Origin of the sequence: Mycobacterium pinniadriaticum, assembly GCF_026242045.1 — a bacterium.
Taxonomy (GTDB): Bacteria; Actinomycetota; Actinomycetes; order Mycobacteriales; family Mycobacteriaceae; genus Mycobacterium; species Mycobacterium pinniadriaticum.
The window spans coordinates 111,102-167,926 of record NZ_JAPJDO010000010.1 but is presented as its reverse complement, the minus strand read 5'-3'; the positions used below and the strand labels follow the sequence as shown (position 1 = coordinate 167,926).

Below are 56,825 nucleotides of genomic sequence, written 5' to 3'. Positions count from 1 at the left end.
CGTCGGGTCGGCGATCTCGTCGCGGATGCGGGCGTCCTTTCCCGACGGGTCGATCATGGGATGCGGCCTGCCCTGGGTGAATTCGTCATCACCCATGTCGATGATGGTGTGTTGCCGGCTGGTCCGGATGTCGGTCAGCGCGGTGTTGCCGGTCACCGGGGTGTTGGAATGGGCGGTGATGCCGTGAGAGCGGTGGACCAGTTGCGCCTCGAAGCAGAACGTGCCCCCGGAGAAGACGCCCCGGACGTACCGCTGGTCGGGCGCCATCGAACCGGCGAGATCACCGAGGGTTGTGTGTATTTCGGGTGAGATCGCGATGTCGCCGGATCTGGGCTGTTGGCCGCTGGCCAGTGCGACGGCCATGTCGGCGGCCTGGGCGAGGGAGGCCGCGCCGTACACCCCGTCGGCGGTGATGGAAGCCGGGTCGGCGCCGAGGAAGATGACGACGATGGGCTTGGCACTGGCCTGTGCCGCGGCGAGGACTTTCGCCGCCACCGCGGCCGACGGCGGCTTGGACACCAGGATGATGACCGTCGTGGACGGATCGCTGTCAAGGGCGGCCAGGCCGTGCAGCATCGAGATGCCGCCGATGGCGTCGGCCAGGTCGTGGCCGCCGGTGCCCAGGGCTTGTGACACCCCCGATCCGTTCTGGTGGATCCGGACGGTGACCTCCTGGGTGCCGGTGCCCGAGGCGCCGACCACCCCGATCGGCCCGCGGCGCACGACATTCGCGAAACCCAGCGGGATGCCGTTGACGATCGAGGTGCCGCAGTCCGGGCCCATCACCATCAAGTCGGCCTCGCGGGCGTATTGCTTGAGCGCGAGTTCGGCTTCCACGCTGACGTTGTCGCTGAACACCATGACGTCCAAGCCCAGTCGCAGCGCCTTCATCGCCTCGGCGGCTGCGTAGTCGCCGGGCACCGAGATCAGGGCGAGGTTGACCGAGGGGTCGGCCGCGACAGCCATCTGGATGCTGGTGGTCGGCGCGGCCGCAGTGGATTCACCACTGTCCGCGGGTGCTGCCGACAGCAGCTTGTCGGCCACCGCGAGAGCCTCGTCACAGGCCTCCTCGGTGCCCGCGACGGCCACGACGAGATCGTTGGGCCGGACCTCGAACGCGCCGAGACCGGCCTGCGCCAGGTTGTCGACGTTGGTGGCCGAGGCCATCACCACCGACGCAGCCTCGATTCCGGGGATCGACGTCACCCGCGCCGACACCGTCATCAAGGACACCGAGTCCTTGTACAGGTTGGGGTAGAAACGCGAACTGGTCGCCATATGTCACGACGTCGCGGCGATGAACTGATCGGCGTCGGCGACCCAGCCGAAGATCGCGCCCTGCGCCTTGATCATCTCGAGTGCCACTCGCTGGAATTCCGGGAAGTAGGAGGCCACACAATCGCTGAGCACCAGGCATTCGAAGCCGCGGTCGTTGGCCTCGCGGACCGTGGTGTGCACGCAGACCTCCGTGGTCACGCCGCAGACCACCAGCGTGTTGATGCCGCGGTCGGACAAGATCTGACTCAGGTCGGTGGCATGGAAGCTGCCCTTGCCCGGCTTGTCGATCACCGGCTCGCCGTCAACGGGATACAGCTGGTCGATGATGTCGTGGCCCTTTTCGCCGCGAACCAGAATGCGGCCCATCGGGCCGGCCTCGCCGATGAACGTCTTGCCGCCGCGGTTCAGTTTCGCCCGCGGGCAATCACTCAGATCGGCCCGGTGCCCTTCGCGGGTGTGCACGACCAGCATCCCGATCTTGCGGGCCTGGGCCAGCACCCGCTCGATCGGTTCCACCGCGGCGAGGAGCAGCGAGGTGTCGTTGCCGAGTGCCTCACCAAATCCACCGGGCAGCACGAAGTCACGCTGCATGTCGATGATCACCAGGGCGGTGCTCGCGACGTCGAAGTCCAGCGGGAAGGGTTCCGCGTTGACAGTGGCCATGGAGGTCCCTTCTGAGGCATCGGACGAATGAACAATTGAAACTCAACTGAAGCGACTCCGCCTGTTCACCCGCTCGACGGCAGTGGCACGATCAAGGCTGTGACAGATTTGGTGCTTTATGAAATCGTCGATCGCGTCGCCCTGATCACCGTGAACGATCCCGACCGGCGCAACGCCGTCACCGATGCGATGTCGCAGCAGCTGTGCTCGGCGGTCGAGGCCGCCGAGGCCGAGGCGCACGCGGTCGTGATCACCGGTGCGGGCAAGGCGTTCTGTGCGGGCGCGGATCTGTCCGCCCTCGGCGCCGCTGCCAAAGAAGGGCTCGAGCGCATCTATGCGGGCTTCATGGCCGTCGGCCGCTGCACGCTGCCGACGATCGCGGCGGTCAACGGCGCCGCGGTGGGCGCGGGGCTGAACCTGGCGCTCGCCGCCGATGTCCGCATCGCCGGGCCGCACGCGTTCTTCGACCCGCGGTTCCAGAAGTTGGGCATCCATCCCGGCGGCGGCGCCACCTGGATGCTGCAGCGCGCGGTCGGTCCACAGGTCGCCCGCGCCGCCCTGCTGTTCGGCATGCGCTTCGACGCCGAGGCCGCGGTGCGGCATGGCCTAGCCCTCACCGTCGCCGAGGATCCCGTCGCCGCCGCACTGGAACTGGCCGCCGGCCCAGCGGCGGCGCCGCGTGAGATCGTTCTCGCGACGAAGGCGTCGATGCGTGCCACCGCGCTCCCCGGCTTCGTGGACACCGACCATCACGAGGCGGCCAAGGACATCGAGCTCGACCCGCAGGCCATCTCGATCGAGTCACCGGAATTCAAGGCCCGGCTGGCCGCTGCGCAACGCCGCTGACAACTCGGTGCCGCCGAGCGTGGGAGATGTCGGTGTTCGCAAGCCGGTTCGTCGACAGAAGCTCGCACGCTCGGCGAGGCCAACACGAGGGCTCAGAGATCGAGCAGCGCCGTCTCCGGTGCTTCGATCAGCCCTCGCAGGTCGGTCAGGAATGCCGCGGCCTGGGCGCCGTCGGCGACGCGATGGTCGAACGCACACGTCAGCGTCATCGTCGGCCTGGCGACCACGGCGTCGTCGACCACCACGGCCCGCGGCTTCAACGAACCCACGCCGAGAATCGCGGCCTCGGGATAGTTGATCACCGGAACACCCTCATCGAGCCCCAGCGCGCCGAAGTTCGACACCGTGAACGTCGACCCGCTCAACTGAGTCGGTGCCAGTGTGCCCGCCCGTGCCTGCGCCACCACATCGTCGACGGCCTCGGCCAGGCGTCGGGTCGAAGCCTCTCCCGCATCGATCACCGGCACCACCAAACCGCGCTCGGTGGCCACCGCCAGCCCCAGCCGGACGTCGGTATGCTGCCGAATCTCCGGTCCGGCTTCGGAATCGACCCATGTCGCGTTGAGCAGCGGATGTCGCTTCAGCGCGATGACCAGGAGGCGCAACGTCAGGACGAACGGTGTGATGTCCAGGGCGTCCCGAAGCCGCAGCAGCGCAGAGCAATCCACCTGCACGCTGGCATGCGCATCCGGGATCCGGCTGCGTGACAGGGTCATCTGGGCCGCCATCCTGGCATGGACTCCGCGCACCGGCACGCTCTGCGCCGGCCGGGGCGTCCCAGCCGCGTTCAACACGTCGTCGCGGGTGATGACCCCACCGACACCCGAACCTGGTTGTAGCCCCGGCAGATCCACCGCAAGGTCGGCCGCCAACTTGCGCACCTTGGGGGCCGCGCGGGGTCTCCAGCTGCGGTCCATGCCGTCGTCGACGCCGTAGCCGACCAGCACCGGGGTGCGCGCCGGCGAATCCCCCGTATCGATACGCACCAACAGCGTTCCCACCGCCAGGGTGTCACCCTCGGCGCCGCCGAGCTCGGAGACCCGTCCCGCGTACGGGCTGGGAATCTCGACCTGGGCCTTGTTGGTCTCGACCGTGCACAGCGCCTGGTTGAGCTCGACGACATCGCCGACGCTGACGGCCCACCCGGTGATCGTCGCGTCCACCAGGCCCTCACCCAGGTCCGGAACCAGGAAGTCGCTCATGGCCGACGCATCGCTTTCTCGACGCAGTCCAGTAGCCGGTCCACTCCCGGTAGCCAGACCTTCTCCAGCCGTGCCGGCGGGTACGGAGTGTCGAATCCGGTGGCGCGCAACACCGGTGACTCGAGGTCGTAGAACAACTCCTCGGAGATTCGCGCCGCGAGCTCGGCGCCGAAGCCGAGAGTCCGCGGCCCCTCGTGCATGACGACCGCGCGGCCGGTCTTGCGGACCGACGCGGCGACGGTGTCGAAATCCAGCGGGCTCAACGAGCGAAGGTCCACGACTTCCAGGCTCCAGTCGGCGAGTTCGGCCGCATTCAGCGCGGCTCCGACCAACCCGCCGTAGGTGAGCACCGTGACGTCGTCGCCGGCGCGCCGGACGGTCGCCTTTCCGATCGGCGGGCCCGGGACGGCGAGATCGACGGCCTCGCGACCCCAGTATCGTCGCTTGGGCTCCAGGTAGATCACCGGGTCACGGGCGGCGATCGCATGCCGAAGCAGCCAATAGGCATCCGAGGGGGTTGAGGGCACAACGACTTTCAGCCCAGCCGTATGCACCCAATAGGTTTCGGTAGATTCCGAGTGGTGCTCGACCGCGCCGATGCCGCCGAACGACGGGATCCTGACCGTGACGGGCATATCGACCTGGCCACGGGTTCGCATCCGGTACTTGGCGAGGTGGCTGACCATCTGGTCGAAGGCGGGGTAGGAAAAGCCGTCGAACTGGATCTCCGGGACCGGCACGAAACCGCGGATGGCCAGGCCTACGGCAATACCGATGATCGCCGACTCGGCCAGCGGGGTGTCGAAACACCTTTGCTCACCGAAGGTTTCGGTCAGCCCCTCGGTGATGCGGAACACCCCGCCGAGGGTGGCGACGTCTTCGCCGAACACCAGTACCCGTTCGTCGCAAGCCATGGCATCGTGTAGGGCCCGGTTGATCGCCTGTGCCATGGTGAGCGTGGTGACGCTCGGCAACTCGGTCAGGATGGGGCCGCCCGGATCCGGTGTGCCGTCGTCGCCGCGCATCGGCTGCCGGTCGATGGTCTGCGTCATCTCATGCCTCCTATGCCAATTCGGCGCGCAGTTGCGCACGTTGCACCGACAACACGGGTGTGATCTCGGCGTAGACGGTGTCGAACAGTTCACCCACATCCGGATCGGGGGCACCGACCACCGCATCCCGAAGTTCGGTTTTCAGTCGCGCCGAGCGCGCCTGCACCCTTTTCTCCAGCCGTTCGCTGAGGACTCCGGCGTGCTGCAGGTAAGTGCGGTACCGGGCGATCGGATCGCGCGCCGACCATTCCTCCAGTTCGCGGGCATTCCGGTACCGGGTGGCGTCGTCGGAGGTGGTGTGCGGCTCCATCCGATAGGTGACCGCTTCGATGAGCGTGGGTCCGTCGCCGGCCCGTGCCCGCTGCGCGGCTTCGGTCATCACCGCATAGCAGGCGAGGACGTCGTTGCCGTCCACCCGGATTCCGGGCATCCCGTACCCAGTGGCGCGGTGCGCGATGGTGGGTGCCGCGTATTGGTGACTCACCGGCACCGAAATCGCCCATTGATTGTTCTGGATGTAGAAGACACACGGCACCTTCTCGACAGCGGCGAGGTTCATCGCCTCGTGCGAATCGCCCTCGCTGGTGGCGCCATCACCAAGGAAGGCGACGGTCAGCGAATTCTCACCGAGCCGTTGGGCACCCATCGCCGCGCCGACCGCGTGCAGGGCGTGGGTGGCGATCGGAATGGCGACGGGTGCACAGCACTTGCCGGTGAAATCCAGGCCTCCGTGCCAGCTGCCGCGCCAGACGGCGGCCAGTTGCCCGGGTGCGATGCCACGAACCAGAAAGACACCGAGTTCCCGGAATTGCGGGAACAGCCAATCGGTCTTGCGCAGGCATGCCGCGGCGCCGACCTGTGCGGCCTCCTGGCCGCGGCAGGAGGCATAGAGGGCCAACTCGCCCTGCCGTTGAAGATTGACGAACTCGACGTCGAGATCCCGGGTGACCACGAGATTCTCATAGAGCCAGGCAAGGGTTTCCGGCGGCAGGTCACGGCGATATCGGCTTTCGGCCGTCGCGGTTCCGTCGGGCCCGATGAGTTGAACCGGTTGATCCATAACCGCCTCCTCTACCGGTGCAGAGGCGGTCGGAGCAAACCTGTTGTAGCAGGCTCCAGCTAGCGGCCGGGGTCGGGCGCCAGCTGGACTATGCGCTCTGCTCGCCGAAGCACCGGGGCATCCACCATTATGCCCTCGAATTGGAAGACACCGCGTTCATCGCGGGCCGCCTCGAGCACGTGTCGTGCCCAACCTACCTGTTCAGCGCTGGGAAGGTAGCCCTCCCTGATCACCGCGAGCTGGCTAGGGTGGATGGCCACTTTGGCGTCGAAACCCACGGCGACGGCGTCGTCGACCTCGGCGCGCAGGCCGTCCAGATTCTTGATGTCGAGGTACACCGAATCCAGCGCGAGCCGACCGTACGCCTTGGCGGCCAGCAAGCTCTGCGAGCGCACGTGCCGGGCGACTTCGCGGTAGGAGCCGTCCGGGTAGCGGTTGGCGGTGCCACCCAGAACGGCGAACAAATCCTCGGCGCCCCACATGACCGCCAGGGCGTTGTCCGCCCGGGTGGACTCGACGACATTGAGCGCGCCCAAGGGCGTTTCGACCAACACCACAACGTCCAGCGGCGCCAACGCGGCCACCTGTTCAGCGGATTCCGTCTTGGCCAACATCACCGTGGTGTACGGCGTGCGTGCGAGCGCTGCGAGGTCGCGCGGATGATCGGGTGTGGTCGACGGGTTGACGCGCACCACGGTGCGGCCCGGATCGAGCTGGGTTGCCACCAGCGCCTCACGGGCAGCGTCCCGGTCCTTGGCCGCAACCCCGTCTTCGAGGTCGAGGATGACGATATCGGCTGCCGCAGCGGCTTTCTCGAATCGCTCGGGGCGGTCGGCGGGGCAGAACAGCCAGGCGGGGCCGGGGTTGTCGAGTGCCATCAGGCGGGCTTCTTCCTGACCATGGTCTTGCGGGTGGCTGTCGCGACGATGTCGCCGTGCTGGTTGCGCGCGGTGTGAGCGAAGGTGACGATCCCCTCACCGGGGCGGCTCTTGGATTCGCGTTTGTCGGTGACGACGGTCTCGGCGTACATGGTGTCCCCGTGGAAAAGCGGCTTGGGGAACGCGATGTCGGAGAATCCCAGGTTGCCGACGATGGTGCCCTGCGTCAGCTGGGTCACCGAAAGGCCGACCAGGGTGGACAAGGTGAACATGGAGTTCACCAGCCGCTGGTTGAACGGTGGCAGTGCGTCGGAGAAGGCCGCGTCGAGGTGCAGCGCCTGGGTGTTCATCGTCAACGTGGTGAACAAGACGTTGTCGGCTTCGGTGATGGTACGGCCGGGGGCGTGCACGTAACGGACCCCGAGCTCGAACTCCTCGAACCACAAGCCGCGCTGGACGACGACTTTCTCCTCGGAGGACTCGCTCACCTACAGTCCCATCTGCCGGGCGATGATCATCAGCTGCACTTCGGTTGTCCCCTCACCGATCTCGAGGATCTTGCTGTCCCGGTAGTGCCGGGCCACCGGGTATTCGTTCATGAAACCGTAGCCGCCGTGAATCTGGGTGGCGTCACGGGCATTGTCCATGGCGGCCTCGCTGGCGATCATCTTGGCGATCGCCGCCTCCTTCTTGAACGGCTTTCCGGCCAGCATCAGCGCCGCCGCGTCGTAGTAGGCGGTGCGGGCGGCATGGGCACGGGCCTCCATACGGGCGATCTTGAACTCGATCGCCTGGTACTTCCCGATCGGCTGGCCGAAGGCGGCCCGCTCGGCGGCGTACTTCACGCTCTCGTCGACACAGCCTTGTGCCGCGCCGGTCGACAGCGCCGCGATCGCGATCCGGCCCTCGTCGAGGATCCGCAGGAAGTTGGCATAGCCGCGACCTGGCTGGCCAAGGAGGTTCTCGGCTGGCACCCGCACATCGGAGAAGGTCAGCGGATGGGTGTCCGAGGCGTTCCAGCCGACCTTGTCGTAGGCGGGCTCGGCGGTGAACCCCGGTGTGGGCACCGGTACCAGGATCGAGGAGATCTCCCGGTTGTCGCCGTCGCCACCGGTCACGGCGGTGACGGTGACCAGCCGGGTGATATCGGTGCCCGAGTTGGTGATGAACTGCTTGGACCCGTTGATCACCCAGTGCCCGTCGTCCAGCCGGGCGGTGGTCTTGGTGGCCCCCGCATCGGTGCCGCCGCCGGCCTCGGTGAGGCCGAACGCCCCGAGTGCTCGGCCGCTGGTCAGCTGCGGCAGCCATTCCTGCTTCTGCGCCTCGGTGCCGAACCGGTAGACCGGCATCGCACCCAGCGACACCCCGGCCTCCAGTGTGATGGCGACACTCTGGTCGACCTTGCCGAGCTCCTCCAGCGCCAGACACAGGGCGAAATAGTCGCCGCCCATGCCGCCGTATTCCTCGGGGAACGGCAACCCGAACAGGCCCATCTCGGCCATCCCGGCTACCACCTCATACGGGAAGCTGTGTTCCGCATCGTGTTTGGCCGACACCGGGGCGACCACAGCGCGGGCGAAATCGCGCACCGTCTTGGCGAGTTGCTCGTACTCGTCGGGAAGTGTTCCCGTGGATAGGAAGTCAGTCATTGTCGCACTTTCTCCGCTCTTACTTTTCTGAGGCGGCCGTGACCTTGGCCAGCAGCTGTCCCACCTTGACCTGATCGCCCACCGCGACGTGCAGTTCGACCACCCCGTCGACCGGCGCGGTCAGCGAATGCTCCATCTTCATCGCTTCGACGGCGACCACCACCGTGCCCGCGGTGATCTCGTCGCCGTCGGACACACCGATCGCGACAACCGAGCCCGGCATCGGACTGACGAGTTCGGCGTCGCCGCTGTGCTCGTCGTCGGGGCGCACCGGCGCTTCGCGCACCTCCTCCAGCATCACCGTCCGGCCCGCGCCGGCCAGCCAGATCTGGTGACCGTCGGCGGCCACCGTGTAGGTGCTGCGCAGACCGTCGATGGTGACGGCGAGCTCGTCGCCGGCCAACTGGGCTGACAGCGAACGGCTTTCACCGTCCTCGATGTGAGCGACCGCGGCGGCCGGCGTCCCGGTGATGTGGACGTGGTCGGTGTGGGCACCGGCCCGCAGCCGAATGCTCGTGGGCGCCGGTGCTCCGATTCGCCAGCCCGACGGCACATCCCACAGATCAGTGACCCCTACCGGCCACCGCTGCAGCCAACGGTAGGCCGCGGCGGCGATGAACGCCTCGCCGCCTACCGGTTCAGCGGCAAAGACAGTACGGTCGATCAGCCCGGTGTCGAGCCGTCCCGCAGCCACATCCTCGTCGGCCAGCAGGAACCGCAGGAATTCCACGTTGGTGCCCACACCCAAAACCGCGGTCTGCGACAACGCCCGGTCGAGGGTGCGCAACGCGGCGCTGCGGTCTGCCCCGAAGCCGATCACCTTCGACAACATCGGGTCGTACTCGCTGCCTATCGTCATCCCTTGCGACAGACCGGAATCCACCCGGATCCCGTCACCGGCGGGCTCGCGCAACCCGAGCACCGGGCCGCCGGTGGGCAGGAAGCCGGCGGCGGGATCCTCGGCATACACCCGGGCCTCGATCGCGTGCCCATCCAGCGAGATGTCGTCCTGGGTGATCGCCAGCTTCTCCCCCGCCGCGACCCGCACCTGCCACTCGACGAGGTCGTATCCGGTGACCATCTCGGTGACCGGATGCTCGACCTGTAGCCGGGTGTTCATCTCCATGAAGAAGAACTCGTCGGGCTGGTCGGCGGAGACGATGAATTCGACGGTGCCCGCGCCGATGTAGTCGACGCTGCGGGCAGTGTCACAGGCGGCGGCACCGATGCGTGCGCGGGTACCGGCATCGAGCAGCGGGGACGGCGCTTCCTCGATGACCTTCTGATGGCGGCGTTGCAGACTGCACTCACGCTCCCCGAAATGCACGACAGTCCCGAAACGGTCGGCGAGCACCTGGACCTCGATATGCCGGGGCCGCAGGACGAATCGCTCGAGGAACAGGGTGTCGTCGCCGAAAGCCGCGCCGGATTCCCGTCGGGCCGCGGCCAGCGCGGCCGGCAACTCGGCGGCATCGTCGACGCGCCGCATGCCCTTACCGCCGCCACCCGCGGACGGTTTGACCAGGATCGGATAACCGATATCGGCTGCGGCCTCGATGAGTTCGTTGTCGGTCAAACCGGGCCGGGCAATGCCCGGCACCACCGGAACCCCGAACGCCGACACCGCCGCCTTGGCGGCGATCTTGTCGCCCATCGTGCGGATCGCGGCCGACGGCGGCCCGATGAACGCGAGCCCGGCCCGCTCCAGCGCCGCGGCGAAATCGGAATTCTCCGAGAGGAAACCATAACCGGGATGGACGGCCTGGGCGCCGGTGCGCAGCGCCGCGGCGACGACGGCATCGATGTCGAGGTAGCTCAGCCTCGCCGGTGCAGGTCCGATCCGCACCGCGATGTCGGCCTCGGTGACATGGCGGGCGCCGGCGTCGGCGTCGCTGTAAACGGCCACCGATCCGATCCCCATCGCCTTGAGGGTGCGGATGACCCGCACGGCGATCTCACCGCGATTGGCGACTAGCACACTGGTAAACATCGTCACATCCTGAAGACGCCGTAGGACACGGCCTCGACGGGAGCGTTGGCGGTTACCGACAATGCCAGACCCAGAACAGTTCTGGTGTCGGCGGGGTCGATGACTCCGTCGTCCCACAGCCGCGCGGTCGAGTAGTACGGGTTGCCCTGATGTTCGTATTGCGCGCGGATCGGCGCCTTGAAGGCATCCTCTTCCTGCGGCGTCATCTCGCCACGCACCGTGGCCAACACCGAGGCCGCCTGCTCTCCGCCCATCACCGAGATCCGGGCGTTGGGCCACATCCAGAGGAACCGCGGCGAATAGGCCCGCCCGCACATCGAATAGTTGCCGGCGCCATACGAGCCGCCGATGACGACCGTCAGCTTGGGTACCCGCGCGCAGGCCACCGCCGTCACCATCTTCGCGCCGTGCTTGGCGATGCCGCCGGCCTCGTAGTCGCGGCCGACCATGAACCCGGTGATGTTCTGCAGAAACACCAGCGGCACCATCCGCTTGTCACAGAGCTCGATGAAATGTGCTCCTTTGAGGGCGGATTCACCGAACAGCACGCCGTTGTTGGCGACGATGCCGACCGGATGGCCGTGGATGTGGGCGAAACCGGTGACCAGGGTGGTGCCGTATTCGGCCTTGAACTCACTGAATTCACCGCCGTCGACGATGCGGGTGATCACCTCGTGCACATCGTAGGGAACCCGGGCATCGACCGGCACGACGTCGTAGAGCTCATGCTGGTCGACGACCGCGTCGACAACGGGTCGCACGTCCCACGGCCGTGGTTCCCGCGGGCCGAGCGTGGCGATGATCCGGCGGACGATGCGCAGTGCGTCGCGGTCGTCATGGGCCAGGTGGTCGGTGACGCCGGAGGTCTTGGAGTGCAGGTCGCCCCCGCCCAGTTCCTCGGCGGTCACCACTTCGCCGGTGGCGGCCTTCACCAGCGGTGGGCCACCCAGGAAGATCGTGCCCTGGTTACGCACGATGACGGCCTCGTCGCTCATCGCGGGAACGTAGGCGCCGCCGGCGGTGCAGGAGCCCAGCACGGCCGCGATCTGCGGGATGCCCGCCGCGCTCATCGTGGCCTGGTTGTAGAAGATGCGGCCGAAGTGGTCGCGATCGGGAAACACTTCGTCCTGGCGGGGCAGGAACGCGCCGCCGGAGTCGACGAGGTAGACGCACGGCAGCCGGTTCTCCAGCGCGATTTCCTGGGCACGCAGGTGTTTTTTCACCGTCACCGGGTAGTAGGTGCCGCCTTTGACCGTCGCGTCGTTGGCGACGATCATGCACTCCCGTCCCGATACCCGCCCGATGCCGGTGATGATGCCGGCCGCCGGACACTCGTCGTCGTACATACCGTCGGCGGCCAAGGGAGCGACCTCCAGCAGAGCGCTACCGGGATCCAGCAGCCCGTCCACCCGGTCGCGCGGCAGGAGCTTGCCGCGGGCAACGTGTCGCTCGCGCGCGCGCTCCGGCCCCCCGAGTGCCGCCGCAGCCAGCTTGCCGCGCAACTGCTCGACGAGCTGCAGATGCGCTTCGCGGTTGACGGCCGGTGATGCCATGGTCGAAGTCCCGTCGCGAATTGAGTTAATGACGACTAACTCGTGTAACGTTAGTGAAGATTAACCGAAACGTCCAGACCCGTTCCCGGAGAGCTCCCATCGACACTCCCACCCGTCGAAGCAGGCAGAAGTCGGATCGCCGTTCTGCCTTGCTGGCGGCCGCGGAACGGTTGATGGCGGACAAGGGCTTCCAGGCCGTTCGCCTCGAGGACATCGGCGCCGCAGCCGGGGTCAGCGGCCCGGCGATCTACCGGCACTTCCCCAACAAGGAAGCGCTCCTGGTCGAACTCCTGGTCGGCATCAGCACCCGACTGCTGGCCGGCGCGCGGGCGGTGGTCGCCGAGGCGGGTGATCCCGCCGCGGCGCTGTCCGGCCTGATCGAATTTCACCTCGACTTCGCACTGGGTGAGTCCGACCTCATCCGCATCCAGGACCGTGACCTCGCGCACCTCCCGGTCACGGCGCAGCGTCAGGTCCGGCGCGCACAGCGCAGCTACGTCGAAATCTGGGTCGCGGTGCAGCGCGAGGTACGTCCCGACCTCGATGAGGCCGACGCCCGGCTGATGGCGCACGCGGTGTTCGGCCTGCTCAACTCGACCCCACACAGCATGAAGCCCCTGGCGGCCAGATCGGCCGACCCGGGGCGTTCACGCGATGTCCTACGGGCCATGACGGTAGCGGCGTTGTCCTCCGCCGACCACCATGCCAGCGGCGGCGTCGGTCAATACCAGTAGCGCCGGCCGCCGACCGGGCGCCCGATGCTGCCGAGCAGCCACAGGACCGCACCGACCACCAGCAGGATCACGCCGATGGTCCACAGGATCGGAATATTGAGAACGAATCCCAGGATGAGCAGGATTGCTCCGAGAACGATCATCGCTTCCTCCAGATAGTCTTTTGCTGAACTACTTTCATCGCTACTGGCTGGGTTGCGGCAGGTTGCAGCTCGCGACGGTGGGATTGACTCCCGCATAGTTGAGCGGCCCTGCCACCACCGTCAGAGCAATGGAGCCCGCGGTAGCGCAGTTGGTTTGGCTGTTGGAGAAGTAACCGCGCTGCCAGGTGGCGAAAACTCCGATCAGCAGCCACACGATCACGATCACGCCTAGAACTCGGCGGCCTCCCATGGGGATCCTCCTTGACGTCCGCAACACTTGGCGCACAAGGTTTTACCCGCCCGAAAGTTTCCTAAACATGATCGCGATCAAAGGCCGCGGCCAGCCAGTCCGCCACCGCCCGGGCCAGTGCGGCATGGTTTTCGCGTTTGACGATTTCGTGCCCGTCATCGTCGAACAGCAGATAGCGCACGGTGCGGCCGCGCGCCCGCAGCGCCTCGACGATCTGCTCGGATTCGCTGACCGGAACGTTGGTGTCGGTGCCACCGTGCACCACCAGCAGCGGGGCGACCAGCGCATCCACTCGTCGCAGTGGCGAGAGCTCCTCGAGTAGCTCGCGGTCCGCGATGGGATGACCGTATTCGGGGTAGGAAGCCGTCGCGATCCACGGCTCGGTGTTGCGGTAGAAGGTGAGCAGATCGCTCATTCCGCAGATACTGACCCCGGCGACAAAGAGCTCCGGATGGAAGGTCAACGCGGCCATCGTCAGGTAGCCGCCGTAAGACCAACCCGCACAGGCGATCCGGCCTTTATCGGCCAGCCCGTGCGAAACCAGATAGCGAGCGCAGTCGGCCACGTCGTCAATGGCCCCGAACCGCTTCTCCTTGTCGTCGGCATGAACAAATTCCCGACCTTGCCCCCCCGAACCCCGCACGTTCGGGGTGAATACCGCAATCCCCTCGTCGAGCAAACCGGGAAAGATCTCGCTGTGCGAGGGCCGGGCCTGGCCCTCCGGGCCACCGTGCAGGTAGATCATCGTTCCAGCCTGCTCCACACCGGGCGGCGGACAATACAGCCAGCCGGACAGCGAACGGCCGTCGCGTGCAGTCACGGTGTGCAGTCTCGGGCGAGACGAGACCGGGCCGATGCTGGGCTTACGGTCGATGCGCTCCCACTCCCGCGACCGCGGGTCGACGAGCTCGACGGTGCGCGGCAAATCGGATCCCTGCACCGTCATCGCCACCATCGACCCACCCGCGCTGATGGACAGTTCACCGGCGACCAGATTGGGTAACGGGATTGGTTCGGTGAGCGTGCGGTCGGCGTACTCGAGTACCTGTAATTCGCTGCAGCCGTTGATGTTCCACAGCAGCGCGACGGTAGACAGGTCGTCACTCACCACGAACTCGTCGAGGTCGTACCCTGGACGCTCGGCGGCCACGTGGTAGACCACCCCGTCGGGGGTGACGGTGACCTCGAGCAGACGACTGTGCGATGCGCCGTTGTCGCTGCGGATCAGCGCGCGAACATAGCCTCCGACGAAGTCCCGACCGTAGGTGTACGCCGGGTGATACAGCGTGGTCTCCTCGCCGTCCGGTCCCGATCGCAGCCGCCGCGGATGATGGTCGTCCAGTATCACGCCCATATCGGTCGACGAACCGGGATCGGACGGCAGCAGCGCGACTTCGGTCGAACCCGTCAGCATGATCAGCTCGCGGTAGCCGCGGGGGCCGACCCGAATCAGCGCCGAGCCGGCCCAGGCGTCGACGAGCCGGCCGCCGGTCCGGCGATCCAGCACCGTCACGTAGCCGTCTTCCGGGTCGATCAGGCTGGACTGGCCGATACCGTCCTCACCAGTGAGGATGGCGCAGACCTGGGTGCCGTCCCAGGCGATGAGCTCAGCGGTGCCCGCCATGAAATCCTCGCCCATCCCGTCGATGCGGCGGGCCATCCGGTCGTCGGGGTCGGTGGTCACCACCCAGATCTGGCTTCTGGTGCCGCCCTCCGGGGCGACCTGGCAGGCCAGCCAGTGCCCGTCGGCGGAATGGATGACCCGGGTGACCGGTCCCCGCACCGGGAGTTCGACGTCGCGAGACGAACTTGCCCGCCAGCCGCGCAGGAACCGTTGGACAGCGCGCGGATATCCCCCGTCGTCGACGATGTGGGCGAACGCCGTCGCGTCGGGCGACAGGGACGCGCCGTAGGTCGCGCGTACATCCGGCTCCAACGCCACCTCACTTTCTCGGGGCCTGGGTGGTCACCACTTACCCCGTAACACGTTCCACACCGCCGACCGGTGGTAAACACGGTGCTGAGCAATAGGCATTCGACCGGAGGCTGCCACGCACGGGTAGCCTGGGCAACCGTGAGGTGGGAATGAACGATCCGCGTCGACCAGAGTGGTCTGACCCGACGCAGTCGGCCACCAGCGGCTATCCGCCGAACTCCGATCCCGCCTACTCCGGTCAGTATTACGGACCCGGCTACGGGGCGCCCGGCTATGGACACGGCGTGCCGCCGACGGCGCAGCCCACCGAACAACTGCCGTCCTACTGGCACCAGGGCGGGGGTTATCCGCCCAACGAACCGCCGCAACCGCCGCCCGGCCCACCCAAATCACCCAAGTGGTTGTGGATCGCCGCCGCCGTGGCGGTGCTGCTCGTGGTCGGGTTGGTGATCGCCCTGGTGATCGTGACCAGTTCGGCCCGGGAGACGACGGTGGTGGCGCCGCTACCGCCGTTGTCCGAGACGACGTCTGTACCCCGTGCCACCACATCGATCCCGACGACGACGCTGTCCCCGGGGCCGACGACGACCGGTACGCCGAGCACGCCAACGGTGCCCGGTGGGGGCACCACCAGCCCGACCGGAACCGACACCGTCGTCTACAACGTCTCCGGCGACGGCCGCGCGATCAACATCACCTACGTCGACACCGGCGGTGTGATGCAGACCGAGTTCAATGTGATGCTTCCGTGGAGCAAAGAGGTCAGCCTGCCCGCCCCGGCCCGCACCTCGGCCAGCGTCGCCGTGGTCAATGTCGGGCGCGATGTGACCTGCAGCGTTTCGGTCAACGGCGCGCAGGTGCGGGAGCGCACCGGCCGCGGGCTGACGATCTGCACCGGCGCGGGCTAACCAGTTCGGGCGTGATTGGGCACCTTCACGCCCAGCATGCCCAGCAGGCCGACGGCCAGTACCACGCACAGCCCACCCAGCCCGGCGCGGTCTGCGTGGAAGGCGTCGACGAATACGAAGAACAGCCACGGCGCGAGGAACGACGCCGCCCGCCCGGTCATGGTGTAGAGCCCGAAGGCGACGCCCTCCTTACCGTGGCTGGCCATCCGCAACAGCACGGTGCGCGCCGATGTCGTGACGGGGCCGACGCAGAAGGCCAGCAGTAGCCCGCACACCCAGAACACGACCGGCCCGGACAGCGACAGTAGCGTCACGCCGACGGCGATCATCGCCGTCAGCGAGGCCACGATCACGGGCTTGCCCCCGATCCGGTCGTCGATATGACCCCCGAGCACCGCACCGAGGGCGGCCATCGTGCTGGCGATCACCCCGAAGATCAGCACGTTGGCCGGCGAGATGCCGTAGACGCTGACGCCGAGCACCGCGCCGAAGGCGAACACCCCCGCAATCCCGTCCCGGAAGATCGCGCTGACGATCAGGTAGTAGACCAGGTTGCGGTCACGCCGCCACTCGCCCCGCAGATCGTTCCACAGTCGTCGATAGCCACCGAGCAGACCGACGGCGGCCAGCGGCTCCGGCTCCGGCGCCGGCGCCAGGGCGTGGGCGGTGATCAGCAGCGGCAGCGCGAGCACGACAAACCATGCGGCCGCCATCAACATCGCCGCGCGCACGTTCTGACCGTCCTCGACGGGGATGCCGAGCAGTCCGCGGTCGGCGCCGCTGCCGACGATGAACATGGTGAAGATGACCATCAGGAGCACGACACTGCCGAAGTACCCGGCCGCCGCACCGATGCCCGAGATCCGTCCCGAGTTCTGTGGGGTGGTGAGCTGCCGGAGCATCGCGTTGTACGGCACGCTGGCCAGGTCACCGCACGCCGCGGTGAACGCGAGCAACACCAGTCCCATCGCGAAGTAGGCCGGTTCGGCGCGGATCAGGCTCATCGCGGTGGTGGAGACCGCAGCCAGGGCGGACAGGATGATGAGTGCGGCGCGGCGCCGGTGGGGCGCCTGCACCAGTACACCGATCAGCGGGGCGACAACCGCGACGGTCAAGCCCGCGATCGCCAGAGCACGGCCCAGCCAGCTGGCCGGCGAGGTGCCACCGGGCAGGCCCTGCCCGACGGTACTGGTCAGGTACACCGAGAAGACGAAGGTCGCGACGATGGCGTTCATGCCGGTGGAACCGCAGTCCCAGAGCGCCCAGGCCAGAACCTTCGACCGGCCGGCGGTCGAGGCAACCGACGGGGGCCTGCTCATGCGGGTCAGACTAGCCAATTCCCCAAGTCGCTCCGCTCCTGCCCGCCGTATCTACCCCCCTCTACGATGGCCGCATGCCAGTACCCGCACCCACACCGGACAGCCGAGCCGTCGTCACCGGCGCCTCTCAAGGCATCGGTGAGGCGCTGGCCACGGAACTCGCCGCGCGTGGCCACCACCTGATCATCACCGCACGCCGCGGCGACGTGCTGGACGAGCTGGCGTCACGGCTGACCGAGCGCTACGGCGTCACCGTCGAGGTACGGGCGGTCGATCTCGCCGACCCGCAGGCACGGACGGCGCTGGCCGACGAACTGGCCGGACGCGATATCTCGATCCTGTGCGCCAACGCGGGCACGGCCACGTTCGGACCGGTGTCGAACCTGGATCCGGCCGCCGAACGGGCGCAGGTTCAGCTCAACGTCCTCGGCGTGCACGACCTGGTGTTGGCGGTGCTGCCGGGGATGCTGGCCCGCAAGGCCGGCGGAATCCTGATCTCGGGCTCGGCGGCGGGAAACTCCCCGATCCCCAACAACGCCACCTACGCGGCGACCAAGGCGTTCGCCAACACGTTCAGCGAGTCGCTGCGCGGCGAGCTGAAGGGCTCGGGTGTTCATGTGACGCTCCTGGCGCCCGGGCCGGTGCGCACCGAGCTGCCCGACCACGCCGAGCAGTCACTGGTGGAACGGCTGATTCCCGACTTCCTGTGGATCAACACCGAATACACGGCGCGGATCTCGCTGGATGGGTTGGCGCACAACAAGATGCGCGTCGTTCCCGGGGTGACGTCCAAGGCGATGTCGGTGGCCTCCGGGTACGCACCGCGCGCCATCGTCACACCGATCGTCGGCGCCGTCTACAAGAAGCTCGGCGGCGATTGACCTCTCGCCTCTCGCCCAAACCGACATTTGGCAGCGAAAGTGCGAGTGAACACCAACATTTCGTCGATCTCGACGTCTTAGTGCCTAGCGCCTCCGGCGGCGTCCCGTCCCGAAGATGCTGCGGGTGATCTCGCGGCCGATCACGGTGCCCGCCGAGCGCATCGCGCTCTTGAACGCCGGGCTGTTCATCACCTGGTCGAGCACGCCCGGCTCGGCCTTCTCGGGCTTGGGCATCGGCGGCAGCTCGATACCGGTCGGCGGCAGCGGCGGAAGCTCGACCGGCTCCTCGGGCGGCGGCGCCAGTCTCGACGCCAGCATCTCGTAGGCGGATTCGCGGTCGACGGTCTGGCCGTACTTCGCGAACAGTGGGCTGGCCACGGCGGTGCCCTTGATGACGTCGGGTCCGATGGTGTCCATCAAGGACTGCGGCGGGCGCATCCGGGTCCACGCCACCGGGGTGGGCGCGCCACGTTCGGAGAGCACCGTGACGACGGCCTCGCCGATGCCCAGGGAGGTCAAATCGGTAGCCAGGTCGTAGAACTGGGTCTTGGGATAGGTGCGCACCGTCTTGGACAGCGCCTTCTCATCGTCGGGCGTGAACGCCCGCAACGCGTGCTGGATGCGCGCACCCAGTTGGGACAGCACGTTGGTGGGCACATCCGTGGGCAGCTGGGTGCAGAAGAAGACGCCGACGCCCTTGGACCGGATGAGTTTGACGGTCTGCTCCACCTGCTGCAGGAATGCCTTGGATGCATCGGTGAACAGCAGATGGGCTTCGTCGAAGAAGAACACCAACTTGGGCTTGTCGATGTCACCGACTTCCGGCAGGAAGGTGAACAGGTCGGCCAAGACCCACATCAAGAACGTCGAGAACATCACCGGCCGGGCAGCCTGGTCGCCCAGCTCGAGCAGGGTGATCACGCCACGACCCTGTGCGTCGACCCGCAGCAGATCAGCCGGGTCGAGTTCGGGCTCGCCGAAGAACGTGTCACCGCCATCGGCCTCGAGGTTGACCAGCGCCCGCAGGATGACCCCCGCGGTCTGCCGCGAGACCCCGCCGATGGTCTTGAGGGTCTCCTTGCCCTCGTCGCCGGTGAGATAGGTGATCACCGAGCGGAGGTCCTTCAGGTCCAGCAGCGGAAGGCCCTGCTGATCGGCCCAGTGGAAGATGAGACCCAGGGTCGATTCCTGAGTTTGATTGAGCCCCAGCACTTTAGATAGCAGAATGGGACCGAATGCCGAGATCGTGGCGCGCACCGGGACACCGAGACCGCCGGTGCCCAGCGACAGGAACTCGACGGGGAACGGCGCCCCGGCCCAGTTGTCATAGCCGGTGTCCTTGGCTCGTTGCAGGATTCGGTCACTGGGTTCCCCCGGCCGCGTCAGGCCCGACAGGTCACCCTTGACGTCGGCCATCATCACCGGTACCCCGGCGGCGGAGAGTTGCTCAGCGATCACCTGCAACGACTTCGTCTTGCCCGTCCCGGTGGCCCCGGCGACCAATCCGTGGCGATTCATCATGGCCAGCGGGATCCGAACCTGCGCGGTCGGATGAACTGCACCGTCGATGATGATCGAGCCGAGGTCGAGCGCCGGGCCGGTGACCGCGTAACCGGCGGCGATCTGCTGGGCAGGAGTCGCGCTCGATTCGCTCGTCATCGACCGACCTCCGTCGTCGCTCAGGTGATGGCCGCTACGACACTACTGGGCCCGCTGGGCTTAATGTTGAGCGCTGTGCGCGAAGAATTGGTGTGGATCGACTGCGAGATGACCGGCCTCGACCTGCGGACCGACAAGCTCATCGAGATCGCCGCCCTGGTCACCGACGCTGAGCTCAACGTCCTCGGGGACGGCATCGACGTGGTGATCCACGCCGACGACGAAGCATTGGACGGCATGATCGAGGTGGTCGCCCAGATGCACAGCCGGTCCGGGCTGACCGAGGAGGTCCGCGCGTCGACCATCGACGTGCCGGCCGCCGAGGAACTCGTCATGGACTACATCCGGACCCACGTCAAGCAAGCTAAGACCGCGCCGCTGGCCGGGAATTCGATCGCCACCGACCGCGGTTTCATCGCCCGGGACATGCCGACGCTGGACTCCTATCTGCACTACCGCATGATCGACGTCAGCTCGATCAAGGAGCTGTGCCGACGCTGGTATCCGCGGATCTACTACGGCCAGCCGGAAAAGGGTCTCGCGCACCGGGCGCTGGCCGATATCCAGGAGTCGATCCGCGAGCTGATGTACTACCGACGCACCGCTTTCGTGCCTCAGCCGGGGCCGTCTACCAGCGAGATCGCCACCGCGGCCGCCGAGATCGACCACCCCGGCGACGCGGATTCGGCCGCAGAGGCACAGAGCGGCTAGTATCGACGACGCTGCTGCCGTCCTTGCGATGGCGTCCAGCGATGGTGGCTGTAGTTCAGTTGGTAGAGCACCAGGTTGTGATCCTGGCTGTCGCGGGTTCGAGTCCCGTCAGCCACCCGGCAGGTCAGGCCCCGTTTTCGGGGCCTGACTTTTTTCTTGCCCTTAGGTCACCGTTGGGGCGGCCGAACAGCGAAACGGTAAGGATTCGATCTGATTCTCGCACTTAAGCGGGACAATTATTAGGTTGGGGGTTACTCTCGGGTAATAAGCTTCATGGCTTAGCTGGGGAGGGCTGAAACATGGACGAAGATCAGCTCAGAATCAGACCCGATGAGTTCGCTGAGCAGACCCGGTGCATCGAGGTCTGGGCTGACCGACTGGATGCCTTCGTCGCGGCACTGGACGCCATCGACGCCGACGATCCATTCGACTTCTGTGCCGATGCCTGGGAGATCTGGCAAAGTGCTGTCACTGCAGATCCGCCGCCCGAAACCAACCCAGCCGCGCTGATTGCCCTCGGCGGCCTCAACGCGGTGGCACACGCCATGACATCATCGACGCTCGACTACTACCGCACGCCCGACGCCCGAGATCGCAAGACGCTCGCGGCCGTGAACTCGTCGCTGAAAGCTTGTCTGAGCAAACTCCGGCACCAATCGGCGCGATGGCTGCGAGAGGGTTTGCCAGCGGCCGACGAAATAGCGGCACGGAGTGCCGCTTTGGTAACAAGTCTTCAGGCCACCACCGCACCGGGCGCCGCGCCGATTTCGGACGCCGGAATCGTGTTCGACAAGGTGTGTGCCCTCACCGACGCGGAGAACAAGCGGTATCGGGAGGCCTACGACCGGCTACGGCGCATGCTGAACCGGCAGTCGTTGCAGCGGATCACCGATGAGAGCGACGCCGTTTCCGACGTCGTGGCGAGTATCGTCCTCGATCTGCAGGCCAGCCGGGGCTCGACATTCGACGAGAACCTCATGTCAGAACGCACGGCCAGGATCAGATCGGCCCTGCTGGCCGTGACCGGCGCGCTGCGCAACCATCGAGAGCAATCGGTCAGGGCCGCGACGCGGACGTTCGGTCATGGCAGCGGGGAGGCCAAGGCGGTTGAAAGACTGTTCGACGACATGATCCAGTCGTCGTTCGAGTACCGCTGGCTCAGCGAGCTGCACGAGCCACTGCAACGCGATGACGGCCGAGCGGTGAAATATGAGTTCACCCCTCGGCGGCACGGTGAGCCGGAGGTCGCCGTCCACATGAATCGGGGCTACATGGCGCAGTTCACCAAGTCCAATCAGTGGCTCGGGCGCGACGAGTTGACGGTGATGAGCCGCGATCCCAGCGTGCTGGACATGATCAAAGCGATTCAGCCCGAGGTGAATTCGCTGCAGGGGCAGCTGGACAGGATTCTGTATCCCAACGTCGCCGACGACGTCGCGGCCGTGCGGCAACTGCTCGATCGATTCGGCGGCCAAAAGGGCTTGGATGCGTTGCAGTCCGCTCCGGGTGCGTCGCAAGAGCCCTGGATGCCCCCGCACCTGTCGCCGCGCGTGCTGTCCTTCGTGCAAACGTACGAATAGCCCCCAGCCGCTGTAACGCAACTCACCTCGCGCCGATCGGCAAACCCACACGGTTCAAAGTACGGTCAAGTGGGTATAAGGCCACTTATCCTGCGGAATCCCGCAGCGACGGTACTGGCGTCCGGGGGGGACACAGTTGCGAAGGGACGCGCTGACATGAGTATTCGAGTAGTGGCAGACTCCGGCGAACCAGTTCATCCGGGCATCTGGGTCGACCGGCTCGACGCCTTCATCGCGGCCCTCGATGCGGTGGACGCTGACGATCCGTCAGACTTTTGCGAGCAGGCCTGGGACATCTGGGAGAGCTCGGCCATCGCCGACCCTCCGTCGAAGACCCACCCCGCAATGCTGATCGTTCTCGGGGTGCGGCAGGCACTGGCGAGCGTGATGGCGTCCACTTACCGCGTCAGGGCGGACGTCGAAGATCGGCTCACGCTCTCTGATGCGCATGCCGCGCTGACCGAAGAGCTCAACGCCGTCCGACGCGAGTGCGAGCGCTGGAATCTCGAAGGCCTGCCCTCTGCCGCCGAAGTCAGGGCACGCAGCACAAGCGCCGCAACCGGCCTGCACGCCGCTGCGAAGCGCTCGGCGTAGCCCGCTCTCCAGTCGCTTACCGGCGCGGGATTTTGTCCCCGAACAGGCCCAGGGCGTTGTCGCCGGCGATCTTGCGGCGGACGTCGTCGTCCACCTGCAGATCCCGCAGGAACTGCGCCCCATCCACGTTGTCGTCCATCGGGTAGTCGACCGAGAACATCAACCGATCGGGCCCCATCACCTCCAGGGCGCAGGCGAAGGTCGTCGGGCTGAAGTTGCCGCTTGTGGTGATGTGGAAGTTGTCGCACAGATACTGCGACGGGCGTTTCGCCAGCTGTCCCCCGTCGTCACCACCGCCCAGTCCGTAGTACCGGTCGAGCCGGTAGGCCGCATACGGCAGCATCTCCCCCAAGTGCCCCAGGATCATCTGCAGTCGCGGGAACTTGTCGAACAAGCCGGAGTAGATCAGGCGCAGCGCATGGGTGCCGGTTTCCGCGGCAAAACCCCACGACGCAAGATGCAGGCCGTCTTTCACATACGGGGCGAACCAGGCGTCCATCACCGCCGGGTGCGGGGTGGTCGGGTGCAGGTAGATGGGCACACCCAGGTGCTGTGCGCACTCGAACAGACCCAGATAGGCGGGATCATCGAGGTAGCGGCCGCGGGTGTGCCCGTTGATCAGTCCACCGACCAGGCCCAGTTCCTCCACCGCCCGTTCCAGCTCGGCTGCCGCCGCGTCGGGTTCTTGGGTGGCCAGGGTGGCGAACCCGCCGAAACGGTCCGGGGTGGCCCGCACCGTCTCGGCGAGGTCATCGTTGGCGCGCCGCGCGTTGTCGACCGCGCGGGCGGTGTCCTCGTCCTCCTGGACGCCGGGATCGAACAGCGAAAGGATCTGGAAATCGATTCCGGCGGCGTCCATCTGCTCCAGCCGCAGCGATCCGCGGTCGTAGAGCCGCTGGTACGCGGTGGGGTTATGGCTCTGCAGCCAGGTGGCGACGACGTTGCCGCTGCTGGGCGGGTTCCACGCGTAGTGCTCTTCGAGTGCGATCAACACGCTCGCGACTCTAGGCGCTGGCGTTGCCCGCTTTCCACTGCGACCACGGAACGTTCCAGTCGCCCAGACCTTCGGTGCCCGACAGGGTGGAGCCGACGGTGTTGTGCACCTCGACGATGTCACCGCGCTTGGTGTTGTTGAAGAACCACAGCGCATTACTGGGGCTGACGTTCAGACAGCCGTGGCTGACGTTGGAGTAGCCCTGCGCCCCGACCGACCACGGCGCGGAGTGCACGTAGATGCCGCTGTAGGACATCTGCGTCGCATGGTCCACCTCGGTGCGATATCCGTTGGGCGAGTTGGACGGAACACCATAGGTCGACGAATCCATGATCATGTGGGAGAACCGGTCACCGATGATGTAGACGCCGTTGTCGGTGGGCGTGCTGTTCTTGCCCATCGAGATCGGCATGGTCTTGACGATCTCGCCGTTGCGCCGGACGGTCAGCGTCTTGGTGTCGTCGTCGGCCGTCGCGATCACCTCGTCGCCGATGATGAAGTGGGATGTCAGGTTCTGCTGGCCGAACAGCCCGTCGCCCAGATCGACGCCATAGGTGTTGACCGCGACGTCGACGGTGGTGCCCGGCTTCCAATAGTCCTGCGGGCGCCAGCGCACCTCGCGGTTGTTCAGCCAGTAGAAGGCGCCCTCCACCGGCGGGTTGGTGGTCACCTTGATCGCGCGCTCGGCGGCAACACGATTGGGGATGTTCTCGTCGAAGCGGACCGCGATGGGCTGCCCCACCCCGACGACCTCACCGTCACCCGGCAGCAGGTACGGCATGGTCAGGTTCTCGGGTGACTGTGTCTCGAAGCTCAGGTTCTCAGTGGTCACGCCGCCCAGACCCAACGACTGGGCGCGCAGCGTGTAGCTCTTGTTGTAGCCCAGCGGTTCGCTGGTCGACCACGTCACGCCGTCGGCACTGAGCTGTCCGTCCACCTGATTACCGGCCTCGTTGACCATGGACACCGAGCCCAGCACCCCGCCGGAGGCGGTGACCGTCACCGGCCGGTCCAGCGGCACGTCGACCGCACCGTCCTTGACCGACGCCATCAGCCGGGGAATCAGCAGGTCACCGTAGGGCGTCCCCTTGTCGGCGATGACCTTGACCGGGGCGGGTGTCGGTTCACTGCTGCACGCACCGAGCCCGATCACGAGTGCCGGAAGGAGCACGAATGCGGCCAACCGGGTCCGAAACCGCGACTGGGTTGCCGAGCCGACCTGCCACATAATCGCTCTCTGTCTCGCTAGCTGTGCAAACGCTGGGGATGATTGGCAATAGTCTAAGGGAATACCGGCGCCGGTGACGACTACACAGGTCAGCAACTCAGAGCGAGTCTCCAGCGGAATTTCATGTTCGGCAGTGGTGTTTGTTATTGTCGCTGTCGCGGTTCACGCGCCGTTAGCTCAGTTGGTAGAGCAGCTGACTCTTAATCAGCGGGTCCGGGGTTCGAAACCCTGACGGCGCACAGGTCAGGCGGTGTGTACAGGCGTTTACTGTACACACCGCTGTACACACAGGGCGGTTTGTCGGCCGTAGGATCAGGCCATGACCGCCGCAGCGACCATCGACATGCCAGACCTGGTGCCGCTGGGTGGGCGCTTCCTGCCGTCCTACGTCAGCATCGACCAGGCCACCGGCACGCTGTCGCTCTGCATGCCCGAGGTCGGTGGAAGCTTCAGCCCCACGATCCGCCGAAGCGAGATGCCCGACGGCAGCGTTGAGTGGGGCATGGAGATACATTGGCCGTCGAAGGATATGCGGGTGCCCGGCCGCCACTATTGCGCCGAGTACACCGACTTCCCCTACCGCGAGTACGGGGCCGAGATCGTCACCGATCCCACCGTGTATCCGCTGTCGGAGCTTCAGTGTGTGGTAGGCGACGACGACGGGGAACCGATGTCGGAGTTCGCGTTCTTCGGGAACTCAGGCTTTGAGGCCTTGAATGACTGGGACCGCATCGACGTCCACAGCTACGAAGCACACGAGGGCGTCACGTCGGGTCACGTGTGGCGGTTCGTCGACGGCGGCGTGATCATCGGCGACGTCGAACTCCAATGGTGAAGCTGCTCCTGGTGTGCAGCTGGCTCGGTCACGCTGGCGAGTGGGACTGGAGCAGCCCCGACCACGGCCTCGTCGCGGTGTCAGTGCGGTGCCGTCGATGCGGACGCTCCTACCGAACTTGGTCGCCCGGTGATCCGCTTCCGACAGCATTCCGGAATCGACCATGCTGAAGCTGTTCCTGGTGCTGATCGCCGCGTGTGCTGCGGCGGAGTGGTTCTGGTGGATCGTCGGCACCGTCGCGGTGATCGTGCTCGGCGTGTACGTCGCGAGGGGATATCGCGCCGCGGCGGCCGAGGACCGCGCAGAGAGAGCATCAGCGCGGCGGCATGCCCGGGAACTCGCGGCCCGCGCCGACGAACAGAACGCGCTCATCCTGGCCGGCGACGATCGCGGAATGTACGGCGAGAACCGGCCAGCAATTACCGCGCAGAGTGCGCCCGCCCAGTCGAGTGTCGAGAAGGGGTCGCGTCACCATGTGGCGATGGGCGATGTGGACGTCGAGAGCTGATTGCCCGTTGAGCAGCCGAACCGCTCGATTGAGCGGCCGGTGCTGCGTGACCTACCGAACGCACTCGTGCCGGCGTGATGTCGGGCTCCTCCGTCGCGGTGTCTGGAACGGTGTAAGTGACATCGGGGCCGCCGACACCGTAGGGGGCCGGGACGTGCCGTACCGAAGGGGCGGGCGCCGGTCAGATCCTCGATGCCGTTGTCCAGGCCAGTCGGTATCGAGATGATCAGGTTCCTGGCGAATGCGGTCGGGTCAGGAAAATACGTTGTGTCCCAGGCCGTCGGCACGCCAGGGCTAACGGTGCGGTCGTAGGCCGATTCGATGATCACACGCAGTGGAGCGTCCAGCGCGTCGGCCAGTGCGTGTCCCATGGGCCCAAAGGTCTCCAGAGGCACCAGGAGCGGCAATATCGGAGTGGAGATCAGGTAGTAGTGGGTGTCGCCGTATTGGCCTTGATCGACGACCGCCGGCTGGGTGAGGCTGCGGGCATCGTAGGTGACGTGTTGTTCCAACCCGACATAGGCGTTGAGGGCGGCCAGCAGGTTCAACGGATTCAGCATGTTGTCCGCGAGGCCGTCGTACTGGGTTGCGATATCGACTGTCGCGTACTGAGTGTCGGTCGGCGGCGGTGTTGGATCCGTCTCGTTGATGGGCGTTCCGAACAGCAGGTGGGTGATGATGCCTGCCGTGTCACGCATCGCGAGACCACCATTCGGCCGGGCATTGCCGATCACCACGAAAGAAACGTCTGGTCCTTCGCCCGGCGCGTACATCGCCGCCAGCGCTGACTTTTCCGCCATAGCAATTCCCGCGCTCTGCGAATAGCCGAAGACGATGAATGTGTCCGTCACCGACGGCGGCAGGGATCCGACGTCCTGGTTGTAGTCGCAAATCGTTGAGGTGATGCACGAGTGCAGTGCGGCCACACCCTCGGCGACCGATTCATCGACATCGTCGTCGTCCTCGGGGGTGATGGCAGCGACCGTGTTGTATGGCCCGGACGGGATCCCACCTTGGCGATCCGACGCCGGGGACACAAACCTGTCGACCGCATCAGCTAGGTACTGCTCGATGAATGTGACGGTGTCGGGCGGTGTTGATAGCGGGTGTCCGGTACCTCCCATTGCCAGGACAGTCGTGGCGGCTGCTCCGGAAGGTGCCGTGGCCAGGGCTAACACCAGCGCGGCAGCGCATGCCGTTCCTCGCATGAACCCCGCACTCCTCCCACACGAATAATTTGCTGCGAGGCTAGGTTACGCGGGATCATTTCGGCACGCGTAGTCGACCACTCTATTTTTCTGTGATTGCTACCCACATACGACGAAATCGCCCCCTCAGCCCGAAGGCCAAGGGGGCGATCCCGGAGAGCAGGTGTCAGGCTACGGCATGCACCGGCGGCCAGCCACTCACTCTCGTCTCGTATTCGTGGGTGTGATCTGTTGCTTCATGGCCGACAGCTCGCCCTCGATTCTCTGATCCGCTTCATAACGCTGGCGGCTCTCGTGTTCCAACCCCAAGCGCATGTGCCATACCGTCCACATGAGCCAGTCGAAGTCCCGGCGGAACACGCTCTTGTGTCCGTTCTTCATCTGCTTGTTCGTCTCGTCGACTCCGCGCTTGAGCCGGAAGTATCCCGCCGCGACGAACATGAACGCGATGCAGATCATCGCCCAGGTGGCCAGCCCATACCAGTCGTGCGCGACGTCGTTCGGTAGGTCGGGCATGAACTCGCGGCCGAGCGGACCAGCGAGGAAGCTGAGGACGAGCAGCGTCGCGGTCACCGCTTCAGGCCGGCCACCTTGGCGATGGCCTCGTCAGCGGCGTCGATCACCGTGTCCACCATTGCCGTTCCCAGGCCAGGGAGCACCGCCGCCGCGACCTGGGTGACCGTCTGGAGGTCGCCGACCTTGGCCGCGGCATCGTTCGCGATCTGCTGCAGGTCGCCCTGGACGCGTGTCACCGGGTTGACCGGCTCAGGCTCAGGCGCCGGGTCGAACACGCCGCCGACTCGCTGCCGCTTGGTCTTGGCGCCGGCGGTTCCTGCAGCGGCCGTGCCGGTGAGGATGCCCGCCACGGCGATAATCGCGGCGATCCACTTCGACACGCCACCCTCAGCCAGGGCGGCGCCGATGGCCGGGCCAGCCAAGGTGAACACTGCCGCGGCCTTGTAGCGGTACTCGCGGATCTGAGCTCTCTGTGCCTCGTTCATGCTGCCTGTCCTTTCAGTTGTTCCTTGATTTCTGCGACGGTGATGCCCTTGATGGCAGCGAGCACCGCGCACGCTTGGTTGACGGCGAATGGTGCGTCGCCGAAGATGCCCCGGCCCGCCGCCGTACGCGCGACCCGGAACAGGGCGTCCGCGTCGCCGAGGCGGGCCTGCTTCTCGACGTAGTCCTCATGGTTGCCGTGAGCGTCGATCGCCCGCAGCATGTTGATGAGGAGGACGTCGTCCTCGCCGGGTGTGGCGTAGATCGACAGCGATTTGACCTTCAGCGTCGTCAGGGTGGCCATGAGTTCCTCCTCGGAATCGGTTTCAGTGGCGATGGCAAGCAGCAGCTCGCCGAGAGAGTTTGCGGTGGCGTAGCGGGCTTTCCGATCGGCGAGCCCGTTCAACCCGCCGTTGATATAGCGGGTGGCCAGCTCAATATCCCGTGCGTCGGAGGCGTCGTTCATCCGGCGCTGGGTGGTCCAGTACCACGTCGTGCCCACGAAGGCGTACTCATCGGTGGCCAGCGCACCCGGGTTGTCGACGAAGAACGTCGGCGTCGGCACCAATCCCTTTGCGAACGCCCACGACGACAACTCGGAGTAGTTGTGCCGGCCGGTGATCTGGATGAAGTCGCGGCCCTTGAACCGGACCCCGTCGCCGGGCCGGATGTTGCCGAGGTCGATCCGGCCCTCGTAGGCGGCACCGGATGCGACCTCCTCCTGGTAGCGGAATCCGGCCGACTCGTGGCCCACCTGTGCGAACCACATCGCGCGCCGCGGGACAGTGCTGATGGCGCCCTCGTCGAAGCACCGCACGACACCGGGAAGCAGCGCGGCGACCCGAGCCTCGTCGACGGAGGTTGGAGCGATCGCGCGCATCAGAATCGACAGTGCGCTGCCGGTGACAGGGGTGGTGACCACGCCACCGCCCGACGGCCGATACGTCGAGAAGCCGCTGGGCAGAATGAACTTGGCGATGAACTCCAGGCAGATGTCCTGGTGCTCGTACGTGCCATAGCCCATCTGGAAGTGCATCGAGTCTTTCGGGCTGTTCCAGTCGTTGCCCCACCAGACAAGCTGGATGCCCTTGTAGGTGAAGAACTTCAGCACATCGCGCACAGCCGGTTCCTGCTCGCCCGGCACCAGGTCCGAGCCGTGCCAGCCGGCCAGCGCGACACCCATTGGGTGATCGGACCAGTTGTAATCCGTTGCGGTCCCGCCAAGATGGTTCGAGGTCGGAACGCTGTTAGTGCCGGTCCAACCGCCCTCATCGGAGCCGCCGCGGCTGTTGTAGGCCGACTCGACGAACTGGTTGATCGCGGCCAGGAACGCCTTGAGTATCGTGTTCGGGATGCCGCGCTGCAGCGGAACCACGATGTTAGTTCCGGGGATCGGGCTCCTGTCGAGTTCGTCAGGACCGCAGGCTGGCCAGCCGTTCTCGGTATACCAGGTCATGGAAAATCGACCCCTCTCTTTGGACGCTGCACACGCCGCCGGTGTGCAAACGGGGCGTGCGGGGGAATGGTTTTAGAGTTGGCCGAGGATTAGGCGTGCCAGGGCGGCTCGGCGGTGTGGCCATCGCGCCGAACCGTTGCCGAGGCCGTACATCTCGTGGCCGGGGTGATCGACGATGCGGCGCTCGCAGACGGTGCAGATGTCTTCGGGGAAACCCTCGTTGTTGTCGGGGTCGTCCATCCCGATCCGGTCGAGGTGGTGAAGCCACACGGCCAACACGTCAGTCCCTGATCGTCATTCGTTTGAATTCGCCGCCGACCTTGACCATCGGGGCGACGGGATACCACTGGTCATTGAGTTTTTGCTTGAGTTTGACTCGCCCGGTGGGCATGAACGGGAGTGAGGCGATGGTGCCGACATAGGCTTGGTCGTCGTGTCCAACGTCATTGGATGCCCGGATGGTGAAGCTATAAGCGCCGTCGATGGCTGGGGAACCCGACAGCACGCCGGTCGTCGGGTTGAGCGCCAATCCGATGGGCAAGCCCCCTGGCGCAGACCAGGTGATCGGTTCTGTTCCGGTGGCGATTAGGGTTTGCGAGAACGCTGATCCCTTGACGAGGGGGTCGAGCGCAACGGTGGCGATAACGGGGGGGTTCCCCGCAACGATGTTGCCGAGGAAAACGTCGTACATCCATTGCGCCGAGGCTTGATAGCCTATCGAATTCGGATGCAGGCTAAAGGAAAACCATTCGGGGTGAAGCTCATTCCCATACGCTTTTCGGCTATCCATAAAGGAAACGCCGGGCACAGTTTCGCTAACAACTAGGTTGGCTTCGATGAGCCCATAGTTACTGGCAACTCCTTCTCCTGTGAGCCATTGTGCTAGGTTGACGAATCCTGCCGTGAAAGCTGCAGCGTCCGAGTCAACCGGCAATGGATTCTCATCAGTTGCGATAATCGGTATACCAGGGGCCGCTGCTTGAAGATTGGTGATAAAAGTGGCATACGCTGGCTGAAAACCGGGAACCGCAGGGAAATCGTGCATGTCATTGAATCCAATACCGATCATGGCGAAATCAACCGGATCGACGTTCGTGATTCCCAGGGTTATGTACTGTTCCAAGTCAACGAGACTGGCACCAGATATGCCGCCCTGCCAGCAGTAAAGATTTGGGGCTGAAGCTCCCCGAATTGGCGCTGACATATGCAGCACTGGCGATACATGTCCACTTTCGGCGAGCGGCGGCTGCTCATCCCATCGATTCCACCATGTAGCAATATACATGTTGTAGTCGTATTGTGCTGCAAACAAACGACATAATCGTTCTGGGTACCCACCGTAAGTGGTGTCGCCGAAACCCTGGACACACGAGTCACCCATAAAGAGAATTCCGCAGTCTTCGGTCCCAGCGTTCAACTTGTTCATAAATTGCTGATGCGGCAACATTTTAGCAGACCTCGTTTAGATTATGCAGAAAATACGACACCCATACCCGCCCAGCTTTGATCCCCTCCGGTCGACACAGCCGTGAAAGTCGTGGTTTCCGTTGCGGTAGAAAGCGATAGATTACAGAATTTGTAAGGAGGGCTATCGACATAGCCATCCCACCTCTTTGTCCCGCCCGCGAAGGTACCCATACCGCCCGTACCAAGTGCGGCCAATGATTGGACAATCAATTCGCCAGCGGCGCAAGAAATCGTCTGCGAGAAACTAGCGCCGGTGCCGCCGATCTTTTGGGCAGCGCCAGCGGTGCCATTCACAACAGAAACGGAGTTCACACTAGTAGCCCCATTTGCACCGCTAGTCTGGACTGCGATAGTTTTCGATCCCGCAGAAACTCCAGTCAATTTGTAGTAGTACACATCCATCTGGCTTGAGAAAGATCCTTGAGAGATCTTGTCGACATACGTCATCGCGACACCACCGCATGTCACCGTTGTCACGGTTCCGGTGAAGTATGGATACGTTGCAATAGCGACAATCACAGTCGAATTGTTCGAACCAACGGTATGCGTGTACGACGTGTAACCGGAACTATCGGCATAGCCCCCAACCCCGACAGCGTCGAAAGTCGGCAGCAGTCCGGAAACGGAACCGGTAAACGCCTGGTCGTCGTAATCGGTGCCGTTTGTTGCGCGAATGGTGACACTGTATGCACCGGTAGCGGTTGGTGTTCCGGTGATTGCACCGGTGGATGGATTCAAACTCAAACCCGCAGGCAGAGAACCACTTTGCTCGGACCAGGTGATTGTCGGCCCACCCGTAGATAGTGTAAGTGTCTGCGAGAACGGCGTGCTGATCGTGATTGCACCCAGGCTGGTTTCAACGATTGCGGGGGTTGATTCCAGGACCGATCCCGTAAACACCTGGTCGTCATCGGGGCTATAGGCGTTGTGTGCGCGGAGCGTGAAGTCGTACGGACCGGTAGCGGACGGTGTGCCCGAAAGTGTTGCCCCACTCAGCGAAATCCCAGCCGGATACGATCCGGCTGGCTGGCTCCACGTGAGCGGCGGTGTGCCAATAGCCGCGATGGTCTGTGAGAACGCGAACCCCCGCCACAGCGGATTCAGTGATGTCGTCGTGATCGTCGGGGCGACACCAGTAATGGTTCCACTGAACGCCTGATCGTCGTAGCCGACACCATTGGTTGCGCGGATCGTAAAGATGTACGAACCGGTCGTTGTCGGGGTGCCGGTGATCGCTCCGGTATCCCCGTCGAGCGACAAACCGTCAGGTAGGGGATCAGACCCTGGCGCGAGAGCATACGTGATCGTCGCCGAGCCGGAAGCTGACAGGGTGAGCGAAAACGCGGTTCCTGCAACAACAGGCCCGAGGCTCGTCGTCAAGATTGTCGGACCAATCGCACTGCCAACAGTTCCGGTGTACTGCTGGGTGTCGGTGCCGAACCCGTTCAGCGCCTCGACTGTGAAATCGTATGCGCCAGTCGCTGACGGCGTTCCATAGAGATTACCGTCAGTGGAGAACGTCAATCCAGCAGGCAGTGTTCCGGCTGTCACAGACCACGTGATCGGTGTCGAACCAGCCGCAACGAGCATCTGACTGAAAATCGCACCTTGGTTCAGGCTATTCAGAACGGTCGTTGAAATAGCCGGTGCGTCGCCCGCGGTGTCCCCCCACCAGTCACCATTCACCGCAAGATTCGGCTCGACATCCCCGTCCCACAACACCACCACAGCCGACCCGGGACGCGGATAATTAGCGTCGCTGCCGTGCTTAACGATCTGACCCGCCGCAGCCACCAAAGCAGCGGGGATCGGCTCCCACGTCACACCATTGAACGCCGCGTAATCCCCGGCCGCGAACGCCAGGTCACCGGACCCCAGATCGAATGTTCCCGAAGTCGACGCCAGCCATGTATCACCAGCGATACCAACACCATCGGCAAGCGTGGGCGAGTTGGCGCTGGCGTTCCACAAACCCCGATAGGTCAACACGACGCCGAGCGGTCCTGGGGGGCCTTCAGCACCTCGCGGGATGACCAAATTCAACTGCTGGCCGGGCGATTCACCTGAGATCGTGGCGTCGGCATCGGACAGGCTGGCGCCTGTCTGCACATCGCCGATCGTCAGGACGTTGGCAGGACCCGGACGGCCGCGGGCATCACCGATCACCGACTGTCCCGGGCCTGGCGCTAGCGATGCGAGGTTCTGGGGTGTGCCGTCGGCCGGCAGATCGTCGATGTAAAACGGCGTGAACGTCGTTCGCTCGCCTGGCATCTCGGGTGTGACCCGATACGTCACGTCGCTTTCCAGGTTCAGGTACGGGCTGTTTGACAGCAACTCGACGCCCAGCTCGCCTGGATCTTGCAGGTCGTATGGCGCGGAGCGCAGCGCGCGCTTGTCGTACATGCGGCCATCGGACCGGATGTAGCCGGTGATCCGCTCATGATCGAGCAGCACGGGCCGCAGGTCGTCGCTGACACGCATGAACTCGCCGGGTGTGATCTGCAGGTCGAAGTGGATCTCCATCCCGACCTTGGCGACGAACCCGTCCTGGTTGTAGGTTTCGGCGTCGGCGTGCATCCTGAACGTGGTTGCCACAGTTAAGCTCCTAGTCCTCGGGCTCGACGTCGAAGATGACCCGGCGCGGGCCGGTCGGCCGCGGCACCCGACCGAGCTCTGCGGTGATGCGCGGCGCCACGACAATCGGCTGAACAGAGGCCACGCTGCTGGAGGGGTTCAGCACGACCGTGATCGCCGACCACGGGCCGGACAAGGCGCGACTGGCGGTGAAGTCGAACGACGAGCCGGTGCCCCTCGCCTCGGAAATCAGCAGCGACGTCGACGTGTTTTGCAGGTAGCGCTGCGTCTCGTTCGCGTTCGACAGTCCTGAGCGGGTGCCGAAGAACGCCGCGATCATCGAGGCAGCGGATGCGTCGCCGGCCACCGCCAGGGCTGTCCCGGTATCGAATGCGGTGGTGACGTCCCCGATGCCCTCGACACCGGTGTAGGCCACCGACGATCCGCGGATCACCCGCTGACTGGTACCGGCGCCCTCCACCGACGCGGTGATCCGCGGAGTCCCCTCCGGCACGCCGACTAGGCCGAACACCTCGGTCCAGCCGCCACCGGACAGGTCGTTCCAGGCCACCACGCCCAACGAGTCCATGGTGACGCCGTCGCACTTCATCGCGCGAGTGAGCGACGCGAGGGTGGTGGTGTTCACCGCGTACGACAGGGCGCCAAGCACCGCGATATCGGAGCCCGACAGGGGATGATTCCATCCGACCGCGTTGTCCAGGGAAAAGCCGTTGATCGCCCAGTCGGCGAGGTCGCCGCCGCCGACCCCTGCCGAGAAGACGGCCATTAGGCGGCGTCCTCCAGTTCCACACCCGCCGGGATCTGGAGGCTGAACTTCGGCACGGTGATGGTGTCACCGGCGTAGTAGGACTTCGCCTGCACCAGCTTCTTGGTGAAGCAGCAGTGCCCGCCTGTCGAGGCATCCCAACCCGAGACGTGGGTGATGGTCTCCGGGGCGGTCTCGAGCCAGGAGACATCCGATTCGATGGTCACCATCCCGGTCGCGTCGGGATCCGAGAAGGTCACCGCAGCCCGTGTGGTCAGCACCGACGGGTTCGACGTGCCCAGATCGGTCGGCTCCCCGACGTGCAACACCAGGTAGTAGGTCGAGGGCGGTGTCCACGCCTGGCCACTGAGAGCGAAGCCGATGATCTTCTGCGCGAAATACGTTGTGAACCCGGACATGATGGGTCTCCTATCGTTGTACGACGCGGACCAGGATGGTGCGGCGCAACTTGCGCCCGGACTCGAGGTACACGGTGTGGCCGGCGAAGTACTTGCCGGGTGCGACACCGTTGGCGTTGATGCACAGCGTGGTGTCGGTGTCGGTGTAGTTCTCCCACTGGATCTTCAGCTGCGGGTTGTCGAAGTCGAACTCCGCGGCCACGATCTTGTCGTCCGTCAGGTCGCACTCCTCGGCCCAGTTCACGGTGTGATGCTCGATCTCCGTCGGACCTATCCGAGTGGTGGCGATGAACTGCTGACCCACGATCCCCTCCTCAGCTACCGGTGATCGGATTGTCAGGATGCGCCGAGTTGTACTGGTCCACAGACTGATACAGCGTCACGAACGACGCATCAGTCACGAGGACGCTGCCGATCTCGGCGTGCACCTCGGGGTATCCATCGCGGTAGATGTTGAGCCGCCAGATCGGGCCCGACGCGCCGCGCTCAAACGTGAGCCCGCCGTACCAGCCGACGTTGAAGCCTGCCATCCGCTCAGCGACCGCGTCCAAGTCGCTCTTGTCCTCGATGAGTGAAACGAGGGCGGTGATCGTCAAATCCATTGCATCCCCTTACTGGTCGTCAGCGGAGAACACCACCAGAGCACCGGGTGACGTCTGCGCGGTGTTGAGGGCGCGGTCGGCGGCGTGCATGATCAGCCCCACCGACCGCATACCTGCCCCGTACTGGGTGACTGTGCTCAACGGCGTCGGGGCGCCGTCCCAGTTGCTGTCGTCGATCGTGATGACCGGCACGCCGTTGCGCACCAGCACGAACTTGTAGGGGTCCGGTGCGATCGGGTCGCCGGGGTAGAAGTCCCAGGTGTCGCCGTTGCCCACGGTGACCGGGTTGCTGGCCAGGATGGTGGCGGTGTCGGAGATGAAGCCCAACAGCACCGCGCCGCCGAAGCTGATCCGGCCGGTGCAGAACGTGTCGAACCCGGTGTTGACCCGCCCACAGAGGTAGACGTACGAGTTGCCGCCGGCGAACGGGCTGGCCGGCCGCAGAGACATGACCGTCGAAATCACCTGATAGTCCGTAGTGGTGTCGGCGTCGGCCCACCGCATCCGATCCGATGCCGCGACACCCCCGGACGCCGACCACACGAGGTGCCCGGCCCCGTCGTAGCGGGCCGACCCTCCCCCGCCGATGTGCCGGATGTCCCAGCTCGAGCTCGGCGCGCCGGCCGCCTCGTCGAACCTGTCGACGATCAACCGGCCCTCGACCCGCTGCTGCGCCGCGGCGTATGCCGCTGTCTCGGCCGCCGAGTCGACAGAGGTCCACTTTCCGGAGAAGAAGTCCCGTGTCGCGGTCAGGGCGTCGGCGGCGTTGTCGAACACCTGCGTCACATCATCAGATGCGTTCTGCAGTAGTTGTTCGAAGACGTTCTGCGCGAAGGAGAAGCCGCGCCGAAATCCGTCGTAGAGAGCCTCTACGGGGTTTTGGATCGAGGGATTGTCCAGGACCCACCGCTGTTTGAGGAGGGCTTCCACGGTTGCCTGGTCCAGCGTCGTATGGGCGACGAGACCTGTGTTCGTGACGGGGAATAGAAGTGAGTCGGCCGGTGAGAGTGCACCTTCCGGTACACCCATCTACGGTCCGCTGCTTTCGGCGACGTACGTGGCGACCAACTCTTCGCCCTTGGCGATCACATCGGGGTGCTCCCGATGGATCTCGGCGAGCAGCAGGTTCGACTTCATCGGGTCGTTCTCGGCCGCGACGACGCGCCGATGCAGGTCGGGGTCTTTCTCCTGAAGCCAGGCAAGTAGCGCGGTGCGCGCGTCCTGCATGTGCTTCACGCTGGGGCCGCCGGTCATCGGCGCCGGCGTGTTGCGGGTGACTGAGCGGACCGGGCCGTGGTTGCCGGCCGGCGACTCGACGCGCACCAACTCTTCTTTGGCCAGCTCCGGGTGTACCCGCATTCCGTACTTGTCGTGGAGCTCGGTGGCCCACATGCCGATGATCGGTGCCGGTGTCTGGTAATACCGTCGACCTTCGGGGTCCATCGGGATGCGTGAGAGGGTTCGCCCAATTGCGAGGATCTGGTCCGCGCGGTCCATGTCGGGCATGTCAGACACCGTCCTGTGCCGAGATGGTCGTGACTTGGGGGCCGGTCGAGGTCGCCGACGCTTCCCAGGTGATGTCGAAATACCGGTGCCCGGGCCCGACTGCGACGATGCCGTCCTCATCGGTCCAGCCGATGATCTCGGTGACCATGTCGGATTCGAGCAGCGCAAGGCGTTTGGTGTCGTCGTCGTAGCGCAGCTTGTAGTTCGTGTTGTCGACGATCGTGTGCGCGACGGATGGTACCTGATTGGTGCGGGTGAAGATCCCCTTGCCACTGGCCGCGTACACCTTGTTGTTCGCCGGAACAACGGTGTCGGAAACGAACGAGATCGACCGATAGCTGCTCATTGTCGCATCGGAGCTCACCGCGATACCGAGCGTTCCCGGGCCGGGGTTGAGCAGGTTGAACGACAACGTAACGGTGTCGCTGTTGAGCGGGGCATAGAACCGCATCGCCGCCTTGTAGAACAGCGAGTGGTTCGGTCCGACACCATTCGGGTTGCTGGCACCGCTGTTGTCGTGAATCACCGGCTTGCCGTAGAGGACAAACCATTTCGATCCAACCAGGCCAACTCGGTTGGAGAAGTTGTCCTTGAACTGCAAGACCCGGTTCCCGGTCACACGCAGCGGGTCGTTGAAGAAGTTTGCCTGCTTGCGGATCACCTGCCCGTAGCGCAGCTGACGCTTCTTGCCCTGGTTGTCCTCGAGGAATGTTTCGTACTGGGCGCCGGCGGGCACGATGTCGACCTCTTCGGGATCTACATCGAACCGGATCGCGTCGGCGGCGACATCACCCTCAATGGTGGCGATGACACCGCCGTCCGATGCGTAGAACGTTGTCTCCACGATCGAAGGGGTAGGCCACTGCGAATACCCGTAGGACCGGGGCGTCAACGGCGCCGGATCGTACTGCTCTCCGCGAGACAGGATCAGCGGCGCAAATTTACCAGGCAATCTGATTCCTCCTCTGCGCCAAGATCACTGGACAAGGTGCACACCGATGTCGGCGATCCTGTTGAACGCGTTCTTGAACATCAGCGCCGAGTGCTCTCCCGAGGACAGCGCTGCCTTGTTCTGGCCGATCTTCATCAGGAAGTCGAACTCGCCGTCGCCGCCGCCCTGCAGGGTCATCTCCTCGAACTGGCTGATGAAGATGATTCGATCACCTGTCGCCCGCCGATACGCGCCGTTGGTGTGACCCATCCGGTCGCCGGTGCGGCCGTGCAACCCCGGGATGAACCAGGTGTCGTTACCGATGACACAGGTGTTCGCGTTCTCAGCATCGGTGTGCTTGAACCCGCCGCGCCACACCTCGAGGGCAGCCAAGCTCCAGGCGTTCATCTCTGCGCCGGCCACATAGACCTCGAACAGATGAATCCAGCCCAGATTCGTTTTCCTGCTTTGGTTTTCCCACTCATCCCACGCCAGGATGGTGCCGACGAGGAACGGCATGATGATGTCGCTGGCGATGTCGCCGAGAGAGTCAAATCCGCCGAGCAGGAAGTAGCCGATCAGGTTCCCTGTGGCCGAGATGATCAGGTTCGCGATCGCGTCCGCGGTCGGGTTGTCACCACCGACGATCACTCTCGTTGCCGTCGCTTCTGCGTAGGACAGCTCGGACTGGAGGTCATTCATGTGGGAGTCCCGCAGAATGTACGGCGGCGATCCGGCGATCTGACCAAGGAAGTCCGACTGCCAGTATTCGTCGGCGTACAAGCCCTCGTCGTCGTTGACCAACGACGTGGTGTCCTCGACAAAGCCGAGTACCCACTGAATGACCGAACGCTCAAGCCCCGTCAGCGCGTTGCCGCCGAAGTAGGTTCCCGAGTCTCTCCCGAACCCGGACCGGTCGACTACCTCGAACACCAACGCTCCGTTGGCGATGTTGTTGTCGATCAGTCCGGTGACGTGTTCGCCCTCGTCGGTGAAGTAGCGCCGGTAGGTCAGGCACAGCTGTCCGGCCTCCAGGGCGTCGGCGATCACCGAGTCGATGGTGTTCATCCGGGATCCGAGGAACGTCCACAGCGACGAGTCTTCGAAGAAGTTCGGGACCTTCACGTGGACCTGCCAGTGCGGGAGCGCCGGAAGGTCCTCCCACTGCTCGATGTCGCCCGGATCGTTCGGCAACGTGATCAGGCCCTGAAGGCGCGCCAGGTTGAGCAGCATCATCACAGCGATGCCCCACACCGAGGGCACCGGGCCCAGCCAGAAGTCCCTGGGCCACTGGAAAATTGGGATTGGCAGGAGAGGGTTCGGGGGGCACAGCATGAACTGGACGAACTGCATGTCGTCGTTGAAGGTGACAACGAGGTAGTCGACGCCGTCGCGGGTGGACACCTTCCAGTCGTGGCCCAGTCCGGTCCAGCGCCAGCGTCCGCCGTACATGTCGACCCGGATGAGGATGTTCTTGCATTCGTCGGGGTTGTTCGGCACCGTCATGATCCACTTCGCGAGGTAGTGGGTCGTGCGGATCTCGAACATGCCTGCCGACGACACGTTCTTGACGTCGGGGAACTGGTGTTTGGTGAACTCCCGGAAGTTGATGCGCCCGCGGTACACCGCGCCGGGGCTTCCGTCCGGGTTGTTCTTGTACAGGAAGACTTTCGGTTTCGCCTGCTTGATCGCCTTGCGGCGGCGACGAATCTCGGTGGTTACCTCGCGGGTCCGTTCCAGGGTGTCCGCGAGGACGCTCATTACGCTGCGCCGACCTCCACACCGGTGCCGACCACTCTGGGCGTTCCGAACGGTTCGGCGTGCAGGCGCGGCAGGTAGAGCTCGCAGCGGGCGCCGTCAGGATTGGTCACGTTCTCGACCCTGATGACGCATCCCGCTTCCGGGTCTCCCATGCCGGGCTGGATCGGATACTCGAGGTCCTTGCCGGCCATCCGCTCATACACGGGGGCTTCGTTCTCGGCGATGATGGTTTCCTCGGTGGGATCCCAGTTGACGTCGATGTTCTCGCCCACCCGTAGGAGCGGCAGTTGCACGGTTTTGCCGAGATCCTCGATGCCGGTGCCGTATTCCTCCCAGCCGAAGCTGTAGTCGGGCATCGTCCACTGGGCACGGTCGGTGAGGTATGCCCTCGGGTAGATCATCACGCTTCCCGGGTTGTAGTACGGCATCGGGAACCAGAAGTCGCCGTTCTGGTCGGTCTCCCACTCATACTTTTCGGTGGATCCCACGTAGTAGGGGTTTTCACAACCGAGGAGCATCCCGATCGAGCCGTAGGCGAGCAGGTGCGGGTCACCGCCCTCGAAGTCGGCCCCGACGAACGGCTTCGGCTCCTGGATCTCGCGGATCCCGAGATGCCGTTCACCATCGACGCTGGTGTACACCGCGGTGGACTCGTAGTCAGGGTGGAACATCGCCCGCCACCGCGACCAGATGAGGTGCCACAGATCAGCGTCCCGGTCGAGCAGCGCATCCCCGGTGACCGGGTTCATCACGTGGAAGGTCGCGGCGATGTCACGGCGTTGCGGTGACCATGACGAAAACTTCATTCCGAGAGCAGATTTCGCCCAGTTCGTCTTAAACGGTGCCGCGAACAACCCGGTGGAGTGGCGGGCGAGGATCGGGCCCCAACTCTCGCGCATCCCCGGGCCAGCCACGATGCACTCGTCACCGTTGTAGCCGACGATCTTGATCGAGTCAGCCGACCGCATCAGATGGTGCCGGCGGTTCAGCTCGTACAGGCTCATGCGCCGACGGAGGCCAATCGGGCTTGCCGCTTCAAGGCGTCGTTGTTTTCCTTCATCTGGATCACCTCGCGGGCGTCGTGTCCGAAGAAGTTGTTGACGTCGCCGCCACCGCTGCGGTAAGCGGCGGTCGACGGCCGGTTCTGGCTGGGCCGCATGATGTCCCCGTACGCTGGACCGTTGGGGTCGCCGCTGGATCCGGGCACGTTCCCGACGAGGAAGCTGGACACCACGTTCGCGGCGTCGTCGACGATCTTGCCGCCCTGCGTCGCCAGCCCGGCAACGAACGAGCTGGCCGACCCGAGCGCCGGACCGGCGATCGCGCTTCCTCCGGCGGACGCCCCAGCCGCGGCCAGGCTCATGGCCGTCGAGATCCAGTTCCCAATCAGGGAGGCCGTCGAGCTGATGCCCTTCGACAGGGCGGGCAGGTTGTGGTCGATCGAGCTCGGCGGCGCCGCGATCGGGGCGATCGTCGGCGGCCGATACGTCGGAGTTTGCGCCGGCGGCGGCGCCTGGTCCGGAACCTGCTGCGGCGGCGGCGCGACCGGCCGCGGGGCGATCGGCTGGGCCGGCACAATCGCGTGCGGCAGCTGCTTAATCATCGCGCCGGCGCCCGGGCTGAAGTTCGGCTTCGGCTGCGGCGGAGCCGGAATGGGCAGGTTCGGGTCCGGCGGCACGTAGCCGGTGTTCACGATCGCGCCTCCGTAAGCGCGGTGCAACGCCTTTCGGAACGCATACACCGCGGACTGTCCGCCCATCGCGTTCACATCTTCGGACGTGAACACGTGCTCGTTGTCCGAGAGCAGCGCCGGAATCTTGTCGCCCTTCGGGCCCCCAGGTCCTGAGACCGAACCACCGCTGGCCATGCCTGGGGACTTTGGTTTGTACCAGACGTGGACATGGTCTTGGTGGTCTTGCGTCGGGTTGCCTGTGTGCCCAGCCGTGTAGTCCTGTGGTGTCAATCCATGCCCGTACCCGTAGGTCTGGTTATTGAAGATCACGCCGTAGGCGTTCGGGTCTGCAAGCACCTGTTGGAGAACTCGATAGCCCGCAGCGAGGGTGGGCACCATGATGTCGATTGCGCCGTTTTGGTGCTCGCCGTACTTGTCGGCGCCATGATCGCCAACCTTGAAACCCTGGTTCTCCCAGAACGGCATCATTACGCGGTGAGCGAAATCCCTTGCAGCCTCTCCAGGTCGCGGAGCCGCAGCAGCCGGATTCAGTGAGTAGAGGTTCCGGAGGAACTCGGGGCTGAGCGTCGCGTCGGCCGCCATCGGATTGGTCACCAATTGGCCGGTCTTGGGGTCGATCGACACGCCGTACTGCGATGCGAGCGACAGGGGGTCGACGAGGCCGGCGGTCGATCCGGATCCGCCACCAACGCCGAGCAGTGTGCTGATGGGGCTGTCCTGGCCGAGCGCGAACTGCCCAGCCCGAGAGATGGCCTGGTTCCAGGGGTTCGACGTCGACAGGATGCTCTGGTCCAGCCCGACCAGGCCGAGACCGCCCTGATAGAGGATCGACGCGGCCTGTGTGGCGTTGCTGACCGCCCAGTTGGCGGTCCAGTCGAGGGTCTGCGACGCCCAGTTCGTCAGGGCAGCGTTCCGGACATCCGGGTTCGCGAGTCCCATCGAGCCGAACAGTCCGATCAGTCCGGGCACTCCGGAGGCACGGGTGGCGAGGGTCTGGCCGAAGTCCTGACCCTCGGCTGCCGCAGTGGCCTGTTGGCCGTTCATGTTGATCAGGTTCGATCCGAGGCTGATCGCGTTGCCGATCGGCCCTTGGATGCCTGAGATGACGTGACCGAGGATGCCCTGCACGCCCCCGCCGGTCGGGTTCGGAGCCACCGGCGCCACCGGTGCCGCCGCGGGCCCAGGCTCTGAGCCTGGCGTTACCGGGTTGCCGTTCTGGTCGACCACTTCGCCGCCGCCGGCGAACCGTCCGACGTTCAGTTGGTGCAGGAACGAGTCCGGTACCGTGGCGCGGCCGCGTTTGGAGACGACGAATTCGTCCGGGTGCACGACGGCGAGTTTCCCGCCGCCGGCGAACGGCCCCGGCGTGGAGCTGACCGGGCCGCCGGCTTCGTACTTCTCGAGGTAGGGCGAGTTGAGCGGGACCTTGATGGTGTAGGTGCCGTCCGCGTTGGGTGATGTGGTGAATCCGGACTGGTCGAGCTTTCCGCGCATCGCAGTCAGCGCGTCTCCCGGGATGACGACGCTGGCGTTCGCGCCGTCGGAGCCGACCTGGAAGTTGCCGCCGAAGAAGCTCGATCCGGCCGGCGTGAGCCGCCAGCGCCCCTGGTCGGCCTGGTTCTGCTGCAGCGCTCCTGCGGCCGCTCCTGGCAGCGCGTCGAGGCTGCGGTTCAGCGCTCCGCCTGACAGGATCGACGCGCGACCGGTCTGCGACAGCATCAGGGCGATCTCGGCCAGCGAGTACTTGCCGGTGGTCGACTCGATGCCGGTCCCTTCGAATGCCCGGTTGTACTTGGCGACTGCGTCGCGCTGACCCAGCAGGGCGTTGATGATGTCGTCGTTGGTGAGACGGTCCTGTGTTGCACCGCGGATGTCGGTAAACCGCTGCCCTAGTTCCTGATTCGCGGTGATCTCCGGGAGGAGATTGTTCTTGATCAGGATGTCTCGGACCTGCCCAACTGCTTCCGGCTTGCCCACGAGCGCGTCGGCGTAGAGGTCGGGTGCAATGCCGAGTGAGGTCGCCGCGGAGACGGCGTTGCCCTTCGAGATTCCGTCGATGCCCGCTCCGGGACCGTTCGGGTTGTAGTCACGCGCCGACCGGATAGCTTGTTCGCGTGTCGCAGCGGTGACTTTCCCGGTGACCCGGTCCAGGGTTGCTTCGAGGGTGCGTTCGTCCTGCTCGAATTGCCGGGCGATCGCGGCGGATTCCCTGTGCTTTTCGTCGAGCTTGTCCAGTGCTCCCATGAGCGCGGGGATGGCCGCCGTGCTGATCAGCATCAGCGGTCCGGTTGCGCCGCCCAATGCGGACAGCGCGCCGGAGAACTTCGCCATCCCCGACCCAGATGGACGACCCGCTTTGGTGAAAACGTCGTCGACGTCCTTCATCGCGCGTTTCGCGCTGTCGCGGGTCGTGTAGAAACCAGTGCTGACGTTGGTCAGCCCCGTTGACACACCGCCGAGAGCCGACGAAATCCCCCCGACGATCGGCTGAATGGTCTTCCACCCGAGATACGCGGTCAGGACGGCTTCGACGAGGCCGGGATGCTTGTTCAGCAGGTCCGCGGCCTTGGTCAGCAGCGGCAGTATCCCGCCGAAGTAGTTTTGCGACGCCTCGCGCAGCGAGTGGAAGATGCCGGGGAGTTCTTCCAGCAGCGGCTTGAACTCCGCCGCGGTGCGCCGGCCCTCGGCGAAAAACTCCGCAACCTTGTTCTGTCCCTCAACAGAATTCAGGAACGTCGACATCCGGCCCGTGGCCTGCTCCAGCCACTGCAAGAATGTGCGGCCGCCGTCGCGGCCCGCCGCGCGGGTGATCGCGGTGAAGCTCGTACCGAAGTTCTCGGTAGTCCGCCCGAGCAGAGTCATTCCCGTCAGACCGTCGTTGATCCACTTATCGAGCCGACCGTCCTTGTCGGCTTGCTCGAAGAGGTTCGCGAACCGTGTCGACACCGTCGTGACGGCGTCGGCCAGGCGCGGCAGCACGTCGGAGCCGGCTGCCGACAGTGTTCCGACGACCCGCACGATCGGGTCGATCGCGGCCGACCACTTCGTCTGCGCCTCCGCGGTGTTGCCGAGGATCCGGTCGATCAGGCTCCGAGTGTTGTCGGAGCCGAGCGAGTTGAACAGCGCGGAGATGTTGCTGTTCCAAGCCTTTCCGATCTTCGCCCCGCCGGCCTTGATCGTCGGCTCGACGGTTTCGTAGAAGTGCTGGAACTCCTCGGCTTTGCCTTCCAACATCGGCTCAGAGACGGATGCGCGGAGGTCGTCGAACGCCGGCTTCATGTCGATGAGCGTTTGAACCAGCTTGCGCGCGTTCGGCGACAGCTGGTCCATGGCCACCTTGACCGCCCGCTGGGATGCCGACATCTTGTTCGCCGCGTCAGCAACGTCGCCCTGCGCCTGGGAGACCTGCTGCTGCGCCCGCGTCAGGCGTTCGGAGGCCGCGGTCACCAGGTCCGAGTTCGCGACACCCTTCTTGTTGGCGTCGGCCAGTTCGTTGGCCCTCTCAGCGTTCCGGGTTTGCACCTCGAGGACGCGCTGATCCGCCTCCTGCACATCGAGCAGTGCGTCACGGACGTCGGTGAACTTGCCCTGCGCCAGACGTTCCCGCGCCTGCTGGGCCTGCAGGATAGCGCGGGACTCCGACAACAGTCCGCCGCGCATCTCGACGTTCAGGTCGACGAGGCGTTGCCGCGCATCTTCGGTGGCCCGCGCGACGTCTCTGCGCGCCTGGGCTTCGTCGACGATTGCGTTGCGCAGATTGTTCGACGCGGACTCGGCGCGGCGTGCTTGAGCGACCTGGTCTTCGGCCGCGGTCTGCGACGCCTTGCTGATCGCCTTGTACGCCGTCGGGATACCGGACAGGCCGAGGACCAGCGCGCCGATCGACGCGCTGGTCGCCGCGAGCGCACCCGGCACGAGCAGGCCCGCCTGCGCTACCTGCTGCAGGCTGGCTGCCAGCTCCGCCAACCCAGTAGCGGCCGGGCCGACCGCTGCCAGCGTGCCAGCGCCGAGGATATTCAGCTTCAGGAAGTCCGAACGCTGCAGACGTTCCAACCGCTGCTCGAGGTGGCGGAGGTCGTTGTCCGCGCGCTGATGGTCGACAGTGACGCGGACGTTGATCGGGTTCGCCTCTTCACGAGCCCGCCACTCCTCCAAGTGCGCGGTGGCGCCCGCGGTTTCGGCGTCGACATCGATATCAACCGACCGGCGTTCCTGCTCCTCCCGGAACTCCGCGGTCTCCCGCGACGCCGGAGCAACATCGGCATCGACCTTGACCTTGAACCCCGGATCCTTGGTCGCCCGCAGCTTCGCGGTCAGGTCGCGGACGAAATCGTCGGCGTTCGGGCGGATGCGAACTGACGCGGAACCTGCACTGAAGTCCGGAATAATTTTCACCTCCCCTGCGGAATAATCAGGCAGCGTGTAGGCTCGTTCAGATGCTGCGGGAATGCGTCTGCACGGTGTGCGGACACGCTTTTGAACGCGAAGTGATCAGTGGCAACTACGTTGCGAGATACCAACTTTGCGACCGCTGTGCCCAAATTCATAAGTGGTGCACCTGGCGAAATCACGCACCGCTAAAGTCAGCGTTCGCCCCGTCCAAACACGCACGGTCTGGCCTTCAGACGCTGTGCAACGAATGCCTTCCCGATAAACGCGGGAGCATCACGGTGAGGCAATGTGCGCACTGTCGCGACGAATTCATCACCGGTGGCCGCGGATCAAAGGACACTCGGTTCAACGGACAAGGCGTTGTCGACTTGTGTGACGACTGCTACCTGATCGTGAAGCACTGCAAGAAGTGCGACAAGATCAAGCCGAGAAGTGAATTCTTCACCGCGCGAGGAAAAGCCAACGGACTGAACGCACACTGCAAGCCATGTTGGCAAGACAAGTGGCGTGAGGCTCCACCGAGTGAACGGTTCAGGGCCAGGAACTACAAATTCGGAATCACGCGCGAAGAGTATCTCCACAAGCTCGAGACCCAGAACGCGCGTTGTGCCATATGCGGTGAGCCGGAGACCGACATTCACCGCGGGACCCTACGCACCCTCTCGATCGACCACTGTCACAGTACGAACAAGGTTCGTGACCTGCTTTGTGGTCGCTGCAACAAGGCGATCGGCCTCATGCTCGACGATCCCGTCAGGTTGCGCGCGGCCGCCGACTACGTCGAACGGTGGGCGGCCGCGCTCTGCGCCTGAACCCGGTTATGTCACTGACCGGCCCATCGCGGCCTCGATGTCGCCATCGAGGTCGTCGACGTACTCGGTATCCAGCTCGGCGTCGATCTCTTCGCCCGGGAACACCGGACCCTCGGGAAGCGGGATCGCGTTGTTCTTCGACACCGCCCGCAGGACGCGGGTCATGGTGACGTGCAACTTGTGGAGCTCACTGACCTCGCGGCTGTACCCGTCGAGCTCCGGACGCGGCAGCTTGCCGTCGAGAATCTCGAGTTGCTCTGCGCGAATCTTCTTGAACGACTCCCGCAATCGCGGGTCGCGCAGCATCGCCGACCACGTCCGCGACCCCTCGATGCGGGCGACGGTCTCGGCTAGGTTGAAGAATTCGTCCCAGGATCGTCCGTAGCACCAGTCGCGGGCGCGGATGCCTCCGCAGTATCGGGCGAAGTCTGCCTCGAGCTCATCCCAGTAGCAGTCGATGTAGTCGAGGATCCTTCGCCTTTTCCCGCCGCGTCCGCATCGACGACCTGGCCGCAGTGCTGGCAGATTCCATCGTCGGGGAGCTGGAGGAATTGGGTCTTCACGGCGTCGAGCAGCAGATCGAGCTCCCACTGTCCCTTGTCCGCGAAGTACGCCTCCACCTGCGCGAGGACGTCGGGGCCGCCGAGCAGAGCTTCGGCGTACGCCCGATCGCAGTCCTCCATCTGCTTTTGGATCTCGTCCGTCTCCGCCTTCTTCGCCCCGGTCCTCACGGCGTTGGCCGCCGCGGCGATCGCAGCTTGAGTGGCCATGGTCGCCGCGTTCATCGCCCTGGAGCGTGCCGGCGTCGGCGGGTACAGCACCAGACCCTCGGCGATCTCGAAAGGCTCGACACCCTTGCCCTCGGAGATCGTCTTGGCGCGGATCTCGGCCCAGCGGCCGGTCGGCTCCCCGACCACAGCTCGCACTGTGGCCGGGGCAGCCTTCCCACCTGTTCGGCGTGCAGCCATCAGGCGGTCACCGTGACCGTGGCCGACGCCTCGAAGCCCGGCACCTTCGCCGTGACCTTCACCGGCGCCACACCCTCAGTGGCGATCGACACGGCCGCCGCGCCGCCCGACAGGTCGGTGTTGTCGACCTCGAGGGTGGGCACCGGCGTGTTGGCCAGCGCGCCCTGGAACGTCACCGTGTAGGGGCCGCCGGCGGTGCCGGCCACGTTGACGTTTCCGGAACCGATCGTGGACAGCGCCTCCAGGATCGACTTCAACGACGACGAGGACGCGTTCGGCGCGATCGGCGAGGACCACGCGCTGCCCTTGAACCGCACCGGGTAAGTACCGGTCGGCGTACCGGACAGCGTGATCGTCTGGACCTCGTTGGCCGGCGCCGGCGTGATCGCCACCGCGGTGGCCAGACCCGCGGGGGTGACGGTGACCTTCGTCGAGTCGGACGACTTCCACAGCGCCCCGACGGTGCGGTCGTTGCCATTCGAGTCGGTGAGCGTGAACTGCTGCGTGATCGTGCCGACCAGCGACAGCGTCGGCGTGTCCGGCGAGATCGCCAGCGCGGTCACGGCCGGGTAGAAGCCGGCGTCCGCAGCCTCCTGCGCGGCCTGCCATCCCGGACCGAAGATGTCGCCGATGATCGGATCGCCGTCGAGCTCGTCGACGCCCTGGAAGTTCAGGGTGTACGGGAACGCCATCACGTCGGCGTCCTGCCAGTTCTGCTCGTTGCGCTGGGACACGTTGGTCCGGTTCCCGACGTAGGCCACCCAGTAGGGCAGGCCATTCCAGGCGTGCTTGCCCAGTACGACGGTGCGCTTGAGGATGATGTCGGGCAGGTTCTCGACACCGAACGTCACACCACCGGATGCGTCCGGGATGATGTCGGACAGGTCGATGCCCCACCAGTTCTCGAGGTTGATCTTCGAGAGTTCCTGGGGCTGCAGGCCGACGGTGACGTCGCGCTGCGTGGGCAGCTGCATCGTCGGGCCGCCTTCGCCGTGGGACCGGATGTCCTGGATCTGCACGGCGTTGGCGAGCCGGCCACCCTGCTGCTTGTCCAGCAGTCCGACGGTGATGCCGTCGGGCGGCAGCACCAAGGCGCCGGTATTCGGGTCGTGGACGATCTCGATCAGCGGCGTGTTGTACGCCCACTGCATGACCCGGAACTTGCGGGGTGCGAACATCAAGTCCCGGCGGGTGATGTCCGGATTGGTTGCAACCATCGGATGTGCTCCTTTTACCTGTTCACCAGTCGAGGCCCAGTGCCTCGCGATAGGTCGAGAGGCCCTGCGGACGGTCGATGTGGAGCTCCCACGTCGCCGGGATCAGCCGGTCATCTCTGAATTGTTCCGGAATCAATTGCGGCCCAACAACTTCACCCGGAACAGTCATGAAGGTTGCTGAGACTCCTGAGCGGTGCGGATTCTTGCGATGCACAAGCCCGCCGTCGTCGAATTCGGCCAGAACGTCCGTGACGTAGGCCATCAGGTCGTTGGAAATGTCGCGCGACCGCGTCAGCGCGGCCAGGTCGACGATGACCTTGTCCGTCCACGGCTGCCGGGTCTTGTCGACGTGGCCACCGCGGCGATGCGCAAACAGGTACGCGTTGCCGGCCTTCAGGTGTGCTTCCCGTTCGGTCGGATCGAGCGGGGTGGTCATCGGCCACACGATCAGCCCGGACAGGTCCTGCGCCGCGGGGTTTTCCTCGAACGTGAACAGGTCCTCGACCAGCCGCTCGACATCCCACCGCCCGCCACGCCACCACGACGGGAAAGTCAGTGTCACGGCAGAGAATCCATGATCGCCAGCACCTTCACCCAGTCGTCGACCGGGTCCTGCGGCATCCAGTGGGTCGGAGGAACCCGCGACTCCGGGTGGATACCGATACCGAACTCGTGTGCTGCGCCGTACCCGCCGCGCGGCAGGTTGTGGCCAAAGCTCACATCGAAGACGACGCGATCGAACTTCTCACCACCCAGCGCCGAGTCGATCCGACCGGATGCGGCCAGCGCGCCGGTCTGGTGCGCGACGGTGACCGCGTACAGGTCGTGCGCGAGGCCGGCGGCCTGGCGGCCGGCACTGACCCACTCCGGCGACAGGAAGAAGTGCGTCAGGAACGGGTTCGGGTTGAACGGAATGTCGCACTGCACAGGTCAACCCCCGTTCGTGATGTGGTAGCGGACCACACCGAAGTCGTGGTCATTCATGGGATGGTTCTGGTCTTGCTGCACCGGCCCGACGACCGTGAAGTCCCCTTCGGGCAACTTCACTTTGTCCTTGTGGCCGAGTCGTTTTGGATCATCGCGGCGCATATACAGGCGTCCGTCCTGCACCCACGCGGCGCCGGTTGTCGTCTGAACCTGCCGTGGGGATTCCAGCGACCAGCAGGCGTCGACTGTCCCGTCCGCTGTGTAGGTGACGTCGCCGAAGTTGACATCGGCGCGCTCGAGCTGAACTGCCCGGTAGCGGAGTCTCAGCACGGAACTCCCCACGGCCGGGCACCCAACGTGCCCAGCGGCGGTCGCTTTCTGCGCGGCAGCCGAACCCTGTTCAGCTCCTCATCGGTGAAGGTGATGCCGACCCCGGACCGCTTCCGGTTCTGGCTGTAACCGCGGACCTCGTTGAAGCCGTCCATCCCGGAATTGACTGACGTCGCCCCATCCGGGTTTCGGTACAGGTCAAGCACTTTGTCGATGACGAGCCGCTGAACCTTTCCGACCCGGACACCGGCCGCTGCAACAACCGGATCGCTGGACTCCGGGTCGGCGGTAGGATCGAGTTCCCGTAGCGACGGGACGAGACCCATCAGCTCGTCCTCGACGTCGAGGATCCTCCACTTCACTATGGAGGCCCGGTCCGCGGGGAATGATCCCCCTTCGAACCGGGCCTCCACCTGAGCGAAGGTGACGAACTTGCCGCCGTCGGGAGGCGATGGCGTGGTCATTCGACCCGGATGCCGGCTTCCCGCAGCTTGTCGACGATGTCGTCGCGCTTGTCGTCTTCGCTGATCGTCACCTTGTCAGCGAAGTTGGCTGCGTAGTCGGCCCAGTGGTCGCGCCCCGAACCGGCACCACCCAGCGGTGGCGGCTCGACATCGCCACCACCACCGGAGGAGCTGCTGCCCTGGTCACCGCCGGGGGTCGGGTCGGCGGCGACGTCGTCGCCGCCTTCCCACACCTTCGGGTTGGTGATCTTCGCCTTCGCCCAGGCCGGCACATCGCTGCCCGGACCGAACGAATGCACCGTCCCGTTGTCGTCGCGCACGGAAACGTGCGTCACCAGGCCGGACATCAGGCCACGTCCGCCACGGTGAGCAGGCCGGCGTTGGTGAGCACCGGCATGCCGACAGCGTCGACGAAGGTGAACTCCCGGTATGGCGGGCCGACCTTCTCGACGACACCGATGATGCCGGAAGCATCGCCGAACGTCATCTCCGACTGACCCGACTTGGCGAGCTCCAGGGCGGTCGCGGAGAGACCGAACGCCATGAACCCGAGCTGGCCCGGATCGTCGGGGACCAGCGCCACCTTGTCGGCCGCGAACACGCGGGTGTCGACACCTTCGACGTTGAGCATCGTGTCGTAGATGACCGGCACCGGCAGATCCTCGGATTCGAGGAGGCCGTTCAGCTCGGCGAGGGTGACCATCGTTCGGCCGGCGGTCGAACCGTAGACCGCGTCGATGATCTCCTTGTTCCGGCGCAAGATGCTGCGCCGCGCGCGGGACATGATCATCTTGCCAGCGCGGGGATACCCGTTGGCGATGCGGACTTCCTGCCACGCGTCCAGGTCGGTCAACGGAACGGCCGTGGCCGCGTTCGCGTCCGTCCACGTCGCACCAGCCGGCGCGGTGATCTGGTTCGCCGGCACACCGTAGTCGGCCTCGCCCTGGAAGCCGCCTTCGTCGATGGTCAGCTTGCCGTCGTCGAGCACGTCGCCCCAGGCGAGCTCGATGCGGTTGTGCATCGTGCCCGTCAGTCGCTCGGCGTCGTTGTAGGCAGCACGGGTCTTCGCGGCCGCGTTGGTGCCGCCCAGGCGGGCGATCTCCTCGACGATCCGCTCGTACTCGCCCTTGTTCAGCGAGTCGCTGAACGGGATCAGCTCGACGTACTTCCCCGAGCCGGCGTCTCGCGCCGACACGTGGATCAGACCGTCGAACGACCGGTAGGCCGCGGTGCGGTTCGTCTTGACGAACTCCGCCCAGTCGATCCGGTTGGTGTCGAAGAACCGCGTCGGGAACAGCGACTCCAGCACGTTGCCGGCCGGGATCGGAATGTTCCGGATGAATGTGGTGATGGCGTCCGGGTTGACGGACTGGTCATCGAAAACGATTGCCATGGTTCAGTCCTTCCCTTACAGCCAGACGATCAGGGGCAGGTCGGCCTTGCCGTTCGCGTCGATCGCGATCGGCAACTTCGACTCCTTGACGGCGCCGTGCACGAACCGTGCACCGCTGACCTTGACCAACGTGTTGCCGTTGGCCGGGTCGATTGCGCGCACGAAGCTGAACAGCAGACCACGGCACACGTCGCGGCCATCGACCGCGGCGCCGTCGTATGGCCCGTACAGATTCGTTGCGGTCACGATTCCCAGCGGCGTCCCGGACATGATGAACCCGTTCGGGTAGTGCGTGTTCTTCGTGAACTTCGAGATATCCAGCGTCACACTCGGTGTCAGATCGACGCCGTGGGTTCCAATGAGCCACGCGCGATTGTCGACCGCGTAAGACGTGGAGCGAACCGAAATGTCACCCGACATTGCAGACTCCTAGTCCTTTTTGATGTAGCCGCGGCGTTCAGCCTCGGCTAGTCCCATTTGCTTGCCCGACTGGGCTGGCGGTGTCCCGCCGGATTGGCCCCATGACGGGGTTTGATTTCCACCACCGCCACTTCCGTTGCCGCCGAATGCGGCTGAGAGGCCGGTGAGGTGCCCGATGAGAGAGTCCGTGTCGAACGTGCCGTCCTTCACGAACTTCATCGGGTCGATTCCAGCGAGCACGATGTTGCGCTGCTCCTCGTCAGTGACGAAACGCCCGACCACCTCGCGTGCGAGGATGGGCGCCCACCGGGCGTCTGCCTCGGCTGTCGCCGCGGCCGTTGCCTCGTTGCGGGCTTCTTCCATTGCCCGCTGATCCGCTGGAAGCCCGTTGAGGCGGTCGTCCTCGGCATCCTTTCGCCACTGTTTGGCCTGATCTGGTGTTATCCCGTCGAAGTCGTTGAGCCTGTCGCTCTTACGACGATCGTGGAACTTCCAGTACGCGGCCTGTTGCTCGGGCGTCATGTCTTTGATCGGCGTGTTGGCCGGGAATCCCCGGTCGCCGTCACCGCCAGAGTTGTCCCCGCCGCCCTGGCCGCTGTCGCCGCCAGCACCGCCGGATCCGTCTCCGTCGCCCGAACCTTCACCGGACCCGCCGTCACCGGCGCCTTCGCCTTCGCTTCCGCCCATAGCGGGCCAGATCGGGCGTCCACGCTTGGTGAGGCCGAGTGCCTGCAAACCAGTGGTCGGATGGATTGGTAGTTCGTCGTTCACTGACATCTCCCATGTCGGGATGGAACCCATGACGGGTCAACCGCCCTGTGGCGGAAGTATTTTCAGATTCGAGCCGCGGCGCGTCGCCGAGTGGTCTTCTGCGGCTTGCGCGGCTTGTACGGCTTCGATGGCACGAGCTGCGGTCCGAGCTCGCCGTGCTCGTCGACCTTGTAGCGTGTGCGCTTCAACGCCGCACCCGACGTGGTTCCGCCGGCGTCGGTGTAGAGCTGCTTGAGGTCGACGGTGTTCAACACGTCGGCGGGGTCGAACTCCCGGGTGACCGCCGCCTGTGTGCACTTGCAGCGGTTGTGTATCGGCATCAGCTCAGTCACCTTGTAGATGCGGTCCGACGCGGCGATACACAGGCCGCACGTCCCGGTGCGGGACAGCTCAGGGTGGATCACCCGCCGCAACCCGATAACCCGCTTGTCGACACCGGCGGCCTTGGCCAGGATCTCCGCCTCAGCCAAGCGCTGCGCCAGCATCAGGTTGCCGTCGACCAATCCCAGCATCCGCAGTTCGGCCTCGGCGCGTGCCTGTTCGGATCCGACACCCTTCGACTCGAGGTATCGCTGCGTGCGGGCCGGACGGTTGAAGATTCCGACCGTGGACGCGTCCTCGTCGAGGTCGACGACCTGGCGGCCACCGTCGCCGTACGCCACCGAAGCGGTGTCACGGGTCACGCTGATCGTTCCATCGGTAGCGAACTCTGCTGTCCCACGCACATTGACCGGATCCGACGGCGTGAACGGAGCGTCGATGCCCATCGTGGCGAGGATCTGGGTTTGCGCCGCAGAAGCCGTCTCAGCTACCGCGGTTTGCGCGGCGGCCATGTAGTCGCCGGCCTGTTCGGTGAACTGCTGCACCGCTGCGCCGTCGTAGACGTCGGTGTCGCGCCAGATGGGCAGGATCAGGTTCGCTGCCCACTGCCCGGCGTTCTCCCTGGCGGCGATCACGGCCAGGGCAAGCGCCGCGGTTACCGTCGAAACCTCGCTGTCGCTGGACTGTCCGGCTTCCGCAGCTACTACGGCGGCAAGCGCCTGGTCGTAGGTCAGACCAGTATCAGGCTGGGACGGCGACGTCACGCTGGTTCACCTGGCGAACCGGATTCGCCGTGGGCGTCTGCTGCTGGCTCGTGATCACGCTGTTCGGGGACGTCCCACCGACACTGCCCGGAAGCGCTGCGTCGAGCAGCCTTTCAGCACGCAGTTCACGCTCGTTGTCGTCGATCTCCTGCGGAGTCATCTCCCAGATTTCGCGGGTGATCCTCTTGCGGGACAACGTGCCCTTGGCCTGCGCGGACGCAGACCCCTTCTCGGCCAGCGACCGGAATTCGATCGGCCCCCACAGCAGCTTCATCGTCTTGCCGCGGTCAGCCTCTCCGGCCATGGCGAACGTGATGCGCCACAGCAGCTTCAGAGATGGGGTGACACGGGATCGCCGGTCCCGAACCTTCGACGTCAGCGATTCACGCAGCAGCCCGGCGCCCTCAGCGGATCCGTTGGCGTCATCGGGTGTGATCAAGTAGAGGGGTGTGAACGTGACCGCGGCGAACTCTTTGACTGCGTCGCGCTTGTTGTTCAACATTGGCGTCAGGTCGGTGGCGCCGGATTCCCAGAACTTCCAGTCCTTCGGGACCTTCCACACCTTGCCGGGTCCGGCCTGGAACACGTCGGACCACTTGATCTGCTTCTTGCCGTCCTCCGTGGTGATGATCTCGTCGACTTCGGCGGTCTCGTCGGTGGTCTCGTCGTCGTACTCGGTGTCGTCGTCCTCATCGCCGGAGACGCCGCGCTGCTTGAACGCCTGGAACTTCGACAACACCATCGTGTCGAGAGTGATGTCGTTGATCCGGTCCAGCAGGTCGATGTGGGCTTCGTACTCGCCCAACTGGTGCAAGTTCTCAAACCGGACGATCGGAATGCCGCCGAGGTCGTCGAGCCCCTTGACCTCCTCCGGAGCGTCACTGATTCGCTTCCACTGGCTGCCGTCGAACTCCAGCGTCCACTTCTCGCCCGGCAGGAACAGGTGCCCCAGCTGGCGGTCCTCGATGTCGTCGTATTCCTTGATGAGCGCCGCCCTCAACCGGACTGGGTTGTTGCGGTCCGGGATGCCGATACAGCGACGCGGGTCGATCGCATGGATCTTCGGCTTCTCCCCATTGGCGCCTGGAACCACCATGCCGAAGGCTTCGCCCATCGCGAACAGATAGCCGAGGAGGTCTTTGAACTGCGCGGCGAACCCGGACTCGTCCATGATGTTCGCCGCCAGGTCGTCGCCGTTGGTGTCGCTGTCACGGCCTGTCGACAGACCCTGCAGCTCCATCCGGTCGATCATCGCCGCGACGCACATCGGCGCGTAGTTACAGCGCGCCTTGCGCATCACCTCACGGAAGACAGGCTCGTATTCGTCGGCGACCTGCGGAAGCGGCGGGTCACCGATGTAGTACGACCACAAGGTGTCCAACGCCTGATTGCGCTGCACATACTCGTTGGGCCGGATCTTGCCGTCCTGCCATTTCGGCTTGATCGACTTGGTGAACCGCTCGTTGAGCTTGTCGAACCACTCAGATGGGGTAAGCGCCAACGCGATTCACCTCACTTTCACTACCCGACGTCGCGTGTTCGGAATCTTGCCGAGAACTTCCATCCGGGCCTGCCACGACAGGATGGCCGCCATGCACAGGTCGAACTTCCGGTCTTTATGCAGCTTCCCGAGGATCCACAGGAAGTTTCCGGTCTCCGGATCTTGCCGGTTGAGCAGCTTCTTCCCGGCGTTTCCGACGTGCCGTACCAGGTCGCCGTCATCGTCCTCGTTGTGCGACAACGCACCAGATCCGATGGCGTCGCTGTAGGCACCGATCGCCCGTATCATCCGTTCCTGCTTGCTGGTCCAGAACTCCTGAACGATGGGGCGTTTCGTTACCCGGCTATCCCCGTAGCGCGCGTGCCAGTTGCCAACGGTCGAGTTCCAATATGGCGGGTCCGCGTAGAACAGCAGCACCCGGTAGTTCTTGAACACGTCGCGCACCGCGGCATCGACCGCAGACTCATCGACTTCCCACTCGTCTCCGGCTTCAAGAGGTTTCTCCTCCAGAAACATTCTCTGCTGCATGCCAGTACGGACATCGGTCATCACCAGGCCGGTTGAATCCCGAAACCGAGCGCCGTCGAATCCGAGGGTCACCCATGCCCGTTTCGGAATGGTCTCCCCCGGCAAACCCAGCGCCTTGAACCGGCGGACGTTAAACGCTGAGGCGCCCTGTTGCGTCCACCGGTTCGTCCAGACCCGCTCGAGG

58 protein-coding genes and 2 tRNA genes (2 of these 60 cut by a window edge) are annotated in these 56,825 nt (G+C 65.1%); 12 read left to right on the top strand and 48 right to left on the bottom strand.

Annotated features, from left to right (window positions below):
• Nucleotides 1-1,278, bottom strand: the 5' portion of a protein-coding gene (fdrA, locus tag ORI27_RS14305; protein ID WP_265997539.1) for an acyl-CoA synthetase FdrA. It extends 267 nt beyond the left edge of the window; the window shows 1,278 of its 1,545 coding nt (coding positions 1-1,278); the start codon lies at nt 1,276-1,278; its stop codon lies beyond the left edge, outside the window.
• Nucleotides 1,279-1,281: 3 nt separating this feature from the next.
• Nucleotides 1,282-1,941: a cysteine hydrolase family protein gene (locus ORI27_RS14300; protein ID WP_265997538.1), complete on the bottom strand. Its 660-nt coding sequence runs from the start codon at nt 1,939-1,941 to the stop codon at nt 1,282-1,284.
• Nucleotides 1,942-2,031: 90 nt separating this feature from the next.
• On the opposite strand from ORI27_RS14300, the gene ORI27_RS14295 reads away from it, so the two are divergent.
• Nucleotides 2,032-2,787, top strand: coding sequence for an enoyl-CoA hydratase (locus tag ORI27_RS14295; protein ID WP_407666310.1), 756 nt, complete (start codon nt 2,032-2,034; stop codon nt 2,785-2,787).
• Between the two features lie 92 nt (nt 2,788-2,879).
• Here ORI27_RS14295 and ORI27_RS14290 read toward each other — a convergent pair whose 3' ends face one another.
• From ORI27_RS14290 to ORI27_RS14255, 8 genes are read right to left on the bottom strand one after another with little or no spacing between them, the layout of a single operon-like run.
• Nucleotides 2,880-3,989 carry a dihydrolipoamide acetyltransferase family protein gene (locus ORI27_RS14290; RefSeq protein ID WP_265997536.1) on the bottom strand — a complete coding sequence of 370 codons (1,110 nt, stop codon included), beginning with the start codon at nt 3,987-3,989 and terminating at the stop codon, nt 2,880-2,882.
• Complete coding sequence (locus tag ORI27_RS14285; protein ID WP_265997534.1) at nt 3,986-5,041, bottom strand: alpha-ketoacid dehydrogenase subunit beta; 1,056 nt, start codon at nt 5,039-5,041, stop codon at nt 3,986-3,988. The genes ORI27_RS14290 and ORI27_RS14285 overlap by 4 nt, the downstream gene beginning before the upstream one ends.
• Nucleotides 5,042-5,051: 10 nt before the next feature.
• Nucleotides 5,052-6,101, bottom strand: coding sequence for a pyruvate dehydrogenase (acetyl-transferring) E1 component subunit alpha (gene pdhA, locus ORI27_RS14280; protein ID WP_265997533.1), 1,050 nt, complete (start codon nt 6,099-6,101; stop codon nt 5,052-5,054).
• Between the two features lie 59 nt (nt 6,102-6,160).
• Entirely contained in the window at nt 6,161-6,979 is an 819-nt protein-coding gene (locus ORI27_RS14275) for an HpcH/HpaI aldolase/citrate lyase family protein (protein WP_265997532.1), read from the bottom strand.
• Nucleotides 6,979-7,467 (bottom strand): MaoC family dehydratase, encoded by a 489-nt coding sequence (locus ORI27_RS14270; RefSeq protein WP_265997531.1) that lies wholly within the window; start codon nt 7,465-7,467, stop codon nt 6,979-6,981. The genes ORI27_RS14275 and ORI27_RS14270 overlap by 1 nt, the downstream gene beginning before the upstream one ends.
• Nucleotides 7,468-8,628, bottom strand: coding sequence for an acyl-CoA dehydrogenase family protein (locus ORI27_RS14265; protein ID WP_265997530.1), 1,161 nt, complete (start codon nt 8,626-8,628; stop codon nt 7,468-7,470).
• A gap of 19 nt (nt 8,629-8,647) precedes the next feature.
• The gene (locus ORI27_RS14260) at nt 8,648-10,618 is read right to left on the bottom strand and encodes an ATP-binding protein (RefSeq protein WP_265997529.1); all 1,971 of its coding nucleotides are present in this window, start codon (nt 10,616-10,618) and stop codon (nt 8,648-8,650) included.
• 2 nt (nt 10,619-10,620) lie between these two features.
• Nucleotides 10,621-12,171, bottom strand: a complete 1,551-nt coding sequence (locus ORI27_RS14255) for a carboxyl transferase domain-containing protein (protein ID WP_265997528.1) — start codon at nt 12,169-12,171, stop codon at nt 10,621-10,623.
• Nucleotides 12,172-12,269: 98 nt separating this feature from the next.
• Between ORI27_RS14255 and ORI27_RS14250 the strand changes: the two genes are divergently transcribed.
• On the top strand, nt 12,270-12,905 hold the full coding sequence (locus tag ORI27_RS14250) for an SACE_7040 family transcriptional regulator (RefSeq protein WP_265997596.1): 636 nt from the start codon (nt 12,270-12,272) through the stop codon (nt 12,903-12,905).
• On the opposite strand, the gene ORI27_RS14245 is transcribed toward ORI27_RS14250, so the two are convergent.
• The 3 genes from ORI27_RS14245 to ORI27_RS14235 all read right to left on the bottom strand — a co-directional run bounded on the left by ORI27_RS14245 (nt 12,893) and on the right by ORI27_RS14235 (nt 15,234).
• Nucleotides 12,893-13,048: a DUF6131 family protein gene (locus ORI27_RS14245; protein ID WP_265997527.1), complete on the bottom strand. Its 156-nt coding sequence runs from the start codon at nt 13,046-13,048 to the stop codon at nt 12,893-12,895. The two genes, ORI27_RS14250 and ORI27_RS14245, sit on opposite strands and share 13 nt — an antisense overlap.
• Nucleotides 13,049-13,088: 40 nt before the next feature.
• The gene (locus tag ORI27_RS14240; protein WP_265997526.1) at nt 13,089-13,298 is read right to left on the bottom strand and encodes a hypothetical protein; all 210 of its coding nucleotides are present in this window, start codon (nt 13,296-13,298) and stop codon (nt 13,089-13,091) included.
• A gap of 61 nt (nt 13,299-13,359) precedes the next feature.
• A complete protein-coding gene (locus ORI27_RS14235) occupies nt 13,360-15,234 on the bottom strand; it encodes an alpha/beta hydrolase family protein (RefSeq protein WP_265997595.1) in 1,875 nt (624 codons plus the stop codon).
• Nucleotides 15,235-15,383: 149 nt separating this feature from the next.
• Between ORI27_RS14235 and ORI27_RS14230 the strand changes: the two genes are divergently transcribed.
• Nucleotides 15,384-16,142: an MmpS family transport accessory protein gene (locus ORI27_RS14230; RefSeq protein ID WP_265997524.1), complete on the top strand. Its 759-nt coding sequence runs from the start codon at nt 15,384-15,386 to the stop codon at nt 16,140-16,142.
• On the opposite strand, the gene ORI27_RS14225 is transcribed toward ORI27_RS14230, so the two are convergent.
• On the bottom strand, nt 16,139-17,461 hold the full coding sequence (locus ORI27_RS14225; protein ID WP_265997523.1) for an MFS transporter: 1,323 nt from the start codon (nt 17,459-17,461) through the stop codon (nt 16,139-16,141). The genes ORI27_RS14230 and ORI27_RS14225 overlap by 4 nt on opposite strands.
• A gap of 74 nt (nt 17,462-17,535) precedes the next feature.
• On the opposite strand from ORI27_RS14225, the gene cmrA reads away from it, so the two are divergent.
• The gene (gene cmrA / locus ORI27_RS14220; protein ID WP_265997522.1) at nt 17,536-18,342 is read left to right on the top strand and encodes a mycolate reductase; all 807 of its coding nucleotides are present in this window, start codon (nt 17,536-17,538) and stop codon (nt 18,340-18,342) included.
• 84 nt (nt 18,343-18,426) lie between these two features.
• Here cmrA and ORI27_RS14215 read toward each other — a convergent pair whose 3' ends face one another.
• Nucleotides 18,427-20,001: a helicase HerA-like domain-containing protein gene (locus ORI27_RS14215; RefSeq protein ID WP_265997521.1), complete on the bottom strand. Its 1,575-nt coding sequence runs from the start codon at nt 19,999-20,001 to the stop codon at nt 18,427-18,429.
• Between the two features lie 75 nt (nt 20,002-20,076).
• On the opposite strand from ORI27_RS14215, the gene orn reads away from it, so the two are divergent.
• From orn to ORI27_RS14195, 4 genes are all read left to right on the top strand, one after another.
• The gene (orn, locus tag ORI27_RS14210) at nt 20,077-20,712 is read left to right on the top strand and encodes an oligoribonuclease (protein ID WP_265997519.1); all 636 of its coding nucleotides are present in this window, start codon (nt 20,077-20,079) and stop codon (nt 20,710-20,712) included.
• 44 nt (nt 20,713-20,756) lie between these two features.
• Nucleotides 20,757-20,829: transfer RNA gene (locus ORI27_RS14205), tRNA-His, on the top strand.
• Between the two features lie 182 nt (nt 20,830-21,011).
• Complete coding sequence (locus ORI27_RS14200; protein WP_265997518.1) at nt 21,012-22,292, top strand: hypothetical protein; 1,281 nt, start codon at nt 21,012-21,014, stop codon at nt 22,290-22,292.
• 156 nt (nt 22,293-22,448) lie between these two features.
• On the top strand, nt 22,449-22,886 hold the full coding sequence (locus ORI27_RS14195; RefSeq protein ID WP_265997517.1) for a hypothetical protein: 438 nt from the start codon (nt 22,449-22,451) through the stop codon (nt 22,884-22,886).
• 16 nt (nt 22,887-22,902) lie between these two features.
• On the opposite strand, the gene ORI27_RS14190 is transcribed toward ORI27_RS14195, so the two are convergent.
• Nucleotides 22,903-23,880 (bottom strand): amidohydrolase family protein, encoded by a 978-nt coding sequence (locus tag ORI27_RS14190; protein WP_265997516.1) that lies wholly within the window; start codon nt 23,878-23,880, stop codon nt 22,903-22,905.
• A gap of 10 nt (nt 23,881-23,890) precedes the next feature.
• A complete protein-coding gene (locus ORI27_RS14185) occupies nt 23,891-25,108 on the bottom strand; it encodes a L,D-transpeptidase (RefSeq protein ID WP_265997515.1) in 1,218 nt (405 codons plus the stop codon).
• 166 nt (nt 25,109-25,274) lie between these two features.
• On the opposite strand from ORI27_RS14185, the gene ORI27_RS14180 reads away from it, so the two are divergent.
• The 3 genes from ORI27_RS14180 to ORI27_RS14170 all read left to right on the top strand — a co-directional run bounded on the left by ORI27_RS14180 (nt 25,275) and on the right by ORI27_RS14170 (nt 26,451).
• Nucleotides 25,275-25,347: transfer RNA gene (locus tag ORI27_RS14180), tRNA-Lys, on the top strand.
• An 80-nt stretch (nt 25,348-25,427) separates the two neighbouring features.
• Entirely contained in the window at nt 25,428-25,943 is a 516-nt protein-coding gene (locus ORI27_RS14175; RefSeq protein ID WP_265997514.1) for a hypothetical protein, read from the top strand.
• 163 nt (nt 25,944-26,106) lie between these two features.
• Nucleotides 26,107-26,451: a hypothetical protein gene (locus ORI27_RS14170; protein ID WP_265997513.1), complete on the top strand. Its 345-nt coding sequence runs from the start codon at nt 26,107-26,109 to the stop codon at nt 26,449-26,451.
• On the opposite strand, the gene ORI27_RS14165 is transcribed toward ORI27_RS14170, so the two are convergent.
• The 17 genes from ORI27_RS14165 to ORI27_RS14085 form a co-directional block, all read right to left on the bottom strand.
• Nucleotides 26,412-27,575, bottom strand: a complete 1,164-nt coding sequence (locus tag ORI27_RS14165; protein WP_265997512.1) for a PE-PPE domain-containing protein — start codon at nt 27,573-27,575, stop codon at nt 26,412-26,414. The genes ORI27_RS14170 and ORI27_RS14165 overlap by 40 nt on opposite strands.
• 282 nt (nt 27,576-27,857) lie before the next feature.
• The gene (locus tag ORI27_RS14160; protein ID WP_265997511.1) at nt 27,858-28,232 is read right to left on the bottom strand and encodes a hypothetical protein; all 375 of its coding nucleotides are present in this window, start codon (nt 28,230-28,232) and stop codon (nt 27,858-27,860) included.
• Nucleotides 28,229-28,660: a hypothetical protein gene (locus ORI27_RS14155; protein WP_265997510.1), complete on the bottom strand. Its 432-nt coding sequence runs from the start codon at nt 28,658-28,660 to the stop codon at nt 28,229-28,231. The genes ORI27_RS14160 and ORI27_RS14155 overlap by 4 nt, the downstream gene beginning before the upstream one ends.
• Nucleotides 28,657-30,114, bottom strand: a complete 1,458-nt coding sequence (locus tag ORI27_RS14150; RefSeq protein WP_265997509.1) for a M15 family metallopeptidase — start codon at nt 30,112-30,114, stop codon at nt 28,657-28,659. Before ORI27_RS14150 ends, ORI27_RS14155 begins: the two co-directional genes overlap by 4 nt.
• Before the next feature lie 72 nt (nt 30,115-30,186).
• Nucleotides 30,187-30,384, bottom strand: a complete 198-nt coding sequence (locus ORI27_RS14145; protein ID WP_265997508.1) for a hypothetical protein — start codon at nt 30,382-30,384, stop codon at nt 30,187-30,189.
• 10 nt (nt 30,385-30,394) lie between these two features.
• Nucleotides 30,395-31,561 (bottom strand): GDSL-type esterase/lipase family protein, encoded by a 1,167-nt coding sequence (locus ORI27_RS14140; RefSeq protein ID WP_265997507.1) that lies wholly within the window; start codon nt 31,559-31,561, stop codon nt 30,395-30,397.
• 20 nt (nt 31,562-31,581) lie between these two features.
• Entirely contained in the window at nt 31,582-34,176 is a 2,595-nt protein-coding gene (locus tag ORI27_RS14135; RefSeq protein ID WP_265997506.1) for an Ig domain-containing protein, read from the bottom strand.
• A gap of 10 nt (nt 34,177-34,186) precedes the next feature.
• Nucleotides 34,187-34,942, bottom strand: a complete 756-nt coding sequence (locus ORI27_RS14130) for a hypothetical protein (RefSeq protein WP_265997505.1) — start codon at nt 34,940-34,942, stop codon at nt 34,187-34,189.
• Nucleotides 34,942-35,340, bottom strand: a complete 399-nt coding sequence (locus tag ORI27_RS14125) for a phage tail fiber protein (RefSeq protein WP_265997504.1) — start codon at nt 35,338-35,340, stop codon at nt 34,942-34,944. The genes ORI27_RS14130 and ORI27_RS14125 overlap by 1 nt, the downstream gene beginning before the upstream one ends.
• Before the next feature lie 10 nt (nt 35,341-35,350).
• Entirely contained in the window at nt 35,351-35,644 is a 294-nt protein-coding gene (locus ORI27_RS14120) for a hypothetical protein (protein WP_265997503.1), read from the bottom strand.
• 10 nt (nt 35,645-35,654) lie between these two features.
• Nucleotides 35,655-35,942: a hypothetical protein gene (locus ORI27_RS14115; RefSeq protein WP_265997502.1), complete on the bottom strand. Its 288-nt coding sequence runs from the start codon at nt 35,940-35,942 to the stop codon at nt 35,655-35,657.
• A gap of 9 nt (nt 35,943-35,951) precedes the next feature.
• Nucleotides 35,952-36,971 carry a DUF7257 domain-containing protein gene (locus ORI27_RS14110; RefSeq protein WP_265997501.1) on the bottom strand — a complete coding sequence of 340 codons (1,020 nt, stop codon included), beginning with the start codon at nt 36,969-36,971 and terminating at the stop codon, nt 35,952-35,954.
• On the bottom strand, nt 36,972-37,448 hold the full coding sequence (locus tag ORI27_RS14105; RefSeq protein WP_265997500.1) for a hypothetical protein: 477 nt from the start codon (nt 37,446-37,448) through the stop codon (nt 36,972-36,974).
• Between the two features lies 1 nt (nt 37,449).
• The gene (locus ORI27_RS14100; RefSeq protein WP_265997499.1) at nt 37,450-38,400 is read right to left on the bottom strand and encodes an LtfC-like domain-containing protein; all 951 of its coding nucleotides are present in this window, start codon (nt 38,398-38,400) and stop codon (nt 37,450-37,452) included.
• A 24-nt stretch (nt 38,401-38,424) separates the two neighbouring features.
• Entirely contained in the window at nt 38,425-40,140 is a 1,716-nt protein-coding gene (locus ORI27_RS14095) for a Gp37-like protein (protein ID WP_265997498.1), read from the bottom strand.
• Nucleotides 40,140-41,144, bottom strand: a complete 1,005-nt coding sequence (locus tag ORI27_RS14090) for a hypothetical protein (protein WP_265997497.1) — start codon at nt 41,142-41,144, stop codon at nt 40,140-40,142. The genes ORI27_RS14095 and ORI27_RS14090 overlap by 1 nt, the downstream gene beginning before the upstream one ends.
• A complete protein-coding gene (locus tag ORI27_RS14085) occupies nt 41,141-46,228 on the bottom strand; it encodes a coiled-coil domain-containing protein (protein ID WP_265997496.1) in 5,088 nt (1,695 codons plus the stop codon). The genes ORI27_RS14090 and ORI27_RS14085 overlap by 4 nt, the downstream gene beginning before the upstream one ends.
• Before the next feature lie 365 nt (nt 46,229-46,593).
• On the opposite strand from ORI27_RS14085, the gene ORI27_RS14080 reads away from it, so the two are divergent.
• Nucleotides 46,594-47,037 carry an endonuclease VII domain-containing protein gene (locus ORI27_RS14080; RefSeq protein WP_266073976.1) on the top strand — a complete coding sequence of 148 codons (444 nt, stop codon included), beginning with the start codon at nt 46,594-46,596 and terminating at the stop codon, nt 47,035-47,037.
• A gap of 6 nt (nt 47,038-47,043) precedes the next feature.
• Here the strand turns inward: ORI27_RS14080 and ORI27_RS14075 are convergent, their stop codons facing one another.
• The 14 genes in view from ORI27_RS14075 to ORI27_RS14010 are tightly spaced (at most 50 nt apart) and all read right to left on the bottom strand, a layout consistent with a single transcriptional unit that may run on beyond the window.
• The gene (locus ORI27_RS14075) at nt 47,044-47,343 is read right to left on the bottom strand and encodes a hypothetical protein (RefSeq protein WP_265997494.1); all 300 of its coding nucleotides are present in this window, start codon (nt 47,341-47,343) and stop codon (nt 47,044-47,046) included.
• Nucleotides 47,344-47,387: 44 nt separating this feature from the next.
• A complete protein-coding gene (locus ORI27_RS14070) occupies nt 47,388-47,954 on the bottom strand; it encodes a hypothetical protein (RefSeq protein ID WP_265997493.1) in 567 nt (188 codons plus the stop codon).
• Nucleotides 47,955-48,004: 50 nt separating this feature from the next.
• Nucleotides 48,005-49,222: a hypothetical protein gene (locus tag ORI27_RS14065; RefSeq protein WP_265997492.1), complete on the bottom strand. Its 1,218-nt coding sequence runs from the start codon at nt 49,220-49,222 to the stop codon at nt 48,005-48,007.
• A 22-nt stretch (nt 49,223-49,244) separates the two neighbouring features.
• Entirely contained in the window at nt 49,245-49,784 is a 540-nt protein-coding gene (locus ORI27_RS14060) for a phage tail termination protein (RefSeq protein ID WP_265997491.1), read from the bottom strand.
• A complete protein-coding gene (locus ORI27_RS14055; protein WP_265997490.1) occupies nt 49,781-50,149 on the bottom strand; it encodes a hypothetical protein in 369 nt (122 codons plus the stop codon). The genes ORI27_RS14060 and ORI27_RS14055 overlap by 4 nt, the downstream gene beginning before the upstream one ends.
• Nucleotides 50,150-50,152: 3 nt before the next feature.
• Nucleotides 50,153-50,479, bottom strand: a complete 327-nt coding sequence (locus ORI27_RS14050) for a hypothetical protein (RefSeq protein WP_265997489.1) — start codon at nt 50,477-50,479, stop codon at nt 50,153-50,155.
• Nucleotides 50,473-50,943 carry a hypothetical protein gene (locus ORI27_RS14045; RefSeq protein ID WP_265997488.1) on the bottom strand — a complete coding sequence of 157 codons (471 nt, stop codon included), beginning with the start codon at nt 50,941-50,943 and terminating at the stop codon, nt 50,473-50,475. Before ORI27_RS14045 ends, ORI27_RS14050 begins: the two co-directional genes overlap by 7 nt.
• A complete protein-coding gene (locus ORI27_RS14040) occupies nt 50,940-51,290 on the bottom strand; it encodes a hypothetical protein (protein WP_266073974.1) in 351 nt (116 codons plus the stop codon). The genes ORI27_RS14045 and ORI27_RS14040 overlap by 4 nt, the downstream gene beginning before the upstream one ends.
• On the bottom strand, nt 51,290-52,336 hold the full coding sequence (locus ORI27_RS14035; RefSeq protein WP_265997486.1) for a major capsid protein: 1,047 nt from the start codon (nt 52,334-52,336) through the stop codon (nt 51,290-51,292). The genes ORI27_RS14040 and ORI27_RS14035 overlap by 1 nt, the downstream gene beginning before the upstream one ends.
• Nucleotides 52,337-52,351: 15 nt before the next feature.
• On the bottom strand, nt 52,352-52,756 hold the full coding sequence (locus ORI27_RS14030; RefSeq protein ID WP_265997484.1) for a head decoration protein: 405 nt from the start codon (nt 52,754-52,756) through the stop codon (nt 52,352-52,354).
• 9 nt (nt 52,757-52,765) lie between these two features.
• Complete coding sequence (locus tag ORI27_RS14025; protein WP_266073972.1) at nt 52,766-53,557, bottom strand: hypothetical protein; 792 nt, start codon at nt 53,555-53,557, stop codon at nt 52,766-52,768.
• A gap of 32 nt (nt 53,558-53,589) precedes the next feature.
• Nucleotides 53,590-54,612: a hypothetical protein gene (locus ORI27_RS14020; RefSeq protein ID WP_265997482.1), complete on the bottom strand. Its 1,023-nt coding sequence runs from the start codon at nt 54,610-54,612 to the stop codon at nt 53,590-53,592.
• Complete coding sequence (locus tag ORI27_RS14015; RefSeq protein ID WP_265997481.1) at nt 54,590-56,113, bottom strand: phage portal protein; 1,524 nt, start codon at nt 56,111-56,113, stop codon at nt 54,590-54,592. Before ORI27_RS14015 ends, ORI27_RS14020 begins: the two co-directional genes overlap by 23 nt.
• A gap of 6 nt (nt 56,114-56,119) precedes the next feature.
• A protein-coding gene (locus ORI27_RS14010; RefSeq protein ID WP_265997480.1) for a terminase crosses the window boundary here: on the bottom strand, nt 56,120-56,825 show its 3' end. Its footprint extends 938 nt past the window's final position; 706 of the gene's 1,644 nt are visible here — the last part of the coding sequence; its start codon lies beyond the right edge, outside the window; the stop codon is at nt 56,120-56,122.

Bases quoted from the DNA above. Each gene is read 5' to 3' on its own strand.
- ORI27_RS14300 (WP_265997538.1), bottom strand. From the start codon at position 1,941: ATGGCCACTGTCAACGCGGAACCCTTCCCGCTGGACTTCGACGTCGCG.
- ORI27_RS14290 (WP_265997536.1), bottom strand. From the start codon at position 3,989: ATGAGCGACTTCCTGGTTCCGGACCTGGGTGAGGGCCTGGTGGACGCG.
- ORI27_RS14285 (WP_265997534.1), bottom strand. From the start codon at position 5,041: ATGACGCAGACCATCGACCGGCAGCCGATGCGCGGCGACGACGGCACA.
- pdhA (WP_265997533.1), bottom strand. From the start codon at position 6,101: ATGGATCAACCGGTTCAACTCATCGGGCCCGACGGAACCGCGACGGCC.
- ORI27_RS14275 (WP_265997532.1), bottom strand. From the start codon at position 6,979: ATGGCACTCGACAACCCCGGCCCCGCCTGGCTGTTCTGCCCCGCCGAC.
- ORI27_RS14265 (WP_265997530.1), bottom strand. From the start codon at position 8,628: ATGACTGACTTCCTATCCACGGGAACACTTCCCGACGAGTACGAGCAA.
- ORI27_RS14260 (WP_265997529.1), bottom strand. From the start codon at position 10,618: ATGTTTACCAGTGTGCTAGTCGCCAATCGCGGTGAGATCGCCGTGCGG.
- ORI27_RS14255 (WP_265997528.1), bottom strand. From the start codon at position 12,171: ATGGCATCACCGGCCGTCAACCGCGAAGCGCATCTGCAGCTCGTCGAG.
- ORI27_RS14245 (WP_265997527.1), bottom strand. From the start codon at position 13,048: ATGATCGTTCTCGGAGCAATCCTGCTCATCCTGGGATTCGTTCTCAAT.
- ORI27_RS14240 (WP_265997526.1), bottom strand. From the start codon at position 13,298: ATGGGAGGCCGCCGAGTTCTAGGCGTGATCGTGATCGTGTGGCTGCTG.
- ORI27_RS14230 (WP_265997524.1), top strand. From the start codon at position 15,384: ATGAACGATCCGCGTCGACCAGAGTGGTCTGACCCGACGCAGTCGGCC.
- ORI27_RS14225 (WP_265997523.1), bottom strand. From the start codon at position 17,461: ATGAGCAGGCCCCCGTCGGTTGCCTCGACCGCCGGCCGGTCGAAGGTT.
- cmrA (WP_265997522.1), top strand. From the start codon at position 17,536: ATGCCAGTACCCGCACCCACACCGGACAGCCGAGCCGTCGTCACCGGC.
- ORI27_RS14215 (WP_265997521.1), bottom strand. From the start codon at position 20,001: ATGACGAGCGAATCGAGCGCGACTCCTGCCCAGCAGATCGCCGCCGGT.
- ORI27_RS14200 (WP_265997518.1), top strand. From the start codon at position 21,012: ATGGACGAAGATCAGCTCAGAATCAGACCCGATGAGTTCGCTGAGCAG.
- ORI27_RS14195 (WP_265997517.1), top strand. From the start codon at position 22,449: ATGAGTATTCGAGTAGTGGCAGACTCCGGCGAACCAGTTCATCCGGGC.
- ORI27_RS14185 (WP_265997515.1), bottom strand. From the start codon at position 25,108: ATGTGGCAGGTCGGCTCGGCAACCCAGTCGCGGTTTCGGACCCGGTTG.
- ORI27_RS14175 (WP_265997514.1), top strand. From the start codon at position 25,428: ATGACCGCCGCAGCGACCATCGACATGCCAGACCTGGTGCCGCTGGGT.
- ORI27_RS14170 (WP_265997513.1), top strand. From the start codon at position 26,107: ATGCTGAAGCTGTTCCTGGTGCTGATCGCCGCGTGTGCTGCGGCGGAG.
- ORI27_RS14165 (WP_265997512.1), bottom strand. From the start codon at position 27,575: ATGGGAGGTACCGGACACCCGCTATCAACACCGCCCGACACCGTCACA.
- ORI27_RS14155 (WP_265997510.1), bottom strand. From the start codon at position 28,660: ATGAACGAGGCACAGAGAGCTCAGATCCGCGAGTACCGCTACAAGGCC.
- ORI27_RS14150 (WP_265997509.1), bottom strand. From the start codon at position 30,114: ATGACCTGGTATACCGAGAACGGCTGGCCAGCCTGCGGTCCTGACGAA.
- ORI27_RS14140 (WP_265997507.1), bottom strand. From the start codon at position 31,561: ATGTTGCCGCATCAGCAATTTATGAACAAGTTGAACGCTGGGACCGAA.
- ORI27_RS14130 (WP_265997505.1), bottom strand. From the start codon at position 34,942: ATGGCCGTCTTCTCGGCAGGGGTCGGCGGCGGCGACCTCGCCGACTGG.
- ORI27_RS14125 (WP_265997504.1), bottom strand. From the start codon at position 35,340: ATGTCCGGGTTCACAACGTATTTCGCGCAGAAGATCATCGGCTTCGCT.
- ORI27_RS14115 (WP_265997502.1), bottom strand. From the start codon at position 35,942: ATGGATTTGACGATCACCGCCCTCGTTTCACTCATCGAGGACAAGAGC.
- ORI27_RS14110 (WP_265997501.1), bottom strand. From the start codon at position 36,971: ATGGGTGTACCGGAAGGTGCACTCTCACCGGCCGACTCACTTCTATTC.
- ORI27_RS14105 (WP_265997500.1), bottom strand. From the start codon at position 37,448: ATGCCCGACATGGACCGCGCGGACCAGATCCTCGCAATTGGGCGAACC.
- ORI27_RS14095 (WP_265997498.1), bottom strand. From the start codon at position 40,140: ATGAGCGTCCTCGCGGACACCCTGGAACGGACCCGCGAGGTAACCACC.
- ORI27_RS14090 (WP_265997497.1), bottom strand. From the start codon at position 41,144: ATGAGCCTGTACGAGCTGAACCGCCGGCACCATCTGATGCGGTCGGCT.
- ORI27_RS14075 (WP_265997494.1), bottom strand. From the start codon at position 47,343: ATGCTGCGCGACCCGCGATTGCGGGAGTCGTTCAAGAAGATTCGCGCA.
- ORI27_RS14065 (WP_265997492.1), bottom strand. From the start codon at position 49,222: ATGGTTGCAACCAATCCGGACATCACCCGCCGGGACTTGATGTTCGCA.
- ORI27_RS14045 (WP_265997488.1), bottom strand. From the start codon at position 50,943: ATGACCACGCCATCGCCTCCCGACGGCGGCAAGTTCGTCACCTTCGCT.
- ORI27_RS14040 (WP_266073974.1), bottom strand. From the start codon at position 51,290: ATGTCCGGCCTGGTGACGCACGTTTCCGTGCGCGACGACAACGGGACG.
- ORI27_RS14035 (WP_265997486.1), bottom strand. From the start codon at position 52,336: ATGGCAATCGTTTTCGATGACCAGTCCGTCAACCCGGACGCCATCACC.
- ORI27_RS14030 (WP_265997484.1), bottom strand. From the start codon at position 52,756: ATGTCGGGTGACATTTCGGTTCGCTCCACGTCTTACGCGGTCGACAAT.
- ORI27_RS14025 (WP_266073972.1), bottom strand. From the start codon at position 53,557: ATGGGTTCCATCCCGACATGGGAGATGTCAGTGAACGACGAACTACCA.